The 53,251-nt window shown below is 69.7% G+C and carries 54 protein-coding genes, 3 pseudogenes and 1 riboswitch; of the genes and pseudogenes, 16 read left to right on the plus strand and 41 right to left on the minus strand.

Annotated features, from left to right (window positions below):
• Positions 1-390: 390 nt before the first annotated feature.
• Positions 391-1,617: a chorismate-binding protein gene (locus tag K228_RS0115545; protein ID WP_080671613.1), complete on the minus strand. Its 1,227-nt coding sequence runs from the start codon at positions 1,615-1,617 to the stop codon at positions 391-393.
• Between the two features lie 97 nt (positions 1,618-1,714).
• Here K228_RS0115545 and K228_RS27255 point away from each other — a divergent pair, with 97 nt between their 5' ends.
• Positions 1,715-1,915, plus strand: coding sequence for a DUF5999 family protein (locus K228_RS27255; RefSeq protein WP_012013604.1), 201 nt, complete (start codon positions 1,715-1,717; stop codon positions 1,913-1,915).
• Positions 1,916-2,038: 123 nt separating this feature from the next.
• Here K228_RS27255 and gcvP read toward each other — a convergent pair whose 3' ends face one another.
• The 11 genes and pseudogenes from gcvP to clsA form a co-directional block, all read right to left on the minus strand.
• Positions 2,039-4,855, minus strand: coding sequence for an aminomethyl-transferring glycine dehydrogenase (gene gcvP, locus K228_RS0115555; RefSeq protein ID WP_025619273.1), 2,817 nt, complete (start codon positions 4,853-4,855; stop codon positions 2,039-2,041).
• Between the two features lie 71 nt (positions 4,856-4,926).
• A riboswitch (glycine riboswitch) is annotated at positions 4,927-5,026 on the minus strand.
• Between the two features lie 86 nt (positions 5,027-5,112).
• Positions 5,113-6,014 (minus strand): annotated as a pseudogene (locus tag K228_RS25680) (NAD-dependent protein deacetylase).
• A gap of 40 nt (positions 6,015-6,054) precedes the next feature.
• A complete protein-coding gene (locus K228_RS0115565) occupies positions 6,055-6,621 on the minus strand; it encodes a MerR family transcriptional regulator (protein ID WP_025619274.1) in 567 nt (188 codons plus the stop codon).
• 206 nt (positions 6,622-6,827) lie between these two features.
• On the minus strand, positions 6,828-7,292 hold the full coding sequence (locus K228_RS0115570; RefSeq protein ID WP_018724884.1) for a bifunctional nuclease family protein: 465 nt from the start codon (positions 7,290-7,292) through the stop codon (positions 6,828-6,830).
• Positions 7,293-7,453: 161 nt separating this feature from the next.
• A complete protein-coding gene (ftsR, locus tag K228_RS0115575; protein WP_188116209.1) occupies positions 7,454-8,149 on the minus strand; it encodes a transcriptional regulator FtsR in 696 nt (231 codons plus the stop codon).
• A gap of 50 nt (positions 8,150-8,199) precedes the next feature.
• The gene (odhI, locus tag K228_RS0115580; RefSeq protein ID WP_012013610.1) at positions 8,200-8,652 is read right to left on the minus strand and encodes an oxoglutarate dehydrogenase inhibitor Odhl; all 453 of its coding nucleotides are present in this window, start codon (positions 8,650-8,652) and stop codon (positions 8,200-8,202) included.
• Between the two features lie 216 nt (positions 8,653-8,868).
• Positions 8,869-9,249: a glycine cleavage system protein GcvH gene (gcvH, locus tag K228_RS0115585; protein ID WP_025619276.1), complete on the minus strand. Its 381-nt coding sequence runs from the start codon at positions 9,247-9,249 to the stop codon at positions 8,869-8,871.
• A gap of 62 nt (positions 9,250-9,311) precedes the next feature.
• The gene (locus tag K228_RS0115590; protein ID WP_025619277.1) at positions 9,312-10,256 is read right to left on the minus strand and encodes a DUF881 domain-containing protein; all 945 of its coding nucleotides are present in this window, start codon (positions 10,254-10,256) and stop codon (positions 9,312-9,314) included.
• A 10-nt stretch (positions 10,257-10,266) separates the two neighbouring features.
• Positions 10,267-10,599, minus strand: coding sequence for a small basic family protein (locus K228_RS0115595; RefSeq protein WP_012013613.1), 333 nt, complete (start codon positions 10,597-10,599; stop codon positions 10,267-10,269).
• Positions 10,596-11,519, minus strand: a complete 924-nt coding sequence (locus tag K228_RS0115600) for a DUF881 domain-containing protein (RefSeq protein WP_025619278.1) — start codon at positions 11,517-11,519, stop codon at positions 10,596-10,598. The genes K228_RS0115595 and K228_RS0115600 overlap by 4 nt, the downstream gene beginning before the upstream one ends.
• Positions 11,516-12,124, minus strand: coding sequence for a cardiolipin synthase ClsA (clsA, locus tag K228_RS0115605; protein ID WP_025619279.1), 609 nt, complete (start codon positions 12,122-12,124; stop codon positions 11,516-11,518). Before clsA ends, K228_RS0115600 begins: the two co-directional genes overlap by 4 nt.
• A gap of 360 nt (positions 12,125-12,484) precedes the next feature.
• On the opposite strand from clsA, the gene K228_RS0115610 reads away from it, so the two are divergent.
• On the plus strand, positions 12,485-13,366 hold the full coding sequence (locus K228_RS0115610; protein ID WP_025619280.1) for a universal stress protein: 882 nt from the start codon (positions 12,485-12,487) through the stop codon (positions 13,364-13,366).
• Positions 13,367-13,505: 139 nt separating this feature from the next.
• Positions 13,506-13,973, plus strand: a complete 468-nt coding sequence (locus K228_RS0115615; RefSeq protein ID WP_025619281.1) for a hypothetical protein — start codon at positions 13,506-13,508, stop codon at positions 13,971-13,973.
• Between the two features lie 51 nt (positions 13,974-14,024).
• Here K228_RS0115615 and K228_RS27260 read toward each other — a convergent pair whose 3' ends face one another.
• Positions 14,025-14,219 (minus strand): hypothetical protein, encoded by a 195-nt coding sequence (locus K228_RS27260; protein WP_080671614.1) that lies wholly within the window; start codon positions 14,217-14,219, stop codon positions 14,025-14,027.
• 120 nt (positions 14,220-14,339) lie between these two features.
• On the opposite strand from K228_RS27260, the gene K228_RS0115620 reads away from it, so the two are divergent.
• Positions 14,340-14,990 carry a hypothetical protein gene (locus tag K228_RS0115620; protein WP_025619282.1) on the plus strand — a complete coding sequence of 217 codons (651 nt, stop codon included), beginning with the start codon at positions 14,340-14,342 and terminating at the stop codon, positions 14,988-14,990.
• Positions 14,991-14,994: 4 nt separating this feature from the next.
• On the opposite strand, the gene K228_RS0115625 is transcribed toward K228_RS0115620, so the two are convergent.
• The 3 genes and pseudogenes from K228_RS0115625 to K228_RS25685 all read right to left on the minus strand — a co-directional run bounded on the left by K228_RS0115625 (position 14,995) and on the right by K228_RS25685 (position 17,069).
• Complete coding sequence (locus tag K228_RS0115625; RefSeq protein ID WP_018219641.1) at positions 14,995-15,153, minus strand: hypothetical protein; 159 nt, start codon at positions 15,151-15,153, stop codon at positions 14,995-14,997.
• Positions 15,154-15,245: 92 nt separating this feature from the next.
• Entirely contained in the window at positions 15,246-15,443 is a 198-nt protein-coding gene (locus K228_RS0115630) for a hypothetical protein (RefSeq protein ID WP_025619283.1), read from the minus strand.
• A gap of 479 nt (positions 15,444-15,922) precedes the next feature.
• A pseudogene (locus K228_RS25685) lies at positions 15,923-17,069 on the minus strand (geranylgeranyl reductase family protein).
• 217 nt (positions 17,070-17,286) lie between these two features.
• Here K228_RS25685 and K228_RS0115640 point away from each other — a divergent pair.
• The 3 genes from K228_RS0115640 to K228_RS0115650 all read left to right on the plus strand — a co-directional run bounded on the left by K228_RS0115640 (position 17,287) and on the right by K228_RS0115650 (position 20,765).
• Complete coding sequence (locus tag K228_RS0115640) at positions 17,287-17,523, plus strand: hypothetical protein (RefSeq protein ID WP_018215553.1); 237 nt, start codon at positions 17,287-17,289, stop codon at positions 17,521-17,523.
• A gap of 42 nt (positions 17,524-17,565) precedes the next feature.
• Complete coding sequence (locus K228_RS0115645; RefSeq protein ID WP_025619284.1) at positions 17,566-19,017, plus strand: MFS transporter; 1,452 nt, start codon at positions 17,566-17,568, stop codon at positions 19,015-19,017.
• Between the two features lie 125 nt (positions 19,018-19,142).
• On the plus strand, positions 19,143-20,765 hold the full coding sequence (locus K228_RS0115650; RefSeq protein ID WP_025619285.1) for an alkaline phosphatase D family protein: 1,623 nt from the start codon (positions 19,143-19,145) through the stop codon (positions 20,763-20,765).
• A gap of 45 nt (positions 20,766-20,810) precedes the next feature.
• Here K228_RS0115650 and K228_RS0115655 read toward each other — a convergent pair whose 3' ends face one another.
• The 4 genes from K228_RS0115655 to K228_RS0115670 form a co-directional block, all read right to left on the minus strand.
• Positions 20,811-21,569 (minus strand): hypothetical protein, encoded by a 759-nt coding sequence (locus K228_RS0115655; RefSeq protein ID WP_025619286.1) that lies wholly within the window; start codon positions 21,567-21,569, stop codon positions 20,811-20,813.
• A gap of 151 nt (positions 21,570-21,720) precedes the next feature.
• On the minus strand, positions 21,721-22,053 hold the full coding sequence (locus K228_RS25690; RefSeq protein ID WP_025619287.1) for a hypothetical protein: 333 nt from the start codon (positions 22,051-22,053) through the stop codon (positions 21,721-21,723).
• An 84-nt stretch (positions 22,054-22,137) separates the two neighbouring features.
• Positions 22,138-23,067, minus strand: coding sequence for an SDR family NAD(P)-dependent oxidoreductase (locus K228_RS0115665; protein WP_025619288.1), 930 nt, complete (start codon positions 23,065-23,067; stop codon positions 22,138-22,140).
• Positions 23,060-24,544: a flavin-containing monooxygenase gene (locus K228_RS0115670; RefSeq protein ID WP_025619289.1), complete on the minus strand. Its 1,485-nt coding sequence runs from the start codon at positions 24,542-24,544 to the stop codon at positions 23,060-23,062. The genes K228_RS0115665 and K228_RS0115670 overlap by 8 nt, the downstream gene beginning before the upstream one ends.
• 115 nt (positions 24,545-24,659) lie before the next feature.
• Here K228_RS0115670 and K228_RS0115675 point away from each other — a divergent pair, with 115 nt between their 5' ends.
• On the plus strand, positions 24,660-25,100 hold the full coding sequence (locus K228_RS0115675) for an archease (protein ID WP_025619290.1): 441 nt from the start codon (positions 24,660-24,662) through the stop codon (positions 25,098-25,100).
• Between the two features lie 39 nt (positions 25,101-25,139).
• Here K228_RS0115675 and K228_RS0115680 read toward each other — a convergent pair whose 3' ends face one another.
• The 3 genes from K228_RS0115680 to K228_RS26445 form a co-directional block, all read right to left on the minus strand.
• Positions 25,140-26,558: an RtcB family protein gene (locus K228_RS0115680; RefSeq protein ID WP_025619291.1), complete on the minus strand. Its 1,419-nt coding sequence runs from the start codon at positions 26,556-26,558 to the stop codon at positions 25,140-25,142.
• A 28-nt stretch (positions 26,559-26,586) separates the two neighbouring features.
• Positions 26,587-27,189 carry a GNAT family N-acetyltransferase gene (locus K228_RS0115685; protein ID WP_025619292.1) on the minus strand — a complete coding sequence of 201 codons (603 nt, stop codon included), beginning with the start codon at positions 27,187-27,189 and terminating at the stop codon, positions 26,587-26,589.
• A 102-nt stretch (positions 27,190-27,291) separates the two neighbouring features.
• The gene (locus K228_RS26445; RefSeq protein ID WP_025619293.1) at positions 27,292-27,621 is read right to left on the minus strand and encodes an MFS transporter; all 330 of its coding nucleotides are present in this window, start codon (positions 27,619-27,621) and stop codon (positions 27,292-27,294) included.
• A gap of 66 nt (positions 27,622-27,687) precedes the next feature.
• Here K228_RS26445 and K228_RS28355 point away from each other — a divergent pair, with 66 nt between their 5' ends.
• On the plus strand, positions 27,688-27,969 hold the full coding sequence (locus tag K228_RS28355; RefSeq protein ID WP_155251586.1) for a hypothetical protein: 282 nt from the start codon (positions 27,688-27,690) through the stop codon (positions 27,967-27,969).
• 196 nt (positions 27,970-28,165) lie between these two features.
• Here the strand turns inward: K228_RS28355 and K228_RS0115695 are convergent, their stop codons facing one another.
• The 5 genes from K228_RS0115695 to K228_RS0115715 all read right to left on the minus strand — a co-directional run bounded on the left by K228_RS0115695 (position 28,166) and on the right by K228_RS0115715 (position 35,177).
• Positions 28,166-29,035 carry a carbohydrate ABC transporter permease gene (locus K228_RS0115695; RefSeq protein WP_025619294.1) on the minus strand — a complete coding sequence of 290 codons (870 nt, stop codon included), beginning with the start codon at positions 29,033-29,035 and terminating at the stop codon, positions 28,166-28,168.
• 68 nt (positions 29,036-29,103) lie between these two features.
• Entirely contained in the window at positions 29,104-30,177 is a 1,074-nt protein-coding gene (locus K228_RS0115700) for an ABC transporter ATP-binding protein (protein WP_050580998.1), read from the minus strand.
• Positions 30,174-31,499 (minus strand): ABC transporter substrate-binding protein, encoded by a 1,326-nt coding sequence (locus K228_RS0115705; protein ID WP_025619296.1) that lies wholly within the window; start codon positions 31,497-31,499, stop codon positions 30,174-30,176. The genes K228_RS0115700 and K228_RS0115705 overlap by 4 nt, the downstream gene beginning before the upstream one ends.
• Positions 31,496-32,356 carry a carbohydrate ABC transporter permease gene (locus K228_RS0115710; protein WP_025619297.1) on the minus strand — a complete coding sequence of 287 codons (861 nt, stop codon included), beginning with the start codon at positions 32,354-32,356 and terminating at the stop codon, positions 31,496-31,498. Before K228_RS0115710 ends, K228_RS0115705 begins: the two co-directional genes overlap by 4 nt.
• Before the next feature lie 25 nt (positions 32,357-32,381).
• Positions 32,382-35,177: a beta propeller repeat protein gene (locus K228_RS0115715; protein ID WP_025619298.1), complete on the minus strand. Its 2,796-nt coding sequence runs from the start codon at positions 35,175-35,177 to the stop codon at positions 32,382-32,384.
• A 236-nt stretch (positions 35,178-35,413) separates the two neighbouring features.
• Here K228_RS0115715 and K228_RS0115720 point away from each other — a divergent pair, with 236 nt between their 5' ends.
• Both K228_RS0115720 and K228_RS0115725 read left to right on the plus strand, forming a co-directional pair.
• Positions 35,414-36,286: a pentapeptide repeat-containing protein gene (locus K228_RS0115720; protein ID WP_025619299.1), complete on the plus strand. Its 873-nt coding sequence runs from the start codon at positions 35,414-35,416 to the stop codon at positions 36,284-36,286.
• 82 nt (positions 36,287-36,368) lie between these two features.
• A complete protein-coding gene (locus K228_RS0115725) occupies positions 36,369-36,596 on the plus strand; it encodes a hypothetical protein (protein ID WP_025619300.1) in 228 nt (75 codons plus the stop codon).
• A 33-nt stretch (positions 36,597-36,629) separates the two neighbouring features.
• On the opposite strand, the gene K228_RS0115730 is transcribed toward K228_RS0115725, so the two are convergent.
• Complete coding sequence (locus tag K228_RS0115730) at positions 36,630-37,871, minus strand: lycopene cyclase family protein (protein WP_025619301.1); 1,242 nt, start codon at positions 37,869-37,871, stop codon at positions 36,630-36,632.
• A gap of 12 nt (positions 37,872-37,883) precedes the next feature.
• A complete protein-coding gene (locus K228_RS0115735) occupies positions 37,884-39,146 on the minus strand; it encodes an MFS transporter (protein WP_025619302.1) in 1,263 nt (420 codons plus the stop codon).
• 384 nt (positions 39,147-39,530) lie between these two features.
• Between K228_RS0115735 and K228_RS27265 the strand changes: the two are divergent.
• A pseudogene (locus K228_RS27265) lies at positions 39,531-39,956 on the plus strand (MFS transporter); the annotation flags it as partial.
• Here K228_RS27265 and K228_RS0115750 read toward each other — a convergent pair.
• Together K228_RS0115750 and K228_RS0115755 are read right to left on the minus strand one after the other, a co-directional pair.
• Positions 39,954-40,817 carry a slipin family protein gene (locus tag K228_RS0115750; protein WP_025619303.1) on the minus strand — a complete coding sequence of 288 codons (864 nt, stop codon included), beginning with the start codon at positions 40,815-40,817 and terminating at the stop codon, positions 39,954-39,956. The pseudogene K228_RS27265 and the gene K228_RS0115750 sit on opposite strands and share 3 nt — an antisense overlap.
• A 128-nt stretch (positions 40,818-40,945) precedes the next feature.
• Positions 40,946-42,784: an AMP-dependent synthetase/ligase gene (locus K228_RS0115755; RefSeq protein WP_025619304.1), complete on the minus strand. Its 1,839-nt coding sequence runs from the start codon at positions 42,782-42,784 to the stop codon at positions 40,946-40,948.
• Positions 42,785-42,974: 190 nt separating this feature from the next.
• Between K228_RS0115755 and K228_RS0115760 the strand changes: the two genes are divergently transcribed.
• Positions 42,975-43,850 carry a hypothetical protein gene (locus K228_RS0115760; RefSeq protein ID WP_025619305.1) on the plus strand — a complete coding sequence of 292 codons (876 nt, stop codon included), beginning with the start codon at positions 42,975-42,977 and terminating at the stop codon, positions 43,848-43,850.
• 10 nt (positions 43,851-43,860) lie between these two features.
• Here the strand turns inward: K228_RS0115760 and K228_RS0115765 are convergent, their stop codons facing one another.
• From K228_RS0115765 to K228_RS0115775, 3 genes are all read right to left on the minus strand, one after another.
• Positions 43,861-44,151, minus strand: a complete 291-nt coding sequence (locus K228_RS0115765; protein WP_025619306.1) for a hypothetical protein — start codon at positions 44,149-44,151, stop codon at positions 43,861-43,863.
• Positions 44,148-44,558: a DUF1622 domain-containing protein gene (locus tag K228_RS0115770; protein WP_025619307.1), complete on the minus strand. Its 411-nt coding sequence runs from the start codon at positions 44,556-44,558 to the stop codon at positions 44,148-44,150. The genes K228_RS0115765 and K228_RS0115770 overlap by 4 nt, the downstream gene beginning before the upstream one ends.
• 111 nt (positions 44,559-44,669) lie before the next feature.
• Positions 44,670-45,476 (minus strand): potassium channel family protein, encoded by an 807-nt coding sequence (locus tag K228_RS0115775; protein ID WP_025619308.1) that lies wholly within the window; start codon positions 45,474-45,476, stop codon positions 44,670-44,672.
• A 39-nt stretch (positions 45,477-45,515) separates the two neighbouring features.
• Between K228_RS0115775 and K228_RS0115780 the strand changes: the two genes are divergently transcribed.
• Both K228_RS0115780 and K228_RS0115785 read left to right on the plus strand, forming a co-directional pair.
• Positions 45,516-46,046 carry a MarR family winged helix-turn-helix transcriptional regulator gene (locus tag K228_RS0115780; RefSeq protein WP_025619309.1) on the plus strand — a complete coding sequence of 177 codons (531 nt, stop codon included), beginning with the start codon at positions 45,516-45,518 and terminating at the stop codon, positions 46,044-46,046.
• A gap of 41 nt (positions 46,047-46,087) precedes the next feature.
• Positions 46,088-46,579 carry a DUF421 domain-containing protein gene (locus K228_RS0115785; RefSeq protein WP_025619310.1) on the plus strand — a complete coding sequence of 164 codons (492 nt, stop codon included), beginning with the start codon at positions 46,088-46,090 and terminating at the stop codon, positions 46,577-46,579.
• Positions 46,580-46,625: 46 nt separating this feature from the next.
• Here the strand turns inward: K228_RS0115785 and K228_RS0115790 are convergent, their stop codons facing one another.
• The gene (locus tag K228_RS0115790; protein ID WP_025619311.1) at positions 46,626-47,897 is read right to left on the minus strand and encodes an amidohydrolase; all 1,272 of its coding nucleotides are present in this window, start codon (positions 47,895-47,897) and stop codon (positions 46,626-46,628) included.
• Between the two features lie 153 nt (positions 47,898-48,050).
• On the opposite strand from K228_RS0115790, the gene K228_RS0115795 reads away from it, so the two are divergent.
• Positions 48,051-48,227 (plus strand): thiazolylpeptide-type bacteriocin, encoded by a 177-nt coding sequence (locus tag K228_RS0115795; protein ID WP_018215603.1) that lies wholly within the window; start codon positions 48,051-48,053, stop codon positions 48,225-48,227.
• A 48-nt stretch (positions 48,228-48,275) separates the two neighbouring features.
• On the opposite strand, the gene K228_RS0115800 is transcribed toward K228_RS0115795, so the two are convergent.
• From K228_RS0115800 to K228_RS28870, 5 genes are all read right to left on the minus strand, one after another.
• A complete protein-coding gene (locus K228_RS0115800) occupies positions 48,276-48,464 on the minus strand; it encodes a hypothetical protein (RefSeq protein WP_025619312.1) in 189 nt (62 codons plus the stop codon).
• Entirely contained in the window at positions 48,461-49,201 is a 741-nt protein-coding gene (locus K228_RS0115805; protein ID WP_025619313.1) for a MerR family transcriptional regulator, read from the minus strand. The genes K228_RS0115800 and K228_RS0115805 overlap by 4 nt, the downstream gene beginning before the upstream one ends.
• 13 nt (positions 49,202-49,214) lie before the next feature.
• Positions 49,215-50,450: an MFS transporter gene (locus tag K228_RS0115810; RefSeq protein ID WP_025619314.1), complete on the minus strand. Its 1,236-nt coding sequence runs from the start codon at positions 50,448-50,450 to the stop codon at positions 49,215-49,217.
• Between the two features lie 321 nt (positions 50,451-50,771).
• Positions 50,772-51,263 (minus strand): SAM-dependent methyltransferase, encoded by a 492-nt coding sequence (locus tag K228_RS27270; protein ID WP_080671615.1) that lies wholly within the window; start codon positions 51,261-51,263, stop codon positions 50,772-50,774.
• Positions 51,264-51,299: 36 nt separating this feature from the next.
• Entirely contained in the window at positions 51,300-52,694 is a 1,395-nt protein-coding gene (locus tag K228_RS28870; protein WP_188116210.1) for an NsdA family TPR-like regulatory protein, read from the minus strand.
• Between the last annotated feature and the right edge of the window lie 557 nt (positions 52,695-53,251).

The following is a 53,251-nucleotide window of genomic DNA, read 5'->3' on the forward strand; positions in this document are numbered from 1 at the left end:
GAGGGCTGGCAGGACATGCCGTTGACCGAGGCCGCGCAGACGGTGCAGGTGTCGGCGTACCCGTTCCACTACGCCCAGTGGGAGACCCAGGCCGCCGACCTCGTCGCCGAGCACTGGACCAGCTGACCCACCCACCGCAGCAGCCACCAACAAACCCCCACCCACAGACCCAACCCACACAAGGGGGAAAGAAACTGTCGGCCGGCACCCGAAACCGGGCGCCGGCCAACAGCCATGTCTGGGGCTATCTGCGTGGGGAGGGCATGGCCACGGCCACTGGCCTCGGGCCCACCAATGCCCGGTCCACAACCTGTGGATAGGACATGTGTACGAACCCCCGGCGTAAGCAAGTCAATCGATGGAATTTGCCCCTGCCGGTCGGGTGGGTCGTCAGGGGCCGGCGGCCAACGCGGCGCGGACCGGGGCCGACTTCGCCGCCGCCTCCGCGACCTCAGCCTCCGGATCGCTGCCCCAGGTGATCCCACCACCGGCCCACACGTGCAGATGATCGGCGTCAGCCGCGGCGGTGCGGATGGTCAAACCAAGGTCGACCCGGCCGGAGGTGACCCACCCCAGCGCGCCCATGCTGGCCCCCCGACCGACCGGCTCCGCAGCGGCGATGTGGTCCAGGGCGGCGAGCTTTGGGGCCCCGGTGACCGATCCGCCAGGGCAGACGGCACGAAGCAGGTCCGCCAGGCTGACCCCCTCGGCGACCGCCGCGGAGACGGTCGACTCCGCCTGCCACAGGTCGCACCACCGGCGTACGGCGAACAGCTCGTCAACCGCGACGGTGCCGGTGCGGGCGAGCCGAGCCAGATCATTGCGCTGCAGGTCGACGATCATGACATGTTCTGCGCGCTCCTTCGCGCTGGACAACAGCGCGGCCCGGCCGGCGGCGGTGGCCGGGCGGGTGCCCTTGATCGGCCGGGTGATCATCCGCCCGGCCGTGACCTCCACGAGGGTCTCCGGGGAGGCACAGCCAATCGCCCACCCGGCGCCGGTGAGTACGCCCGCGTACCGGGCACCCGGCAGCGCACCGAGGCGGGCCAGGGCGGGCAGCGGATCACCGGCGTAGCGGGCGGCGGCATGCCCCACAAGGTTGGCCTGGTAGACATCCCCACGGCCGATTGCCGCCCGGACGGCACGCACCGCGTCGGCGTGCTGCTGTGGGGTCCAACTCTCCGCCCAGGCGCCGAGCCACCAGGCCGACGGCCGGCGGCGGGCCGGACGGCTACGGGACGTGGCAGCGTGGCCGTAGACGACGACAGCCACGTCGGGCAGCGCGGGGGCCGGTGTGGCGGGGCCAGGGCCACGGCCGACCCCCAGCGCGCCGGCCGCGGCCGAGACGTAGAGGGCAGCCCCGCACACCCGCTCCGGGGTGCGTTCCGCCGGCCGAGCGAGGTCGCCCAGGGCGAGACCGTGGGCGGCCAGGAACTCCTGGACGAGCGCCACCGGGTCACCGCCGTCGCCGACGCGCCACTCCCAGCGGGCGCGTTCGACGTGGGTGCGCCGGCAGGCCGGCGCCGCCGGCGGCGCCACCGTCACCTCCACTGGAAGCGTTTCCACGCTGTCCGGTCCATTCCGTCTCAACCGTTCAGTGGATTTTCCACGCGGCACGCGCACACCCGCTCGATGCTGGTCACTTGAACTTGGTACTGTGCGTCACTGGCCATGTGAACCATGACACAGTTCCCCCACCCTCCGGAGAACCCCGATGTGCCAGCACCAACCCACCTGCCCCTCTGCCGACGCCACCGACCGGGACGCCGCCAAAGTCATTGCTTGCTTCCCTGAACAGGGCTGGAGCTTGCTCTGCAACGGGGTCATCAGTTTTGAGGACACCGGCGAGATACTCCCCGACGGACGCAGCATCGCCCCGCATCGCGGCCCAGCCCGCCACGCCCTCGTCGCCTGACGACAACTCACAGTAATCATCTGGTTTCGTGGCCCCCAGGCTAGCCGCCCGAACAGGCCACCGACCTGGGAGTCGACACCAACCGGCCGGGCGGACAACCCCGCCCGGCCCGTCGGCCGTCCTTCACTCCTCAAACGCCTGCGGCGCGGGACAGGAACACACCAGGTTCCGGTCGCCGTACGCGCCGTCGACCCGCCGCACCGGCGGCCAGTACTTCCCCAGCCGACTCCCCGCCGGGTAGGCCCCGACCGACCGCGGATACGGATGCGACCACTGGTCAGCCGAGACCATCGCCGCCGTGTGCGGGGCGTTCACCAACGGGTTATCCTCCGCCGGCCACTCCCCCGACCCCACCTTGTCGATCTCGGCTCGGATCGCGATCAGCGCATCGCAGAACCGATCCAACTCGGTGAGATCCTCACTCTCCGTCGGCTCCACCATCAACGTCCCCGCCACCGGGAACGACATCGTCGGCGCGTGGAAACCGTAGTCGATCAGACGCTTGGCCACGTCATCGACGCTGACGCCCGTCGCTTTTGTCAACGGCCGCAGGTCCAGAATGCACTCGTGCGCGACCAGACCCTTGTTACCCGCGTACAGCACCGGGAAGGCGCTCCGCAGCCGCGCCGCCACATAGTTGGCCGCCAGCACGGCCACTGCCGTGGCCCGGGTCAGCCCAGCCGCGCCCATCATCCGCAGATACATCCACGGAATCGGCAGGATCCCGGCCGACCCGTATCGGGCCGCCGACACCGCCGGCCGAGGCGAGTCCCCCGCGAGCGGGTCCCCGGGCAGGAACGGCGCCAGATGCGAGCGCACCGCCACCGGCCCCACGCCCGGCCCGCCACCACCATGCGGGATACAGAACGTCTTGTGCAGATTCAGGTGCGACACGTCCGCGCCGAACCGTCCCGGCTTGGCGAACCCGACCAGGGCGTTGAGGTTCGCCCCGTCGACATACACCTGACCACCCGCGTCGTGCACCTTCGCGCACACCTGAGCGATACCCGTCTCATACACTCCGTGCGTCGACGGATACGTCACCATGATCGCGGCGAGCGTCTCCCGATGCGCATCGATCTTGGTGTCGAGGTCGATCAGGTCGATGTTGCCGTCGGCGTCGCAGCCGACCACCACCACCCGCATCCCCGCCATCACCGCCGACGCGGCGTTCGTGCCGTGCGCCGACGACGGAATCAGGCACACGTTCCGGTGCCCCGCATCCCGCGACCGGTGATACGCGCGGATGGCCAGCAGCCCCGCCAACTCCCCCTGCGAACCAGCGTTGGGCTGCACACTGACCGCGTCGTACCCGGTCACCTCCGCCAACCAGCCCTCCAACTGGGCGATCAGCTCCCGGTAACCGGCGGTCTGCGACTCGGGCGCCATCGGATGCACCTGCGCGAACTGCGCCCAGCTGACCGGCTCCATCTCGGTGGTCGCGTTCAGCTTCATCGTGCACGACCCCAATGGGATCATGCCCCGATCCAAGGCATAGTCGAGGTCCGCCAACCGACGCAGGTACCGCAGCATCGCCGTCTCCGACCGATGCGCGCTGAACACCGGGTGGGTAAGGAAATCCGACGTACGGGCCAGCACCGCCGGCAACGCGGTATCCACCGCACCAGTGAACTCCGGCACTCCGAACGCCGCCCACACCGCCGCGAGATGCACCTCCGTCGTGGTCTCGTCACACGAAACACCCACCCGGTCGGCGTCCACCAGCCGCAGATTCACCCCCCGCTGCGCGGCCGCCTGCACCACCTCGGCCGCCCGACCCGGCACCACCGCCGAGACAGTGTCGAAGAACAGAACATCCGCAACATCCACCCCACCCGCGCGTAACCCGGCCGCCAACCGCGCCGCCATCGCATGGGTCCGCGCCCCAATCGCACGCAACCCGTCCGGACCGTGGTAGACCGCGTACATTCCGGCCATCACCGCGAGCAGTACCTGCGCGGTGCAGATGTTGCTCGTCGCCTTCTCCCGACGGATGTGCTGCTCCCGAGTCTGCAGCGCCAACCGGTACGCCGACTCCCCGCCCGCATCCCGCGACACACCGACCAACCGGCCCGGCAGCATCCGCTGCAGGCCCGCGCGGACCGCCAGGTAGCCAGCGTGCGGGCCACCGAAGCCCATCGGCACCCCGAACCGCTGGGTCGTGCCGACAGCGATGTCAACACCGATCTCCCCCGGCGGACGCAGCAGCGTCAACGCCAACAGGTCGGCGGCCACGGTCACCAACGCGCCCGCGGCGTGCGCGGCGTCGACCACCGCGGCGTGATCCCGCACCGCCCCGGACGCCCCCGGATACTGCACGTGCAGGCCGAAGAACTCCGCCGGCAGCTCCGCACCATCAAGATCAACCACCTGCACGTCGATACCGAGCGGCTCGGCCCGGCCCGCGATCACCGCCACCGTCTGCGGCAACGTGTCCGCATCCACCACGTACACCTGGCTCCGGCTGCGGCTCACCCGCCGCGCCAACGTCATCGCCTCGGCAGCCGCGGTGCCCTCATCAAGCATCGACGCGTTCGCGGTCGCCAATCCGGTCAGATCGGTAACCATGGTCTGGAAGTTCAGCAACGCCTCCAGCCGACCCTGGCTGATCTCCGGCTGGTACGGCGTGTACGCGGTGTACCAGCCGGGATTCTCCAACACGTTGCGCCGGATCACCGCCGGAGTGTGCGTGTCGTAGTAGCCCAGACCGATCATCGACACCGCAGCGGTGTTGCGCTCAGCCAGCGCCCGCAGCTGCGCCAACGCCTCCGACTCACCGGCCGGCGCCGGCAGGTCCAGGGTGCCCGACCAACGAATCGCCTCCGGAATCGCCGCATCCATCAGCTCGTCGACAGAGCCGTAGCCGACGACCTCCAACATCCGGCGTTCGTCCTGCGGATCCGGACCGATATGACGGGCGGCGAACTGCTCAAGGGACATGGGGTGCTCCCCGGGGATGAGGTCGACAGGTCGGCCTCCCCCTCTGTCGCGCCCGCAGACGCTCCACAGTGCCTACCCGTGAGGTCCTTTTGCCTGAGAGGTTCCGGGGAGGATTTGCCCCTTCGGCGCCGCACCGGGTGGTTTCCGGGCGGTCTCTCCCACACGGGTGCGACCGGCACGACCAACGCTACCAGCGGCCATCCCCACCCGGGCGTCCCCACCCGGGCCATTACCGACCGCACACCAGCCCGCCACGGTCAGCCCACCACCACCGGTCCCCCCGCGCTGTCTGCGACGGCACCAAACTGACCCGCGCCGTCTGGGGCAGCATTCAACCGATCGGCCAACACCGACAACACCCGACCCAGCGGAGCATCCACGGTCACCGCCGCATACGCATCGCCGCGAGTCGCACCCTGGTTGACGATCGCCACCGGAATACCCAAACTCGCCGCCCGCACCACAAACCGCCGCCCGGACATAACCGTCAACGACGAACCAAGCACCAAAAGCAGCCGCGCGGACTCCACCATGGTGAAACACCGGGCCACCCGCGCCGCCGGCACCGACTCACCGAAGAACACCACGTCCGGTTTCAGCGTTCCGTGCCGCACTGGGCGCAATCGGCCGTACGGAAGTCCGCCACCGCCGAATCATCGAGATCCACGTCACCGTCCGGATTAACCGCCGACACCCACGCCGCAAACCCCGGGTTCGCCTCCGCCAACCGCTGATGCAGCTCCCACCGCGACACCCCAACCCCACACGCTAGGCACACCACCTCGTCCAGGCGCCCGTGCAGCTCCACCACCCCGCTACTACCCGCCGCCGTGTGCAACCCGTCCACGTTCTGCATAACAACCCCGTCCACCACGCCGGCCTGCTGCAAACGAGCCACCGCCCGATGCCCGGCATTGGGGACCGCCCGGGCAATCGTGCGCCACCCCAGGTGACTACGCGCCCAGTACCGCCGCCGCGCCAACGGATCCCGCGTGAACACCTGATACGTCATCGGAGAGTGGCGCCGGGCCGCACCACTGGGCCCCCGATAGTCCGGGATCCCCGACTCGGTAGACAGCCCAGCACCGCTGAGCACCACCACCCCACCAGCCGAGACCAACCCCGCCAGCACATCAACCTGTTCGCTCACCAGAACCATGCTGCCGCGTCCACGGCCACCTGCCCACTCCCGTCGCCGCTCAACTCACCCGCCGCCGCGCCCGCCGCGCCGCCAACTCATCCCCCACCACCTTCACCGCAGCCGGTGGTGCCGGCTGCGGTGCCACCGACTCCGCCGGCAGATGCGACAACGACCCCTGAATCTCCTTGAACGCCCCACCAATCGCGATCCCAAACACCCCCTGGCCACCCTGCAGCAGGTCAACCACCTCCTCCGGCGACCGGCACTCATACACCGTCGTCCCGTCGGAGATCAACGTGATGCCCGCCAGGTCCGCCACCCCCCGCGACCGCAACGCCTCAATCGCCTTCCGGATGTTCTGCAACGACACCCCAGCGTCCAGCAGCCGCTTGACCACCTTCAACACCACTAGGTCCCGGAACGAGTACAACCGCTGCGTTCCCGAACCCGACGCGTCCCGCACTCCCGGCACGACCAGACCAGTCCGCGCCCAGTAGTCCAACTGCCGGTAACTGATACCCACCGCATGGCAGGCCGTCACGCCCCGGTAGCCGACCTCGCCGTCACCATCGATCGCCGGCACACCCGGCCCCGAGCCCGAATCGGAATCCCACGGCTCCTGCATCCGGATAACCTCCCCGCCGTGCGGTGCCCCATCCACGTCCACGTCGAGACGAGCACCCCTCGATACGGTCACCCTAACGCCGTACCCGACAGTTGCCAGGCAACAACAACACGACACGCCGTGCCCACAACACGCCCAAAGAACCGTCACCAACCGTGACGACAGCGCAACCAGCCCATAACCATCGGATCAACCGGCCAGCCAAGTCAGCCGGCAAAGTCCTCTGGACTCACCTGGTCCAGGAACTCCCGGAACTTCTCCACCTCGTCCTCCTGCTCGTCCGGAATCACAATCCCGGCCTCACTGAGAACCTCGTCGGCACACCGAATCGGCGCCCCCACCCGCAACGCCAACGCAATGGAATCACTCGGCCGCGCCGACACCCGCACCCCGTCACCGAGCAACAGATCAGCGAAGAAGACATTCTCCTTCAACTCGGTGATCTCCACCGCCTGCAACGGTGCTTCCAACGCCGCCAACACATCCCGAAGAAGATCATGCGTCAACGGCCGCGTCGGCTTGACCCCCTGCTGCTCGTAGGCGATCGCCGTCGCCTCGACCGCGCCGATCCAAATCGGCAGATAACGGTCCCCCTCGACCTCCCGAAGCAGGACGATCGGCTGGTTGCCCGGCAGCTCCACCCGAACCCCGACCACACTCAGCTCGCGCACCGCCGCCTCCGTGTCGTTGTCACCTACGCCGCACCGCACCCCTTCTGCACCGTACACGGACCGCGACCCGGCCGTCCCACGCGCGGCACGCGTCGCAAAGGGGTTACCCCGGCAAGCCTACGGCACGCATCACCGAACAGATCTTTCCGCACACACCCACCTCACCGTCCCAACGTCGAACGCAACCCCACCCGCACCAACGCCGCGTGCAACCGCTGCGACAACGCCACCAACTCCCGCGCCGTCTCCGCTGCCCGCGCCCGCGCCGCCAGATCACTCTGCCGCGCCAACGGCGTCACCAACTGGGCAAACAACCCCACCTCACGGTCCGCCGCCAACCGATACCCCCGCAGATGCCGCGGCTCCAACCCATACGCCGCCAGACCCGCCACCGCCTGCGCGATGATCAACGCATCCCCGTCATACCAGCCCGGCGGATCCGTCACCACCACACCAAGCCGCTCCAGCTCCACCAGCGTCGACTCATCAACACCGCTGCGGTCAATCAACTCGGCCCGATCCAACCGCATCCGCGACGACTCGGCCTCCGCCGACTGCCCGGGCACCTCCCCACCCGAGCCCACCGCCACCAACGCCGGCCGAGAACGACCCGGCTGCTCACCCGTCGCATCCCAGACCGCGAGCTGCTCACGGATCACCCGCAGCGGCAGGTACTGATCCCGCTGCGCGGTCAATACGAACCGCAACCGCGCCACATCATCCCAGCTGTACTTCCGGTACCCAGCCGCCGTCCGCTGCGGCTCCACCAAGCCTTCAGCCTCGAGGAACCGCAACTTCGACAACGTGGCATCCGGAAAGTCCACCCGCAACTGGGCCAGCACCTCACCGATGCTCATCAACGGCTGCGGACGGGAAGACCCCGGCGCAGCAGACGCCGCAGGCTCACTCACCCCCGGCCGGCCCCCTCCTCGGGCCGCGGACCGGCAAGGAACACCACCCGGAACTTGCCGATCTGCACCTCATCACCGTTGCTCAACGTGGCCGCCTCGACCCGCTCCCGGTTCACATACGTCCCATTCAGGCTCCCCACATCCCGCACCGTGAACGTCCCACCATCCCGGTGAAACTCCGCGTGCCGCCGCGACACCGTCACGTCGTCCAGGAAAATGTCACTGTCCGGATGCCGCCCACTGGTCGTCACATCGTGGTCCAGCAAGAACCGGGCACCCGCATTCGGCCCCCGCCGTACTACCAGCAGAGCCATCCCCGGCGGCAACGAACCGGACATCCGATTCGGCATCACATCGGTATCCGGCCCCTCCAGGGCCTCTTCGAGCGAGCCGAGATTGAGCGTCGAAGTGACGTCGAGTGGGGGAAACTCGTCGTCTGGGCGCGTCATGGGACCACCTCACGGATCTATTCGGTCAGCGTCGGGTAAGAGCGGGTCTGGCCGCCGGGCAATCTCGCACCCGGCGGCTGGCTCCCCGTGCCAGGAAGGCAACTACACAACGCTCAACTATCGGATTCTCGGTCGACTGGGCGAGCCTAGCCAGCGCCGAAAAGCAGGGCAACCGGACGCGCGGAACCAACCCCCGTGCCGGCAGGAGGGCACCACTCAGCCCTCGGTGAGCTCGCGATACGCACCCGCCGACAGCAGGCTGTCCAGCCCGCCCTGATCAGCCACGGTGACCTCAAACAGCCAACCCGCAGCATACGGATCACTATTGATCAACTCGGGAGTGTCGCCCAGTGCCTCATTGCACGCCGACACCGTCCCGGTGACCGGGGCGTAGATCTCCGACACACTCTTCGTCGACTCGATCTCACCCACCGAATCGCCGGGAGACACCGCCGACCCGACCTCGGGCAGTTGAACGAAGACGATGTCACCCAGCGCGTCCTGCGCGAAGTGCGTGATACCAACCCGCACCACGCCGTCGCCACCACCCGCAACCCACTCGTGCTCGGCGGTATACCGTAGATCCTCAGGAATCACCAGCTGCGTCCTTCATCCCATCGTGCGCCAACCCCCACGTGACGGCGCAGCCGCGCCACCAGTCACGTGATCGGACGGGCGTGTTCCAGCTCGATCGGGGCGTGCAGCGCCGAAACCTCGGCCACCTCACGATCCTCGACGATCACCGTACCGCCGTCACCGTCGACCGTCGCCACCACCCCGCCAGGAATGTTCAACGCCGTACGCATCGTCGCCGGATCCCCGATCACCGTGATCGTGTACGGCCCCGTCAACAACCGCCCATCCACGAACAGGGAACCATTCTCCCCATCCAGGAAATACGTCGAGGCGATGATCCGCACCGTCACTCCGTCCCCACCGGAGATCTGCATCGCCTCCGCACCCGCACCCCGCAACTCCTGCACCGCGTCCAACACCCGCATCGCCGAAATCGCCGCCGCACCACCGGACTCAAACCGCACCACCAAGCCCGGCCCCTGCGCCGGCAACGTCCCCGCCAGGACCCCCAACTCGTCCGCCCGCCGCGCCGCCTCCTCCAACGCGGCCTGCCGGCCCTGCTCCCCCGACTGCAGCTGCCGCAGGCTGTCCTCCAACGCCGCGATGTCCTGCCGCAGCCGGTCCTCCCGAGCATTCAAGTCATAGAGAATCCGCACCAGGTCCTCCTGCCGCGCCGCCGAGGTAGTCGGGTCCGTTGATGTCGTCCGCAACTGCTCCACCAGCGTGAACCCCAGCAACGCCAGCAACACGAAGATCATCACGGTGGCCGGGCTCGTCCGCCGCCACCCCCCGAACAGAGCCAGGGCGGAGGTGAACTGACGCCCTGCCGTGCGGTCCAGCCTCGACTCACCCGCCGTGGCCGGCGGCGGCTCCGGATCCACCTCCACCTCCGGCGCCAGCGGACTCAACTCGTCCGGATCCGGCGCATCCGGGCGCGGGTCCGGCTCCCCTGCCGGGCCCGTCGCAGGCAGCGGACCTGGCTGCTCCGGCCAGCCCGTCCCCGTCTCGGTGTGCTCGTCACCCCTCATCACGACAAACCTACGCCCGGAACAGGTGCCGGCGGATCGCCGCCACATTCCCGAAGATTCGAACCCCCAACACCACCACCACACCCGTGGAGAGCTGGCTACCCACCCCCAACTGGTCCCCCACGTACACGATCAGAGCAGCCACCAACACGTTGGAGATGAATGACACCACGAACTGCTTGTCATCGAAGATCCGGTCCAGCTTCGCCCGCACCCCGCCGAACACCGCGTCCAACGCCGCCACCACGGCGATCGGCAGATACGGCTGCAACGCCCCCGGCACCGTTGGATCGAGCCACAATCCGAGCAGCACGCCCGCAAGCAACGCCAACGCCGCAATCATCGACCACCTCCGAAATCGGGAGCCGTCGGCGAACCAGACGTCCCGGGACTGACCGACTGGCCCGACGACGTCGGACTCGCCGGTGGCTGCGCGTACTGTAGCCGCGGATCCGGCGCGGCGGGCAGCGTCAGGTCATCAGCGTCCCGCACCTCGAACGCCAACCCGGTATCCGCCGCGACCTGCTGCATCGTCGCCGCAATCCGGGTCTGCGCAAACCGCTCCCGCAACTCGTCCGGGCCGATCGCCGACACCTCGTAGGGCCCCGTCACCGGCCGAAAATCAACCAGAATCGCCTGCCCTGCCGACCGAATCGTGGACGTTGCCGTCAACCGCTGACCATTGATCGAGATCGCCTCCGCCCCCGACGCCCACAGACCGTTTGCGACCCCCTGGAGGTCGATGTAAATCACCCGCGACGGCCCCGAAACCGGATCCGGAACCAGCTGCTCGTCCGGCGGAGCGTCGGCCAACCGCACCACCACACCGTCCCCACTCACCCGGCCCAAACCGGTGCCCGCCTCCAGCTCGTGCAGCTGCGCCGCCTCCGTGCCCAGCGCAGCAGCCCGCTGCCGGGCCACCTCCGCCCGCAACTCGTCGGCCCGCTCCGACAGCTGGTCGGTCTCGCCCTCCCGCTGCTCGATCTGCGCCACCAGACCTTCCCGGGCCTGCTGGCGCCCCGGTGCCGCCGCCACCGTCTGGCGGTACGCCACCGCGAACAAGAACCCGAGCGCCACGAGGACGACGAGGCTCACGGCCCGGACCGACCGGCGCCACCTCACCGCAGCTCCCTGCCGCTGGCGGGCCGCCGCGTCGGCGTACCCCGGATCGAGCGGATTGCGGAACAATTCAGTGAGGAAGTCCGGCGCGTACGTCCGGCCGGTCGGCTCCCGGCTCTCCGATCGAAGCTGTGAGTCGGTCATCGTGCCCTCGCCGCCCGCACCAGCCGCCCGGCCTGCACCACATACATCGCGCCAGCGACCCAGTACAAGGTCAGGCCCCACCAGGCCAGACTCCAACCAGCCGCGCTGATGACTGTTGCCGGCGCCGCCTTCGCCAGCAACAGGACTGGGAACGCGGCCAACAACAAGAACGTCGCCGTCTTGCCCACATAGTGCACCGGCGGCGGCCCGTATCCGTACCGACGTAGCGTGCCAAGGGAACCCAACAGCAGCACCTCACGGGCGAGCAGCGCCACCGTGAACTGCCACGGCACCACCTCACGGATGGTAAACGCGACCAGCGTGGCCAGGATGTAGAGGCGGTCCACGAACGGATCGAGTAGCTCGCCCAGCCGACTCACCTGCCGCAGTCGCCGGGCGACCCAGCCGTCCACCCAGTCGGTGGTGCCGCCGACCGCCAACACCACGATCGCGGCGACATCGGCGCGGGCCACCAGGAGTAGGTAGAGGAAGACCGGAACACCGAGGAGCCGGACGAAGCTGATCAGGTTCGGCAGTGTGAAGACCCGGTCGGTGGGGTGGCCGGAGGCCCGCGGAGTGTCAACCCAAGCCGGCCGCTGCGACACCGAACCTCCTCCACTGTGCGCCTCGGCGCCCGACCCACATCTGCCAGGTCGGCAGGCACCAGCACTGTGACCCCAGCGCGGGACCGACCCGTTGGACCCGGCCCGCGATTCCAGATGATCGTGGGCCGACCCAGCTGCGCTGCCACTATATCCGCCCTGTCACGGCATCGATGTGCTGAGTCAGGGCGGATATGTGTGGTGTCCGGGTGTGTGGTGGCACACACGACGCACAGCAGCCTAGGATACTAGGGTTTATTCGGGACCGGTGTCCCCGGGTTGCAGCCCCAGCTGGGGCCAACCCACCGGTTACGGCTCCCGGCCACCCCACGGCCGCGATACTGACCGCGGGGGGTGAAGGGGGTGAACTCGTCGAACGGCGCCGCGGTGGTGGTCGGCGTGGACGAATCGGAGCAGGCGCGACGGGCCGTACGCCTCGCGGCCGCCGAGGCCGCCCGCCGCAACCGAACGCTGCGGATCGTCCACGGCTTCATCTGGCCACTCCTCCACGTGCCGGTGGGAGCGCCACCCGGCGGACCGCCCGGATCGGGCCTCCGCCATCAAGCGGAGCAGCTCGTCGCCGACGCGGTCGCCGAAGCCGAAGCGGCCGCGCCCGGACTCCGCGTCTCCGGTGAGATCATCGACGGCGAGGCCGCCGCCGTGCTGGTCGGTGAGGCACCGAACGCCGTGCTGATCGTGTTGGGTGACCGCGGTATGGGCGGCTTCGCGGCCCTGGTTGTCGGCTCGGTCGCGATACAGGTCGCCACCCACGCCGACTGCCCGGTCCTGGTCGTGCGCGGCATGGACCGCACCGAAGGGCCGGTGATCGTCGGGGTGGACGGATCCGCGGTATCCGTTCCCGCCGTCGAATTCGCCGCCGAGCAGGCGTCGCTGCGCGGCAGCGACCTCGTCGCGATACACGCCTACCTGCACCCGGTCGCCAGCAAACCCGGCGACATGCAGCCTCTCGTCTACGACGAGGAGAAGCTACGCCACGAGGAACGCCAGCTACTCGCCGAATCCGTCGCCGGGCTGGCCGAGAGGTGGCCGGATCTGACCGTCCGCCAACGAATCGTCCGCGGCCGACCCGCACCGATCCTCACCGAAGCGTCTCAGCAGGCCCAGCTACTGGTGGTCGGCGGGCACGGACACGGCGCGTTCACCGGCCTGCTGCTGGGCTCGGTCAGCCAGTCCGCACTGCACCACGCCGACTGCCCCGTCGCGGTTGTCCGCGCTCCCGGCTGATCCGCTCGGCGCGGTTGGTCATCACCCGGACGGGTAGACGCCCGGCGGACAACACTGGTGAGCACGACCGAGGAGGCACCCAGATGCCCGCACCACGACCCGGCAACGACGGGTACGACCAGCACGGCGGCGAGCCGATATGAGAGCCGGAGCCCTGGTCGACGGAGCGATCGCCGGCGCGGCCGGCACCACCGCCCTCAACGCCGTCACCTATCTGGACATGACGCTGCGAGCCCGGCCGGCGAGTAGCACCCCAGAACGCAGTGCCGGTCGGGTCGCCGAGGTGGCCCACCTCAACCTCGGCCCCGAGCCCCAGGCGACCAACCGCCGCTCGGGGCTCGGCCCGCTGCTCGGATACGGCATCGGGATCGCGGCCGGAGTCGGCTTCGCCCTGCTGACCCGGGGCCGGCCCATGCCGCCGGCCCCGGCCAGTGGGCTGCTCGGCGGCGGGGTGATGACCGCCTCCGGCGGCTCGTACGCCGTCTTCGGAGTCAGCGACCCACGCACCTGGAGCCGTGGGGACTGGCTGTCCGACCTCATCCCGCACCTGGCTTACGGCCTGGTCGCCGCGGCGACCTGGAACCGACTCCGGGTGCCACCCGCCTGAGACGTAGCCACCGTGCCGCCCGCCCTTCAGACGCAGGGCGGGCGGCACGGATCAGCTGTCGTCCTCGGCAACCGGCTCGCCCGGGGGCCCATAGCCGGAGACCTGGCCCCGGGGCACCGGACGCCCCCGGTCGCCCTGCGACGAGCCACGGTTACGTGGATGACCCGTCGGACCGGGCCCCTTGGTGTCCTGCACGTTCGAGCCCCGGGCGCTGCGCCGGACCTCCTGCTGCTGCGGGTTCGTCACCGCTGTCTCCTTCCCGCTGGGCGGCGGCGTACGCGGCGGCCGCCTCCACCCCCCGGATACCCACCGACGTCACCGGACATGCAGCGGGCTAACCCGGCCTACGCCGGGTACACCCCATCGGTGGGAGACAGTCAGGAGACGGCGCGGGTGTTGCTGGAACGACGAGGACAGACCTACACCGAGGAGGCCGGGATCCGGCTGGCCGACCGGCCCGGCCCGCTCTACCAGCTGTTGGTGCTCGCCACCCTGCTGAGCGCACGAATCCGAGCCGGCGTCGCGGTGGCCGCCGCCCGGGAGCTCTTCGCCGCCGGCTACCGCACCCCGTCGGCGATGGAGGCGGCGACCTGGCAGGACCGGGTTGACGCGCTCGGTCGCGGGCACTATCGGCGCTACGACGAGCGGACCGCCACGCTGCTCGGCACAGGCGCACGACTCTGCCTGGACCGCTGGCAGGGCGACCTGCGCCGGCTACACCGCACCGCGCAGGGCCAACCGGCGCAGCTACGCCGCCTGCTCACCGCTTTTCCGGGCATCGGGCCCGCCGGTGCGGACATCTTCCTCCGCGAGGCCCAGGCGGTCTGGCCGGACCTGCGTCCCTTCGCCGACCGGCGCACCCTCAGCGGCGCGGAGAGGTTGGGCCTGCCGCAGACCCCGCGGCGGCTCGCCAGCCTAGTGGCGGAGGCGGAGTTCGGCCGCTTCGCCTCCGCCCTGGTGCGGGTCGCGCTCGGCGAGGAGTCCGCTGGTGCGGTGACGCGGGCGGCGCGCCGGTGACCAGTCACTTCGTCGCGTCGCCGCGAGGCCGGGTGAGATACCACACCAGCAGCGCCGCGAGCACGGCCAGCGCGATCAGGCCGCTGGTGACGCCCTCACCGTCCGGTTGGTCCCGGCCAGTCGTGCCAAAGTAGATCACTGCCAGCCCGGTCAGCACCGCCACAGCGGTACGTACTCCTCGGTCCCTCACACTCGGTGACCCTAGCCAGCGCCAGCCGCGAAGGGCAGCAAACTACTTTTTTCCCCTAAACGGGGTCAGTCGACCTCCAGGTCGTCGAGCGAGATCTTGTGGCTCATCAGCCAGCGCGCCAACGCCGACATTCCGAACAGCCACAGCGGCGCCGACTCGGTCGTCCCGCTGGTGGCAAAGACCGCGAACCGGAGATCGGGCGCGCGGTAGGCCTCGATCCGCCACCGGTGTTGCCGATCCCGCCAGATCGCTGAAGGGTCCATACTCAGACGCTACCGAGCTGGTCCCGCACGCGGGGGCAGCTCGGGGACCTGCCCGCGGCCCAGCACCGCCTTCGGCTTCGGCGTGAAGAGCACCGCCCCCCACGGCCTGGGCCGCAGGGGGCGGTGTGGGGTGCCGGTGTGCAGGTCGCCTCTCGGCGCGTGGCGCGTGGCGGCTCCAGCCGAACGGTATTCCGCGACGGCTTATTGGTGAGGCCCGGGGACACTGGACACACCGACACCCGTGTCAACAGCGTACCCGCTCCGGCCCTTCCCATCGGGCCGGTGACCGCTGCCACCCCTGGTATCGGCACCAGGGGTGGCAGCGCACTCAGTCGCGGCTGGTTGGGATACCGAACAGCAGGTTTGGGCTGCTCCCCCACAGGTGCGGTGATCCCCCGCACCACCGCGAGAGCATCCTAGGATCCTGGATGGGTGGCGGAGGCGGAGTTGCTGTCCGCGCGACACGGAGACCCACAGCGTCAGCGGGGGTGGGCGCTTCTCCGCCGGGGCAGCCCCGCCAGCACTCCCAGTGCCACCCGCACCGGCACCCGAGAGAGCAGGTCGTCGAAGCCAGCCCGCCCCTGGCAGAAGGCGACAAAGGTCCGCCAGCCCGGCGGTGTGGCCAACAGCCCGTGAAACAGCCCCGGCCGGCGAGCGAACGTCTCCAGCAGCTGCTGGCCCGCCCGCATCGACGGGAGCAGCTCCCCCGCAACCGCCGACTCGTACCGGCCCAGATCGTCAGCGGCGACCGCCGCACCCGCCAGCGCCGGAACGCAGGGCGTAGCTGATCCCCTCCCGGCTCCATGGCTCCAGCAGCCCCGCCGCATCCCCCGCCACCAGCACCCGCCCTCGGCGCAGCGGCGAGTCCTCCCGCCGACACCGGGTCAGGTGCCCGGAATCGTGCGCCGGCTCGATCCCGGCCAGGCCCAGCCGGTCCACGAACGACCGCAGGTAGGCCCGGGTCTGCTCCCCTGTCCCCCGCGCCGCGATCACCCCCACCGTCAGCAGGTCGTCCTTCGGAAACACCCAGGCGTACGAGCCGGGTAGCGGACCCCAGTCCACCAGCACCCGACCCCGCCAGCGGGCCCGTTGTGCCGGTGGCACCGGCAGCTCCAGCTCCAGCCCCAGGTCGACCTGCCGATGTCGCACCCCCACATGCCGTGCGGTCACCCCCGAGGACCCGTCGGCGCCGATCACCGCCCGCACGGCCACCGTCGCCCCGTCGGCCAGCCGCAGGTGGACCCGGTCCGGCTCCGACTCAAACGCCCGGACGGCGACTCGCTGACGCAGCTCGGCCCCGGCAGCGACCGCGGCAGCCCGTAGCCGGTCATCAAACTCGTCCCGGCGCACCATCGTCACCAGCGGACCGGCCGCGCTCCGCCGGGTGAACGCCCGCCGCCCGTCCAGGGTGAAGGTCACCCGCTCCGGCCGATCCTGCGCAGGCACCTCGATCCGGTCCGCCAGTGCGGCCATCGAGGTGCCGATCAGGCCGCCACCACAGGTCTTGTAACGCGGATGCACAGCCCGCTCCAGCACGAGGGTCGCCAGACCCGCCCGTGCCGCGACGTAGGCGGCGGAGAGGCCAGCCGGGCCCGCACCCACCACCGCAAGATCCCAGACCGTCACCGTTGCCAGCCTAGGGCCCAGGTCAACGTTCTTGGCCGAGGTGCGGGTGGGTTGCCCAGCACCGTCGCGACCCGGCGACCCAGGCTCGGCGCAGGTACCGCCCGAATCACTGCCGGGCCAGGGCGACATACCCGATCGGGGGAGCATCTTCGGTCGCCAGCCGGGTATCCACCGCCCAGGCCGACCGCCCGCGCGGCGGTTTCCGAAGGAGGACGACATGCGGCAGGTGCAACTGTCGGAGCTCGAGGAACGGGTGTACGACGCGGTTGCGGTCCTGGAGGCCCGCGGCCAGGTGCCGTACCCGGACCTGATCGCCGAGGAGACCGGGTTGACCGAGGAGCAACTGATCGCTCCCCTACACCAACTCACCGAGAAGAACCTGCTGCACCGCGAGGACTCGCCGATGGCCGGCCTGGACTTCGGCCCTCGGTTCTGCGCCCAACAGCTGACGTGAGGCCACGACACCCAGGCTCAGGCTCAGGCCGGCAACCGCCGGATGGGTGACGACGACCGCCCTTCCCCGGGTCCACGGGCCCGCCCACCCGGTGGTGACCTGGCCGAGCAACAACGCCGAGGGGCGGCGCTCGGCGTTGGTCTGGCCGCCGTCTTCATGACGTTGCTCGACGTGAGCATCGTCAACGTCGCCATCCCGTCGATGGATCGGGCACTCGGTGTCGCCCCCAGCGACGTGCAGTGGGTCCTCTCCGGCTACGCGTTGACCTTCGGGTTGATGCTGGTACCCGCCGGCCGGTTCGGTGACGGGCATGGGCGACGGACCGTCTTCGTGGTCGGCGTCTCCCTGTTCAGCCTCACCAGCGTGGCAGCCGGGCTGGCTCCCACCGCCAACTGGCTGGTCGCTGCTCGGCTACTCCAAGGTGCCGCCGCCGGCCTGGTCACCCCCCAGGTCACCGGATTGATCCAGGAACTCTTCCAGAGCTCCGAGCGGGGCCGCCCGTTTGGGCTGCTCGGCGTGACCGTCAGTATCTCCACCGCGATCGGGCCACTGCTCGGCGGCCTCCTCATCCACATCGGCGGTGCCGAGCACGGGTGGCGGTGGGTCTTCTTCGTCAACGTGCCGATCGGTATGTTCGCCGCCGTCCTCGGCTGGCGCCTTCTCCCGCACCGAGCCCAGGGCGTTCCCGACCGTCGCCGGTTCGATCTGGTCGGCCTACTACTGCTCGGCGCGGGTGTCCTGCTTGTCCTGCTACCTCTGGTTCAGCAGCACTGGAAGAGTCCGGAAAGGTGGCTGACGCTTCCGGCCGGCCTGCTGATGCTGGCCGCCTTCGCCGGTTGGGAGCGGTGGTACGCCCGTCGCCACGAGCCCCTGTTCGACCCGCGCCTACTCGGCATTCGCTCGTACCGGATCGGCGTCGGAATAGCCCTGCTGTACTTCGGCGGGTTCACCTCCGTCTTCTTCGTCCTCACGGTGTACCTGCAGAACGGTCTCGGGCACAGCGCACTCGCCGCCGGGCTGGCCAGCACCCCGTTCACGGTTGGATTCGCCATCGCCTCCGTGGTGGGCGGCCGGATCGTCAACCGAGTTGGTCGGCCGCTGGTCGCCCTCGGTCTGGCCATCGTCGCCGTCAGCCTCGTCGTCGTGGTGCTCGTCGTCCACCGGGTCCCCACCGGGGCCACGGTGTCCTGGTGGACCGCCACACCGTTGCTGGTGGCAGGGCTCGGCAGCGGCCTGGTGGTCACCCCGAACCAGGCCCTCACCCTCGCCCAGGTGCCGGTGTCGCGTGCCGGCAGCGGCGCGGGCATGCTGCAGACCGGCCAGCGCATCGGGTCTGCCGCCGGCATCGCCACGGTCGGCAGTGTCATCTTCTCGGCGCAGGGGGCCACTGGGGACTGGTCGGTCGCCTTTCACCACGCGATGCTCTTGATCAGCGGAATCACCATGCTCGCGCTCTGCCTGGCGCTGACCGACATCGTCCTCGACCGCCGCTGAGCGGAAGACTCGACCAGCCGGGCCAGGGCGCCGACCACGACGCGGGCGACGCCAAGTCGACAATTCGGCGAACACGCCGACACGGGGCAGCGGCCGGACCCTACCGGCCGGTAGAAACAGTGCCCATGACGAACTCCCTCGACCGTCGGACCCTCCTGCGTATCGCCGGCGCCTCCGCCGGCACCGCCGTCCTCGCCAGCGCCGCCCTCCCCGGCCGGGCCGGGGCCACCGGTAGCGCCTTCCGGCACGGCGTCGCCTCCGGTGACCCGTTGCCCGACGGCATCCTGCTCTGGACCCGCCTCACCCCAACCGAGGGGTCCCAGCCGGGCTCGGGCGTCGGCCCGGAGGTGACCGTGACCTGGCAGGTCGCAGCCGACCCGGACTTCGCCACCCTGGCGGCGCAGGGCACCCTCGCTACCGGCCCGGATCGGGACCACACGGTCAAGGTTGCCGTCAGTGGGCTCGCGCCAGCCACCACGTACTGGTTCCGCTTCGGCTACGCCGGCGCCTGGTCGCCCACCGCCCGAACGATGACCGCGCCGGAGGCGGATGCCGACATCGACCGGATCCGCCTGGGTGTGGTGTCGTGCTCGAACTGGGAGGCGGGCTACTTCGCCGCCTACCGGCACCTCGCCGAGCGGGGCGACCTGAACCTGGTGGTACACCTCGGTGACTACCTGTACGAGTACGGCACCGGGGAGTTCGCCGCCGGAGGCACCGTGGTGCGGTCAGTCCAACCGGCACACGAGACGCTGACGCTGCAGGACTATCGCGTCCGGCACGCGCTCTACAAGAGCGACCCCGACCTACAGGCCCTGCACGCGTCGGTGCCGTGGGCGATCACCTGGGACGACCACGAGGTCGCCAACGACCAGTGGTCGGGCGGCGCGGAGAACCACACTCCTGGCGCCGAGGGCAGCTTCACCGACCGGGTGGCGGCAGCGCGTCAGGCGTACGCGGAGTGGATGCCGGTGCGCACCGGGGCGGACGGTGCGATCTATCGGCGGTTGCGTTTCGGCCGGCTCGCCGATCTGTCCATGCTGGACCTGCGGACGTACCGGTCCGAGCAGGCATCGGGTCTGGACATCGACGACCCGGAGCGGACGATCACCGGCGAGGCGCAGATGGCCTGGCTCAAGGCGGGTCTGGCCACCTCGGACGCCCAGTGGAAACTGGTCGGCAACCCGGTCATGATCTCCCGGCTGGACGTGGGCGCCCTCCCCTCCTGGCTGCTCGGGCCGCTGGGCACGTTGCTCGGCATCCCGCAGAACGGCGCGGTGCTCAACCCCGACCAGTGGGACGGCTACAACGCCGACCGCAACGAACTGATTGACCACCTGTTGGCGACCGATACCCGGGACGTGGTCTTCCTGACCGGCGACATCCACACCTCATGGGCGAACGAGCTGACCACGCAGTCGACCGGGCTGACCAACCCGGCTGCCGCGGAGTTCGTGGTGCCGTCGGTGACCAGTGACAACATCAACGACTTCTTGGGAATGCGGGAAGGCAACTCGCTCAGTGAGCTGGCGTCCGGCCTGATCCGCTCGACCAACCCGCACGTGCGCTGGACCGACCTGGACGGGCACGGCTACGGGGTACTGGAGGTGACGCCGCAGCAGTGCCGGATGGACTGGTTCCACCTGGTTGACCGGACCCAGAGCAGCACCGGCAGCCGCTTTGTGACGGGCTGGTCGGTGACCGCCGGCTCGTCCCGGCTGCGCCAGGAGAACGCACCGCTGAGCTGACCTGAAAGCCGGCCGTTGCCCCGCGGGGCAACGGCCGGCCGGTGGTCACCAGAGCTCGGCGACGAGCTCCGCTGCCTGCTCTTCCCACTGCGCGTAGTGGAACGGGTACGCGGATACCTGCACCGTCTGCGCCGCGGTCGTCAGCGGCAGCTCCTGCCAGCCGTTGACGTTCTTGAGCGCCTCGAAGAACGCGGTCGCGGCGTACTGCGGGTCGGTGATCTGCTTCGGCGTGCCCCACCCGGTCGACGGGCGCTGCTGGAACAGGCCCTGCGAGTCGTGGTCGTTGTAGCTGCCCAGGTGGCCGAGGTTGTACAGCTTCGACTCCTGCAGCGCGGTCGCCACGCCGATGACCGCACCCCGCTCGCCGACCCCGGTCGCCTTGGCAACCTCGATGATCTCCTTGGCGTTCGTGCGCTGAGCGTTGTCAACCTGGATGTAGGACTGGGCGCCCTGTACACCATAGGGGATCAGCTGTTCCCGGGTGGGCGAGTCGGTGCCGTCGGTGTCGCTCGCCGCAGGCTCGGAGCTCCGGTCCGGGTCGACGGTTGACGCCGTCGGGTCCGACTCGAGGTCCGGATCACGGTCCTCGGCCTGCTTGCCGGTGGCCAGTGCGATGGCGGCCAGGGCGCCCGGATGCGGGCCACTGGTCACCGATGCCGCAGCGGTGGTCGGCGCGAGCGCGAGACCTCCGACCGCTGCCACGCCAGCCACGCTCAGAACGAGTTTGCGGTTCGGCTCCGTCGAGAGCCATTGGTACGGGGTCTTCGCGATGGCCGGGAGCCATCGGGTGAAGTCATACTTCACGATGTGCCCTTTCGGTCAGGCGAAGCGCTCCGGGTGAGCACTCCTTGGAGAACCGCCACGCGGGTTTGGTTCCGGCGGTACCGGGGACACAACCCGATCACCATGTCCGACATTCCGGGATAGCCCTGGATGGGAGTAGCTGCGGCGCAGGTCACCGACGATCGGCGGTCTCAGTAGTCCACGCAAACCGGGCAAAAGGCGATAGCAGTGCCTTACCGGACAAGGTGTTGACGAGACTGCCGCCGAGCAGGTCCCCGGTGAATCCAGCGACGCGCGGGCAGCACGTCGACCAGCGCGCCACCCAGCCACGATCCGGCCAGACTTCCCCTCCGTAGGCGGCCATCGCGAGACTGACGTAGATCGCGGAGCGGGATCCCGACAGGTACAGGGAGGCGGCCAGGCTGACGACATAGGCGACGTCCCCGAACTCGGCGATTCCCATGCCCAGCGAGGCAATCGCCAGCCGGTAGTGCTTGCGCATCATCGCACCAGCACCCGGAGGAGACCGTTGCTCTTCCCCATCTGGCCCATCAGGAGTGCCGCCCGTCGGCGTGCCCGGCGGCGGTGGTCACCCCGGGTCGTCCACCGGAGGGGGCCGCGACGCTGGCGGTTGGTCGGCCGGCTGCGGTGCTGGCGCGGCCCCGGTGGTCAGCCGACGAGTCGGCGCACCGCCGGTCTGGTTGAGCCCGACCCGCAGCAGCCGCCCGTACGAGGCCGGTGCGATCCGGGCGATCAGGTCGGGCAGCTTCGCCGACCAGCCGATGAGCACCCGGGGCCGGCGGCGTTCCACGCCCCGCAGGATCACCTCGGCGGCCCGGGCGGGTGGGATGCTGAGCAGGCGGTCGAACTGCCGCCGGCCCACCTCGTAGTCGTCCCGGTTGACGCCGCTGCCGATCCGCGCGTTCTCGGTGATCCGGGTGGCGATTCCCCCGGGGTGCACGGAGGTGACACCGATGCCGTCGCCGATCAGTTCGTGGCGCAGCGCCTCGGTGAAGCCACGGACGGCGAACTTGGTCGCCGAGTAGGCGGCCTGCCCGGGCGGGGCGATCAGCCCGAACAGGCTGGAGACGTTGACCAGGTGCGAGCCGGGATCCGCCTTCAGGGCAGGTAGCAACGCGTGCGTGAGCTGCACCACCGCACGGAAGTTGATGTCAACCACCCACTGGAACTCGTCCAGGGTCACCTGGTCGAACCGACCGCCGAGTGCCACGCCGGCGTTGTTGACCAGGAGCCGGATGCGGGGATGGCGAACGCGGACCTGCTCGGCTGCCGCCGCCGTGGCCCCCGCGTCGGCGAGATCCACGACGACCGAGTCGACCCGCCGGTCGGGGTACGCGGTGCGGACCGCGCGCACCACGGTGGCGAGGCGCTCGGCGTCGCCATCAAGCAGGACCAGGTCACTGCCGCGCGCCGCCAGGCCGTGGGCGAGGGCGGCGCCGATACCGCTGGCTGCACCGGTGACCACAGCGTTCGCGCAGTGGTAGTCGAACCTACGCACGCGCAGGGCTCCGCTCCGGCTTGCCCGCCTGAGAAAACCGGACTCCCTCGTCGGTGAGCCGGCCGTACCGCATCAGCAACAGGTCCCGTAGGTAGTTCTGGGGCAGCCGCCAGGGAGCGCGGGCCCCCTGCCGAGGCAGGGCGGCGAGGCCCCGCAGCACGTAGCCGGCGGTCAGGTCAAGGAGGGGGAGCCGCTCGCCGTCGGGCGGCGGCAGCGGGGTGACGACCTGCTGTCCGGTGCGGTCGAGGTGGGCGAGGAGTCGACAGACGTACCTCGCGATCAGGTCGGCCCGGAGCGTCCAGGAGGCGTTGACGTAGCCGACGGTCATCGCGAAGTTCGGGACGCCCGAGAGCATCATCCCCTTGTAGGCGACCGTGTCGGCCGGATCGATCGGCGCACCGTCCACGGTGAGCCGGGCGTCGCCGAGCGCTAGCAGCTCCAGGCCGGTGGCGGTGACGACCACATCGGCCGCCACCTCCTCGCCAGAGGCCAGCCGGAGCCCGGTCTCGGTGAAGGTATCGATGGTGTCGGTGACGACGGAGGCCCGGCCCACCGCGATCGCGTGGAACAGGTCGCCGTCGGGAACGACGCAGAGGCGTTGGTCCCACGGGTTGTAGCGGGGCGAGAAGTGTCGGTCGAGGTCGTATCCGGCCGGGAGTCGGCCTCGCATGGCCCGCCGCAGCAGCCGCCGGACCAGGTTGGGGGCTCGCCGGCTGAGCTGGTAGTTCGCCGTGAGCAGCAGGATGTTCTTCCAGCGGACCACCGGGTAGACCACCCGCCTCGGCAGTACCCGGCGCAGCGCGGTGGCGGCCACGTCCCGCGCCGGCAGCGCCAGGATGTAGGTGGGTGAGCGTTGCAGCATCGTCACGTGGGCGGCTCGCTCGGCCAGCGCGGGCACCAGGGTCACCGCGGTCGCGCCGCTGCCGATCACCACCACCCGCTGACCGGCGTGGTCGAGGTCGGCGGGCCAGTGCTGCGGGTGCACGACCCGGCCGGCGAACCGCTCCGCCCCGGGCAGTTGGGGCGTGTAGCCCCGGTCGTAGCGGTAGTAGCCGGCGCAGGCATGGAGAAACGAACAGGTGACGACGACCTCCGCACCGTTGTCCCGGTGGGCGTACACCGTCCACCGGGCGGTCTGGCTGTCCCAGTCGGCGCGGACGACCCGGTGTTGGAGGCGGATATGCTCGGTGACGCCGTACTCGCGGGCGGTGTCCCGGACATAGTCCCGAATGGACGGGCCGTCGGCGAGGGCCGTGGGGTCGCTCCATGGCCGGAACGAGTAGCCGAGGGTGAACATATCCGAATCCGACCGAATGCCCGGATAGCGAAATAGATCCCAGGTGCCGCCGATCGCATCACGCGCCTCGAACACGGCGTACGTCTTCTCGGGACAGTGCCGAACCAGGTGACAGGCCGCGCCGACACCGGAGAGGCCGGCCCCAACGATGAGCACATCAACATGGTTGCTCGTGGCCATGGTGTCTCCCGTAAACGAGCCTGTGCACTGGACTCTATCCAGCCCCATCAACGCGTTCAACAGGTCCCGGAAACCCACCGCGGCGAACCGGGTCCGGAGCAGGCGATCGTAGCGGATGATCGGTGGCGTGGAACCACGACCCAAACGCGGCCACCACTGCCTGCCGCACACCGCCGACGTACGCATCGAGGCGTGGGCTCCGACGCGGGAGGAGTGCGTGGCCGAGGCGGTCACCGCCCTGGTGGACACCTTCGTTGACCTGGGCCCCACGCAACCCACCGCCGAACGGATATACCACGCCCCCGCCGACGAGGACACAGACCTCCTGGTGAACATCCTCGAGGAGGTGATCTTCCGGATGGAGACCAGGGGCGAGCTGCCACTGCGTACCGAGGTTCGCGCCGACGGCGCCGACGGGCTACACGTACGCTGGCAGACCACCGACGCCGACGCAGTGGAGCTGATCGGCGCCGTACCGAAAGCCATCTCCCTGCACGAACTGCGCTTCGGCCCCGACGGCCCCCGCTGGTCCTGCGCGCTCACCGTGGACGTGTGAGCCGGCACAACCGTCAGATCCGCGCGGCCCGCCCGGGCATCAACCCTTGACGACACCGATCGGCACCAACCGGGCTACCTTCCGGCACAGCCCGGCGCCCTCGGTCGCCTCGACCACGGCGTCGATGTCCTTGTACGCCGCCGGCATCTCCTCGGCCAGGCCCCGCCGGGAAGCACCGCGTACCGCGATGTTCCGCGCGACGAGTTGCTCGCGCGGAACCTGGCCGCGCTCGGCCCGCACCGCCTGCTTCCGGCTGCGCACCCGCCCGGCCCCATGACAGCTGGAGGCGAAGGCCGGAGCATCGGAGATCCCGGTCAGCACGTAGGACGCGGTGCCCATCGACCCGGGGATGAGTACCGGTTGCCCGACCTCAGCCAGCTCCGCCGGCAGGTCCGGGTGTCCCGGAGGCAGCGCTCGGGTGGCACCCTTGCGATGCACACAGAGCGAACGCCTCTCGCCATCCACCCCGTGGGACTCGATCTTCGCCTGGTTGTGTGAAACGTCGTAGACCAGGTCGAGGTTCGCACCGGTGACCCGACGAAAGACCAGCCGGCTCACGTGGGTGAGCAGCTGACGATTCGCCCGGGCGTAGTTGGCGGCAGCGGCCATCGCGCCAAGATAGGCCTGCCCCTCCGGAGACGAGACCGGGGCGCAGGCGAGCTGCCGGTCCGGCACCTCGATGCCGTAGCGGCGCATCGCCTTCTCCATCCGGCGCACATAGTCGGCGCAGATCTGGTGCCCCAGCCCGCGCGAGCCACAATGGATCATCACGCAGACCTGCCCGGGCCGTAGCCCGAAGACCTCCGCGACGCGCTGGTCATACACCTCCGTGACGGCCTGTACCTCGAGGAAGTGGTTGCCCGAACCGAGACTGCCCACCTGCTTCGCGCCGCGCTCGATCGCCCGCTCACCGACCGCCGCCGGGTCCGCGTCACCCAGCGCACCCTGGTCCTCGCAGCGTTCTAGGTCCCGCTCGACACCGAAGCCGCGCTGCACGGCGTACCGCGACCCGTCGCGCAGCACCCCGTCCACGTCCGAGCTGCCCGACAGGTGCCACGCCGCGCCCCGTCCCGCCCCCCGCGGCGTCGCCTCAGCCAGCCCATCCATGACCGCGTCGAGCCGGGGACGAAGCCCAGCCAGATCGAGGTCGGCCGTGAGCAGCCGAACGCCGCACGAGATGTCGAAGCCCACCCCGCCCGGAGACACCACCCCGCCCGCCGCCACATCGGTGGCGGCCACCCCACCGATCGGGAAGCCGTAACCCAGATGCACATCCGGCATGGCGAACGAGGCATCGACGATGCCGGGTAGCGTGGCGACAGCCGCGACCTGCTCCAACGACCCGTCCGCCCCGATCTCCGGCAGCAGCGCCTCGGCCGCGAACACCACTCCGGGAACCCGCATCGGGTCCCGCCGGTCGATCCGGAAACGGTGCGGCGACTCCTCAACCAGCTCCACCCGCGCGACCTACCCGGTCCGGTGCGGCCTACACGCTGGCCGGAGGACGACGCATCGCCCACACCCGCGGTCCCCCGCCCGGCACGGTCACCTCCCCGGTCACCTCGAACCCACACCGCCGGTAGAACCGCAGGTTCGCTGAGGCGGACGTCTCCAGCGTCGCCGGCAGGCCGGCCCGGTCCGCCTCGACCAGGCCGGGACGAAGCAGGCGCGAGCCGACTCCCCCACCCTGGCCCGCCGGGCACACCCCCACCGTGGCCAGCAGGAACGCCGGCTCCGCGGACCGCAGCGGGGCACAGGCCGCCTCCGCGGCGAGCATCGCCGGATGCCGGTCCCCGGCATACTCCGCGTCCCCGGCAGCCACGTCGGCCCAGACCTCGTCGGGCACCGGCCGATCCGATCGCAGCCACACCGCCACCGCCTGCGGGTGACCGTGGGTGTCCAGCGCCGCCCAGACATCCCCGTACGGGAAACCAACCGTAGTCAGGGTTACCGCGAAGAGATTTGCCAGCCGTTCCCGATGCCGATCAGCGCCGACGGTCCACGCGGTCCAGGAGTAGCCATCAAACGCCTCGGCCAGCACCCCGGCCGCTGCGTCAACCAGCTCCGGCCCGATTCGCCGTACCTCCACGAACGCCCTCCTCAGCCATCCCGATCCGAACGGCGATCCTCGCATCACCGCAGCATCCGCCGCCGGGAATATTCGCGCCGCATCCACCCGGTCGACGACGGTTCAGCCGGGCCCGGCCAGCGCCGGCGGCCGGTGCCGCACGTACGTTGTGATCTTCAGCTCGGCCGCGATCACCAGCACCGACGACGCCGTCAGCACCACGCTGTAGAACCCCGCCGACTGCCCCACCGCCGTGAGCTGCAACGGTAGCGTGGTCATAAACTGCAGATAGACCACGGAGCTGAGCAGCATGGCCCCCAGGTAGAGCAGATATCGGGTGTCCCACACCAGCATGCTGTATCCGGAACGGCCGGGCGAAGCAGCACCAGAGGCCGTGGTGGGCAATAGGAACAGCGCGATCAGCGAGTAGGTCAGCGCGCTGGCCGCGTCCACCCAGTAGAGCAGGTCCAGTCGACCAGGATGAGCCCCGCCGCCAGCAGCGGCCCCAGCGCCGCCCCCATGTTCATCGCGGTGCGCAGCATGGCGAACGCCATCACCTGCAGGTCACCCGGCATCAGCTCGCTGAGCATGGTTGCCGCCGCGCCGGTACGCCTGGGTAGTGAGCCCGCTGAGCAGCACCACCACCAGCAGTACCGGAAACAGGCCAGTGAGCAGCGGCGCATAGCCGAATCGCTGTTAGAAGGAGCGCTGCGCCGGATAGAGCCCGCTCAGCCGGGAACCGCGATCGCGCATGTGTTCCTGGAGCGCCTCGATCAACGCCGTGCCGATAACAAACGTTAACTATAAAGCAGAAATATCGGACATTACTTTCGACGAGAAGCACCCTAAGGCGCATTTGGGATATACACTGTCCGGGCGTTTCGCACCCACAGTACGAAAACGCCCGGGTCCGGTCGGTAAACGGAAATGGATCGGGTACGGGGCGCGCGTCTGACCTGACCGATGAGTGGGTGATCGTCGAGCCGCTGCTGCCGAATCACAGCCGGTAGAAGGCCCGGTAGCGGCGGAACAGCCGCCACTGCACCACCACCGCCGCCACCGTCAGCAGCATCATCACCAACGTCGCAGCGGCGGCATAGCCGTAGCGCAGGTACTCGAAGCCGGTGCGGTAGATGAACAACGACAGGTAGGTGGTGGCATACGGCGGTGGGCCACCGTCGGTCACCACGAACGCCGGCACAAAGGAGAAGTGCAGGCTGGCGATCAGATCCCGCACCACCAGCAGGGCCAACACCGGCGCCATCAGCGGCAGGGTGATCCGGCGGAAGACGTCCCAACCGGTGGCATCCTCCAGGGCCGCGACCTCATAGACATCCGCTGGCAGGGCCCGCCGGGCGGCGAGCAACACCACAAAGGTCTCGCCCATGGTGAACACGCTCATCAGGATGATCGCGGCGCGGGCGTCGGTGGGGTCGGTGAGCCACTGCGGCGGGGTACGTCCGAGCACGGTCAACCCGTTCTCGCCACCGACCCGCAGCAGCTGGTTGATCGGGCCGTACAAGGGGTTGAACAGCCAGAGCCAGAGCAGGCCATAGGCGATCTCGGGTACCACGGTCGGCAGCAGCGCCGCGACCCGTGCGGGACGGCCCCCGAAGGACCGGCGATGCAGCAGCAGCGCCAAGCCCAGTGCAAGCAGCACCCGAAGCGGCACGGCCACCAACGCGAACACCAGCGAGTTGGCCAGCGCGACCCGGAACACCGGGTCCGTCACCAGCTCGGAGATGTTCGCCAACCCGGCCCAACTCGGCGGGTTGACCAGGTCGTACTCGGTGAAGGCCAGGGTGAGCGTGACCGCGGCGGGGACCAACACCAGACCGACCAGACCGACCAGATACGGCGCCAGCATCACCGCCACCTGCCGCTGCCCACGCGCCGCCGGCCCTACCCTGGCGCGCGCGGGCTCACTCCTTTCGCTCAAGGCACGCACCGGAGCCCGGTGGCGGCGTCGAAGACGTGCGTATCGGCCCAGCGGACCCCGACTCGAACCGCATCGCCGCGGGCGGGCCGATGGGCGGCGGGCACCCGGGCCACCACCGGGTTCCCGGCGCGGAGGGTGAGGTAGGCGTAGGCGTCCGTACCGACCACCTCAACCCGGTCCACGGTCGCCGCCGTGCCGTCGGACACCCCCAACACCACCGCCTCCGGGCGGAACCCGATCTCCCGGTCGCCGGCCATCCCCGCCGGCGGAGCACCGGACGGGTGGATCGGGCCAGAGCTGGGAAGCACGTTCATGGCTGGGGAGCCGACAAAGCCCGCCACGAACCGGCTCGCCGGGGTGTGCCAGATCTCGTCCGGCGTCCCAACCTGCTCTACCCGGCCGTCGCGCAGCACCGCGATCCGATCGGCCAGCACCAACGCCTCGGTTTGATCGTGCGTGACATGCACCATCGTGGCGCCGAGCCGGTCGTGCAGGGCCCGCAGCTCGGCCCGCATCTGCACCCGCAGCGCAAGGTCGAGGTTGGATAGCGGCTCGTCGAGGAGAAAGACGTCCGGCTCCCGCACCAACGCCCGGGCCAACGCGACCCGCTGTCGCTCACCGCCGGAGAGCTGCCCGGGTCGCCGGCCGAGCAGGTGCGCCGCGCCGACCTGCTCGGCGGCGGACCGGGCCCGCTCCCGGGCCGCCACCTTCGGGACATCCCGCACCACCAGGCCGAACGCGATGTTCTCGGCGACGGTCAGGTGGGGAAAGAGCGCGTACGACTGGAAGACCATCGACACATTGCGCCGGCCCGGACGGTCAGCGGTGACATCCCGGCCGGCGATCCAGACTCGCCCGGTGGTAACCGGCTCCAGGCCGGCCACCACCCGCAACAGCGTCGACTTGCCGGCGCCGGAGGGGCCGAGTACCACCAGGAGCTCTCCCCGGGCCACGGTCAGCCGCATCTGCCGCAGAACGGTGACGCCCCGGTAGGCGGCACTCACTCCATCCAGAGTCAGTCCGGCATCGTGAGTCACGACGGCATCGTGGGTCAGGTCGGCATCGTTCACCCGTGCTCACCACGGGCGAACAGCGGGCGGGTCTGCTCATCCAGGGCACGGATGACCTCGTCCAACCGGTCGCCCCGGTACAGCGCGTTCTCCAGGATCCCGGCGGTCACATCCTCGACCTCCGGCCAGGTGGAGATGGTCGGCAACGTCCGGAGGGTGGGAATCGTGTCGAGGAAGACCGTCGCGTTGCGGGGTGGCTGGGACGAGTCGAGGAACACCGGGGACTGCGAGACACCGATGTGCGACGGCACCGTCCGCCCGGTGGCGGCGATGATCTGCTGCCCCTCGGCGGAGATGGCGAATTCCAGGAACCGCCACGCCGCATCCTTACGCTTGGCGCCCCGAGGCATGCAGTACGCATCCGAGTGCAGCACGCCGACCTGGTCCTGGTAGACCGGCAGCGGAGCGACGTCCCACTCAAAGCCGGTGATCGAGCGGAAGGTGGTGGTGGAGCGCCGGGAGGACATCAGCATGGCGAGTCGGCCGTTGGCGAAGCGAGACTCGTCGTCCTCCGCCTCGACCTCCGCGTCGGTGGGCACCACCCCGTACGCCTGGCGGAGGTCGATCAGGTTCTTCAGCGCCTCCCGGCCGGTCGGGCTGTCCAGGGTGAGCCGGGTCGGTCGCTCCGGGTCGTCGACGATCTCACCGCCGCCGGACCAGGTGAACGGGGCGACCCGGATGATCGACGGCTCGACGCCGAGCCCGTGCACGGCCGGGCGGGCAGCGGCCCCCTCACTCTCGGTGCCCTTGACCACCACACCACGGTCGTCCCGGGTCATCGCGATAGCGGTCCCGACCATGTCGTTCCAGGTCCAACCCGGCGTCGGCTCGGAGACCTGGTATTTGGCGAAGAGGGTGCGGTTGTAGTAGACGGCGAGACTGGAGACGTTCTGCGGCAGGCAGAGCTGTTTGCCGCCCCAGCTGAAGGCCTCCATCGCCACCGGATAGTAGTCAGCGGGATTCACCTTCTCGGAGGCCGCGATCCGCTCGTCCAAGGGCTCCACCACGTTCTTCGCAGCGAACTGGCCATAAAAGCGGTAGTTCATCAGGAACAGGTCCGGTGGGGCACCCCCGGCGACCGACGTGGCGAGCCGGGCCAGCAGGTCCTTGCGGTCACTCGCCTCGATGAGCTGCACCTCGCTACCGGGCTGTGTCTGACCGTACGCCTCGATCAGCGTGCGATAGGCGGCCAACTCCTCGGGGGCACCGAAGACCAGCAGTCGCACCGGCCCGTCGGAGGCGGCCCCGGGTCCGGCTGCGCAGCCGGCAGCGAGGAGCACGGTCGCGAGCAGCGCCGCCAGCAGCGCCCTGGGTCTTCTCATGGCCGGTTCCGTCCTGTCTGGTCATCGTGGTGGAAAAATCGGCGCTGGGCGAACCAGAAGACCAGCACGGCCGGGCCGGTCGCCAGAACCGCCCCGGCCAGAAACACCGGGAAGTTCGTCGGATCCAGCACCGACAGCGAACGCAGCGCCAAGGGCAGGGTGAACAGGTCACGGTCGTACACGTAGATCAGTGGATCGAGGAAGTTCGACCAGGTCAGCACGAAGGTAAGGGCGGTGATCGCGGCAGTGACCGGACGCACCAACGGGAGCGCGACCCGCCACCAGATGCCCATCGGAGTCATGTCCTCCACCAGACAGGCGTCGTAGAGGTCCCGCGGCAGCGCCCGGAAGGCCAGGTAGTAGACCAGGACGAAGAGCGGGGAGGTACCCAACAGCGCCGGAGCGATCAAGGGCACCAGCGTATCGGTCAGCCCGAGCGCGCGGAAGATCGTGAATCGGGGTACCAGCAGTGCGGTGGCCGGCACCATCAGGGCTACCAGGGAGGCCACGATGACGAGGGCGGCCCCGCGGGGTGCGAGCCGGGCCAGCGCGAAGCCGGCCAGCGCGGCGACCAGCACGCTCAGCGGCACGGCGACGACCGCGACCAGCAGCGAGTTGAGCGCGGCGCGCAGCACCCCGCCGACCTCCAGGGCCTGTCGGTAGCCGGCGGTGGAGACCGGATCGGGAATCAGCTGCGGGGTGGGGGACGGCGGCAGACCAGGCTCGGTGAGCGAGCCCGAGACCAGCAGCAGGAACGGCGGGACGAAGACGAGCAGGACGAAGAGCGCACCCAGAGCACGCCAGATCCGGCCGATCCTCCCGGACAGCGGTGGGGGGCCGCTGGCGCGGCCCCCCACCCGGTTGGTGGTGTGAATGATCGACCTACTTCAGGTTGAGCTGCCAGGCGCCGAGGCCGTGTGAGGCCGCGTAGAGGACCCGCTCGCCCGGCACGATGGTGAGCCCGGCGACCTCCACATTCGGCATCCCACCGCCGGCCTTGGTCCAGCTGGTCCGCCCCTCGGCCAGCCGCAACACGCCGAAGTCGGTCGAGGCGTACAGGTCACCGGTGACGTCGTCCCGGACCAGGTCGGTGATTGGCTGATCACCGAAGTCGTACGAGCGGTCGGTCCAGGTCGCCGTCGTGCCGGCGGTCGTCACCTCGAAGGCGTGCCCGAGCGTCTCCGGCGTGTTCGAGTTGAAGCCGCTGTAGGAGACCCAGGCCCGGTTCGGGTCGCTGGGATCGATGTGGACACTGGTGACGAAGCGGTTCGGGGTGCCCGGGTTGTCGATCCGGGTCCAGGTCACCTCGGCGGCCGACTCGGCGTCAACGTTGTGGCTGACGAAGACCCGGCCGGTGCTGGTGGCCGCGTAGGCGGTGGCGGAGTCGGTGTCGACCCGCTGGACCACCGAGACCGCGCCGCCGGCCCGGTCCCCCCACGCCTCGTCGGTGAGCGGCGTGGCCCCCAACGCCTCCCAGTCCCCGCACTGCTCCTCGAAGGTGCCGGTCCAGGTGTTACAGATCCGGTTGGCCTCCTCGATGCTCCGGTCGCCCAGGCCGAAGGTCTTCGTCCGGTACACCGAGCGCCCGGTACCGGCGAACATCGTGCCGCTGACCACCGGGTCGCTGATCACCGGAGCGTAGAAGAGGGTGCCCGGCTGGCCGTAGATCGGATCCGCGGTCCAGATCCACTCGGCGATGTCGCCGCTGGCGAAGTTCACCTCCGGTGACGCGTTGAAGAAGGTGTGGAAGCGGAACTCGGGCTTGCCGACATCGAAGCCGGAGGCACCGCCGTCACCGATCATCGTGTTCGTCCAGCGCCGCCGCTCGCCGTTGTTCTCCCAGGTCCCGTTGTCCTGGGTGCCGCCCTGCAGCAGGTTCACGTCGTGCGGGCTGACCGACAGGCTGATGAACTGCAACGTGTTCATGCCCTTGTTGACGCTCTCCAGCTTGCTCGGGATCCGGGAGAGCATCTGCTTGCAGCGATCCTGCTGGGCCGCCGTGGTCAGGTTGCGGTCCGGGTTGTCACACCAGGCGGAGCGATCGACGAAGTCACCGCTGGAACGCATGATCCCGCCGTCGTTGGCCTCGAAGAACTGGTACGGGTCCCGTGGGTGGGTCACGATCGCGTGCTGGTCCGGGTGCAGACCGTTCGGGTGCAGCTCGTCGGTGCCGTCGAAGGTCATGTCGGTGCCGCTGACCCCGGCGTCGGTGGAGAGGACGACGGCCCGCTTGTGCGCGACCGTCTCGCCGTAGACGTAGGAGCCACCGGTGTAGACGATGTCCGGATGCCCCGGCGGGGTGTGTACGAACATGTCGTACCAGCACTGGCCGGTGCACTGGTTGTAGGTGGCGTACCCCGGGTCGGCCGGGTTCGAGCTGCTCAAGTCGGTGAACGTGGGGGTTCCGCCGGCCACGTCGTCGCTGCGCAGCAACCGCGAGTACGGGTTGCCGAAGTTGCCCTCGTAGACGTACATCCGGGTCTTGCCGTCCGGCAGCGCGGTGACGTCGATGGCGGCCCGGGTCTGGAACAGCTCCGGGTTGAGCGACGGCTTGATCTGCGTCCAGCTGGCTCCGGCGTCCGGGGAGCGCCAGACACCACGACCGTACGACGACGCGTACACGATGTCGGAGTTGTTCGGGTCGAGCTTGACGTAGCGGACGCCGCGCGGCGAGCAGACCGCACTGTTGCCAAACTCGTCGGCGTCGCCGGTGCAGTCGGTGGCGGCGGCCGATCCGTTGTGGATGAAGTTCCAGTTCTTGCCACCGTCGGTGGTCTTGTACAGACCCCACTTCTCGGCGTCGGGCACCGGTCGCGTCACGCCCGTGCAGCAGGCGCTGGACATACCGCGTAGCGCGGTGGTGGTGGCGACGTAGATGGTCTTCGGGTCGTCCGGCTCGATGGTGATCTCGGCGATGCCCTTGCCGGCGAGCACCTCCTTGCCGAGCGGGCCCTGCCAGGTCAGACCGCCGTTGGTGGACCGGTAGAGACCGACACCGGCGACACATCCGGAGCCACAGATGTTCGCCTCACCGGTACCGACGTAGATGGTGAGCCCGGTCCGGTCGTTGCGGTCGATCTTGACCGAGCCGGCCGCGTTGATGCCGAGCGGCCCGCCCAGGTAGAACCACTTCGGCTCGGCGGCGAGGATGTTGAGGGTGCCCCAGACGCCACCACCGGAGGGCGTGGCGTACGCCCGGCAGAGCCACCGGTTGCAGTCGGGGCTGATGTCGAGGGAGGTCACCCGGCCACCGGCGACGTACTCGTTGGGAACGTAGTTGAAGGCGTTGCGATACTCGGTGAACGGGTACACCGCCTCACTCGGCCCGACGTTGGTCCACCGTTGGCCGCCCCCGCCCCGGCGCTCCGCCGCCGCAAACGCTGCCTTCGAACGATCAACCTCGGCGAGGCTTACCTCGTTGGCCGGGTAGGCCCGCTTGAGGAACTCCTGCTGCGCGGCGCCGCCCGGACCGTCCAGCGACATGCCGTCATTGCCCGGTATCGACCGACGCATCTGCTCCAGGTGGGCCCCGAGGGCGTTCGGTAGCTCGCCGTCCCCGGTCGCCGCGGCGGCGGCCGGCACTTCGGTGCCGGCGAGGTGGATTCCGGCGACACCCGTCGTCGCGGCGAGGGCAACGACCGCTAGTCCTGCGAGTAGCTGGCGACGTCTGCGCTTCACAAGGTTCCTCCCGAAGAAGGCGTCGCCGCAGCGCGGCCTCCGGGATTGGCAACCGTCACTGGCAGCGTCCATCCAGGAGGATGGCAGAGGAGGCCCGGCAGGCACAATCCCCTACCCTCCATCGATCGATGATTGTGGGTGAATTCAACATCGCGGCCGCCGTAAACCGGTGCACGTCCGACGCCGTGGAAGAATAGGGAGTTCGCATCGAGCGCCACGGCAGGAGAGTCGGTCACATGACAGCGGTCGGTCCGGAGGAGCTGCGCGCCGACTGCTCCCGATGCGTAGGGCTCTGCTGCGTGGCGCCCGCCTTCGCCGCCTCGGCCGACTTCGCGATCGACAAGCCGGCCGGGCGTCCCTGTCCGAACCTGCGCCCGGACTTCCGCTGCGGAATCCACACCAAGTTGCGGAGCCGCGGCTTCCCCGGCTGCACCGTCTTCGACTGCTTCGGTGCCGGTCAGCGGGTGACCCAGGTGACCTTCGGGGGGGGGCGGGACTGGCGGGACGACCAGCCCACCGCCCAGGCGATGTTCGACACCTTCACCGTGGTACGGCCGCTCCACGAGCTGCTCTGGCATCTGACCGAGGCGCTGACGATGGAGCTGCCCGCACCACTGCGGGCCGCACTGACCGAGGTGCTCGCCGCCACCGACCGGCTGGCTGGCGGCGACCCGGAGTCGCTGCGGTCGCTGGCCGTTGACGCGCACCGGAGCAGAGTCGTTCCGCTGCTGGCCCAAGCCGCTGACCACGCCCGGGCCCGGGGTGGCCGGCCCGGCGTTGACCGACGGGGCGCCGCCCTACTCGGTGCCGACCTGCGCCGAGTCGACCTGCGCCGGGCGAGCCTGCGCGGCGCCCAGCTGCTCGGTGCCGACCTGCGCGGAGTCGACCTGACCGGCGTGGACCTCACCGGCGCGGACCTACGCGGGGCCGACCTGCGGGGCGCGGACCTGTCGGGCGCTCTCTTCGTGCACCAGTCACAGCTGGATGCGGCCCGCGGTGACCGGGCCACCGCTCTTCCGCCGCGGCGCAGCCGGCCCGCGCACTGGGCAGCCCCGCCGCGCGCCCGCGGCGCGGCTGCGCGTTTCCCCGGGCGGCGTCCGGGTAGGTGACCGGGGGTAAGCCGGGTTCCGGTCGCCGCGGCAGGTGCGGTGGCCGGGGTGGTCACCGCGAGCCAACGGGCGGGAGTGCGCCATGACCGAGCAACACCGATTCGACCTGGCCGACACGGACGAACCGGACGGCGCCACGGCGATGGAGGCGTCGCTTCGGCCGCCGGGCGACTCGCTGCCGCAGACCGAGGACGTCGGTGACGACTTCGCCGACCTTCCCGCCGAAGAGCGGCGATCGGCGCGGGAGATCAGTCGGGCCGGTTACGACGTGGCTGACGTTTCCGGGGCCGTCGACCCGAACCGGGAGTGAACGGTCACCGCGGCACTCGTCCAGCGGGGTAGGTCACTCCCCCCGCTGGGGACGTCGCGTCGCGCCGGTGACCGGTGGCGGGACCAGCACCGCGGCGGGACGCCGCCGCGGCATTAGCCGGTCCCGCAGCCGGGCGGCGGCGTCGCCGGCGGTGGCGGCGAGCATCGGCGCCAGCGGGGTGGTGCCCATCAACGCGACCTCCTCGGCCGGGCTGGTGGTCCCGTCTAGGAAGCGCAGCACCCGTTCGGCCGGGTTGCGGTCGAAGAGCCGGTCGAAGAAGTCGGGGCCCGCCAGCGGGCCCCGGTCCAGCGCCCGCAACGCGACCGCGTCCAGCCACCGGTGCCGGCGGGGGTACGCGGGTGCCGGCACCGGCGCCCGCCCGTCGGCGAGCGCCGCGGCGATCTGCCCCGCCTGCCGGTGCATGGCGGCGAACGTGAAGCCGGTGGAGGGTCTGGTGGCGCCACCGCCGGTGCCGAGACGGATCACCCGGGGCGAGGGCCGCGGGTCGAACGGACCGTCGGTCATCGGGATCACCCCGTTCTCCACCTCCCGCACTCGCAGCCGGACCGGGTCCAGCCCGAGCCGGTCCCGGTACCCGGCCAACGCCGCGTCGTAGCCGGCGTCGGTGAGCAGGCCGGGAGTGAACTCGGTGTACTCGACCAACGCGTACCGGTCGGTGACCGGCAGCACGTACCCGAACGAGACCCCCCGATCCGGCTGCGGGGTGCGGAAGTCCATCAACACCGCCCGGCCCGGGTCGAAGAGCGGCCGGTCAGCCTCGAGCCACCAGCCACGGAAGTGCTGGAGCCAGTTGGTCCGCCCGGCCCGCCGGGGCGGGCGCGGCCGGGAGTCGAGGACCCAGGATGCCCGCAGCGTCGATCCGCCGGCATGGACCGTGACCCGGTCACCGTCGTCCTCGACCGCCTCGGCCGGGGCGACGACGCGGACCGCACCGAGCCGCCGCTCGGCGGTGGCGGCCCGGTCGTACACGGGGGCCGAGCGCAGCATCGCGTACCGCAGCGGGGCGAGGTCGAGCACGCGGTGTCGCTCGGAGGTCGTCACCTCCACCTGTGACCAGCTCGCCGTCAACATCGGGTCGAGCCCGTCGTCGGGTCGGCCCCAGAACGCCCAGGTCCGGTCCTGTCCGCGACGACGCACCGGATCGACCACCGCCACCCGCAGACCGCGCACGCCGCACCGATCCAGGGCGGCGAGCACGAGGGAGGCCGCGCCGCCACCACCGACCAGGGCGAGGTCAACATCGACGGTGGGCACCCGTACACGCTGTCACATCCACGACCTAGACCATCGGCGGACCGGTCGTACGACGGCCACCAGCAGCGCCACGACAAGGTAGGGCGCCACCGCCACCGCGAACGCGACCCGGTTGCCGGCGACGGTGGCGAGCAGGCCGTACCCGACATAGCACGCGATGATCGTCGTGTCGGTCGCCATCCCGGCGAGCGAGGTGACGGTGGCGCGGGCCGGGCCGACGATCCGCGTCTGGAGCCGGACATCGGCGAGCACAGTGGCCAGTTGGAAACCGCAGAAGGCGACGCCCACCAGCAGGAACCCGACCGGGTGACCGATCAGCGCACCGGCGGCGAGCGCCCCGGCGGACCCACCGACCAGGCCGGCGTACCCGCGGTGGCCCAGCCGCTCCCCCGCCGGGGCGAGCAGGCCGCCGACGGCGACACCGACCCAGGTAAGTACGAGCAGTAACGGCACGGCCGGCCCGCTCGCCCCGACGTCTCGGGCCAACAGCGGGAGATACTCGTCGAGCGCCCCCCACCCGGCGGCGACGGCGGCGACCAACAGCACCGCCGCGCGCACCGTCCGATCGGCGTGCGCCTCGGCCAGCCCGCCCCGCAGGGAGGCCCACCAGCCGTGTTCACCGTCGTCGCGGTCGGCGCTCGGCCCGGCGGCCGGCTCGCGGTGCTCAGGTAGGCGGGTGGCGACGGCGGCGGCCGCCAGGCAGGCCAGGACGCTCGCCACGCCGAGAGCGGGGTAGCCGCCGAGGGCGAGTACCGGCACCGCCAACAGGAGGGAGGCCAACACGCCGAGGGTTTCCGCGGTACGGGCCCGGCCGATGACACGGGCGTACCGGCTGGCTGCGCCAAGCCGGTCGAGGCCGGTGTAGACCAGGGCCTCCAACGCACCGGAGGCGAGCGCGCCGCCAACTCCCCAGAGCAGGAAGCCCACCGCGAAGGCCGGGTACGAGGGCACGAGCGTCCAGAGCGCGAAGCCAGCGGCGGTCACCAGCGGCGCGAGACAGAGCAGCAGCCGCCGGGAGACGGCGTCGGCCAACGCCCCGGAAGGGATCTCCAGCACGATCGAGCTGGCCGACCAGATGACGAACAAGGTCGAGATCTGCCACACCGTCAGACCGGTGTCGGTGAACAGCAGCGGGTAGACGGGGTATAGCAGGATGAGGTCGCGCAGGAACGCGTAGCCGTAGAGGGCTGCCGCGAGTGACCGGACCCGCCGGTCGGGCGCGGCGGTCGGGCCCGGGTGCGGGCCATCTCGCAGTGGGGTCGTGTCGGAGATCATCGCTTCTTCCCGTGGGGTGAGTGCGGACACCGGAGGTACGGCGACCGCGGTGGCCCACGGGAAGGGCACTCAGCGGTGGATCAATGTCGCCAGGTCATGCGGCCGATGGTAGCCGTTCACCGGGCCGGACCGACGGCCCCGTGCTCACCGGCATTGCCGGCCAGCCGAGCGGTCCTCGCATCCGATCGATCGTGGCTATCCTGGCCACGATCGACAGTTAGGAGTTGGCATGCGCCAGGGCAAGGTCATGGTCACCGCTTCGCCGCGAGAGCACACCGCGCGCTAGTCGGTCCCACCGTCGGGCTCACGCCCCACGGTGTAGTGCTCCTCGCCGCGAAGCGGTCGCTCCCACGACGACCGTTTCCCCTTGCTCGAGGAGCTATTTTGCATGCCCTTGCCTCCGCGCGTCTCGGCGCGGACTTCACCAAGCTGTGGACCGCCTCAGCCGTGTCCAATGTCGGTGACGGAGTCACCATGGCGGCCGGTCCACTGCTGGTCGCCTCCATCACCACCAATCCGGCGCTCATCGGTGGCGCTGTCTTCGTCCAACAACTGCCCTGGCTACTGTTCGCCCTGATCAGCGGCGCCTACGTCGACCGGCTGGACCGCCGCAGGCTGGTGGTGGCCGTCAACACACTGCGCACCGCGGCACTCACCGCACTAACCCTCGCCGTCGCCACCGACACCACCACGGTCGCTCTGGTCTACGGGGTGTTCTTCCTCCTCGGCACCGGGGAGACCCTGGCCGACACCGCCGCCAGCGCGTTCCTGTCCGCCATCGTGGCACCGGACCAGTTGGCCAGCGTGTCACTGGGCCGGTTGACGGGGCCCGCCGTCGCGGCGGTGACCGTCGCCGGACACGTGCGAGGCACCCTGCTTCGCCCGGGGCTCGTCCTGGTCGGTCGGGGCACCGCGCGCGTACTTGTCGAAGAAGCGCAGCAGCTCCACCGGGAAGGGCATCACCAGGGTGCTGTTCTTCTCCGCCGCCACATCCGACACGGTCTGGAGCAGCCGCAGCTGGTACGCGCCCGGGGTGTCCGCCATCGTCTGGGAGGCGTCGGCGAGCCGCTGGGATGCCTGGTATTCACCGTCGGCGGCGATGACCCGGGCCCGCCGGTCCCGCTCGGCCTCGGCCTGCCGAGACATCGACCGCTTCATTCCCTCCGGCAGCGAGACGTCCTTCACCTCGACCCGCTCGATGTTCAGCCCCCACGGCTCCTCGGTCGGGTCGTCAATCACCGACTTGAGGTCGGCATTGACCTTGTCCCGGTCGGCGAGGAGGGTGTCCAGGTCCACCTTGCCGATCACCGAGCGCAGCGCGGTCTGCGAGATCTGAAGCACCGCTGCCGGATACTTCTCCACATTCACCAGGGCCTTCACCGGGTCCACCACCCGGAAGTAGACCACCGCGTCGACCTTGAGGGTCACGTTGTCCCGCGTGATCGCCCCCTGCGCCGGCACGTCGATCACCGTGGTCTGCATACTCACCCGAACCATGCGGTCCACGATTGGAATGATCAGCCGCAGGCCGGGTTCCCGGACGGGGAGCAGCACCCGCCCGAACCGGAAGACCACCCCGCGCTCGTACTGCTGCACGATCCGCAGGCTCAGGGCAGCGAGCAGCACCGCAACCACTACCGCGATCACCCCGCCGATGACGCCGGCTGCCATGGCACCCCTTCCGGTACGCCGCCACGGCTCCCCCGTCGCGGCCTCGTCCTCGACGAACGCCGGCGATCCAGGCCGGACCCGCACGGCCGAGCTGGTGGCCGCCGGACGGACGCCAGCGCCCGCCCGGTTCAGTGGCCCTGGTATAGGGCGTCGACGTCCTCGCTGAAGTGTTCCTCGACCACACTTTTCTTGATCTTGAGAATGGGGGTGAGTTCACCGTCGGCCTCGGTGAGATCCCGGGGCAGGATGCGGAAGGTCTTGACCTGCTCGGCGCGGGAGACGGTCGCGTTCGCACGGTCAACGGCCGCCTGGATCTCGCCGCACAGCTCCGGGTCGTCCCGCAGCTCGGCCACGGTCGCGTCGTCCGAGCGGCCGTGCTCGGAGCGCCAACGATCCCAGGCGGACGGGTCGATGGTGACCAGCGCGGTGACGTACGGGCGATCGTCACCGATCAGCATGCACTGGCTGACCAACGGGTGCGCGCGGATCGCCTCCTCGAGCGGCGCGGGCGCGAGGTTCTGCCCCGAGGCGGTTACGATGATCTCCTTCTGCCGCCCGGTGATCCGCAGGAACCCGTCCGAGTCCAGCTCGCCGAGGTCGCCGGTCCGCATCCACCCGTCCTGGGTGAACGCCGCCCCGGTGGCCGCCGCGTTGTTCCAGTATCCGGGGAAGACCGGGTCGCCGCGGGCGAGGATCTCGCCATCGTCGGCGGTCTGGATCTTCACGCCGGGCAGGGGTCGACCGACCGTGCCGATCCGCTGGGACGTCGGCGTGTTCGCCGTCAACGCCGGGGATGCCTCGGTGAGCCCGTACCCCTCCAGCACCAGCAGGCCCGCGCCCCGGAAGAAGTGTCCCAGCCACTCACCGAGCGGCGCGCCGCCGACAATCGCCGCGGAGCACCGACCACCCAGGGCGGCCCGCAGCTTCCGGTACACCAGCAGGTCGAACCCGCCTCGGGCGAGCCGGAGCAGGGGGTTTGGGCCCCAGGAACGATCGAGACCGTGGCTGTACCGCACCGCCACCCGCTCGGCGAGCCGGAACAGCCAGCCCCGGTGGCTCTCCTCGGCCTTCTGCTCTCCCCGACTGTGCAGCTTCTCGAAGACCCGGGGCACCGCCAGGACGAACGTCGGCCGGTGCCGGCGCAGCTGCTCCAGCACGCCCGCGATGTCGGCGCTGTGCACCATGGCGGTCCGGGTCTGCACCACCCCAACCTGGATCATCCGGGCGAACGCGTGGGCCAGGGGCAGGAACAACACCGTGGTCGCCCCGGCGTGTAGCAACTGCGGCAACACCGAGACCGCGGCAGTCACATCACAGTGGATGGATCGGTGGGTCAGCACACAGCCCTTTGGCCGACCGGTCGTGCCGCTGGTATAGACGATCGTCGCCATGTCACCGCCGGTCACCCGACGGCGCCGGCCGTCAACCACCGCATCGTCAACCGCACGCCCCTGGCCAGCAAGATTGATCAGATCACCGGCGTCGATCTGCCACACATCACGCAACGCCGGCAGATCCGAACGGCGGCCGGCGACCAACTCGGCCTGATCAGACGTCTCCACCACGCAGCCCACCACGCCCGCATCCGACAGGACCCACCCGAGTTGGTCCGCGCTGGCCGTCTCGAAGACCGGCACCGACACCGCCCCGATCGCCCAGAGGGCATAGTCGACCAGGGTCCACTCATATCGGGTGCGACTGACTAGCCCGACCCGGTCACCGTGCCCCACCCCGGCCGCGAGGAAGCCACGGGCAAGGCTGAGCACGTCGTCCCGGAACTGGGCGCACGTCACCGGCACGTCACCACCGCGCACCGACCGGCGCGCGGGCCAGGCGCGGGACACCGGCGCGGGCCGGACGAACTGCACCGCATCCGGGTCCTCCCGGGCGTTGGTCCACACCTGCTCGGCCAGCCCCGGCAGCACCCCACCGATCTCCTCCACCGGCGAGACCACGACCTCCTGCACCTTGCTACCCCCGGTAGCGTCACCACCGGCACCTGGCGTGCCGGCGCTCGTACCCCCATCGTGCGACCGGCGGCGGCACCGGCGACGGAACTACCAGCAAACTGGCCCGGGCACCGCGACGACGTGCTAGAAGGTGGTCACCGCCAAAAAAGCGCTCGTCCGGGCCGTCGGAACGGTCTATCTTCCGCGGATGCCCTTCCCCGCTCGCCCACCATTGCCGCCGGACGTGGACCCCGAGCTGTGGTTCGACACCGAGCACTGCGGCCGGCACTATCTCCTCGACGGCAACCCCCATACGTTCCCTGGGCGCATGTACGCCTATTGCGCCGAGCGCGGTATCCGTACCCGAGTGTCGAAGGGTGAGATCAGCGACTGCTCCACGCAGGCCCGCTACTTCGTACGTGGGTACCTGTCCGGCAGTGAGCCGGCACCACCGGAGTCCGACCGCCCCACCGAATCGGCCGCTCTCGCCTGGAGCGACGCGGTCGCCCGCTTCCGGGACACCGGGTGCTGGGTTGGCGTCGATGAGAGTGCCGACGCGGCGGCTGACGTCGATACCGACCGGTCTGAGGAGACCGGTGCGGATCCCGACGGTGGCACCGACGCCGAGGCGGGAGAGATCCCGCAGTGGCTCCAGAGCTGGCTGCGAGAGCAAGCGACCGCACGGGTGGCGCTGGTCGTCGACGTGCCGAACAGCAACGCGGACCACGCCATTGAAGTCGCCACGACACTCGCCAACCGGGTCGGCAGGCAGACCTGTGATCGCAGCGGTCCGGTCGAGGTCAGCCGACCCGTGTCGTTCACCCGGGTGTACGCACTGGTCGGTGTCACTGGGCACCGCCCGTGGGTAGCGGTGCACACGGCCATGACGGCGCTTGGTCGCAGCGGCTGGGCGCCCGCGACCGCGGTCGAAGGGGAGCAGTACGTGACGGCCGAGTTCAGGGCGGAGCGTGAGCTCAACCAAGGTCTCGACGCACTCGGGGTGAGCGCGGTGGAGATCCACGCTGCCTACGGGCTGGGGCACGACCCGTCCCGTACGCCGGGCAGTTGGTGGCAGGGCGACTGACGACGGCGCGCTAGCGGGCGGACGGGCGCTGCGACAGCCCCGGATCCGTCGGCCGCCGCTGACTCCAACTGGTGACCAGGGCCACGCGGATCAGCTGGCGGATCACCATGATCGCCACCACGTAGAGCAGGTGCTCCCCCACCGGCGGCTCCGCGATTCGCAGCAGGCTGGCGGCCAACCACAGGTCAAGGCCGACGCGTAGGGCCAGGACCGCGTTCCGGGACACCAGCAGAACCACCGCGGCCGACAGGATGCCCGCGGCCATACAGGCCAGGACGGCGTACTCGACCAGGGCGCTCACGAGGCCGGCTCCGGACCCGCCCGCTTCGAGTCGCCGGGCCCGGGCGAGCCGACCTCGGCGATCTCGCGGCGCTCCTGCTTGATCTCACGGGCGAGGAAGAAGTTCAGCGCGGTCCGGATCGCCGCCACCGCAGCCAGCTCGGCGATGTCCAGCAGGGTTGGCGCGACGGCGGTGCGCATGATGTCCGAGGCGAGTTGGAACTCCAGCCCGAGGGTCAGGAACCGCCCGAGAGTCAGCCGGATCGGCACGAACGCCCGGCTTTGCCGGTGCCGCAATCCCACAACCACGAACCGGACGAACGCCATCATCGCACCGACGAAAATGATGAGGATGCCGGCGGCCTCGACCACCCGTACCAGGAGGTCCACCGCCTCCAACATCCAATGCTGGTCGGACATGTCATCCATACCAGCGGCTTCACGCCGCCACGAGCACCAGCATCCCGGGACGACACCCGATCGCGTCGCCGTCGGCCAATCCGCCCCCGGCGGGTGGTGTCATCCGCCGCCGGTCACCCGTCAGGTGTGGGTCGTGCGCGCCGGCTGCACCGGCGGGGCCACCGGGTCCGCGGGGACGGCGCCGGGCGACGGGTCGAGTTGCTGGCGCAGCGCCGCGATCTCCTGGCGCAACGCCGCGACGTCCTCGGCGGTCGCTGCCGGGTGCCGGTCCCGGCCGGACACCCGGTCAACGATCCAGGTGGCGAGCGAGCCGGTCACAAAACCGATCAGCCCAATGCCGCCGATCATCAGGCCGACCGCCACCAGCCGCCCCTCCGGGGTGACCGGATAGAAGTCGCCGTAGCCGACGGTCGTGATGGTCACGGCCGCCCACCAGAGGGCATCGCTGTAGTTGGTGATGGACGGGTCGGGCGCCGCCCGCTCGGCGTCCAGGACCGCCAGGGAGGCGACCCCCACCAGCAAGACGGTGGTCGCGGCCACGTAGATGCCGAGCCGGCCGCGGACCCAGGCCTCGGTCCGCCGGCTGAGCGAGAGCACCACCGTCACCAACCGCAGCGCCCGCAGCGGACGAAGCATCGGCAGGAGCAGCACGGCGAGGTCGAACAGGTGCTCCCGGAGGAAGCGTCGCCGCTGCGTGTGCAGGATGAACCGGACAGCCATGTCGAGCCAGAACACCAGCCAGGTGGTGAACGTGGTCACCTGACAGACCGTGATCCATGCCGAGCTGAGCTGCGGATCCAGGATCGGCGCAGCATATGCGGCCAGGAACACCAGGGAGAAAACGGTCAGCGGCAGTGCGGTCAGGCGCTCCCAGCTCGCGACCCGCTGCTCCCGCCGGCTGATGGAGCCGGTGTTTCCCATGATCACCCCCGACCGTGGTACGAGTATCCATGCAACTATGGGCCGATGCGACTCTACGTGGAGCCAACGGGGTCGTCGACGGCGGTGGACGAGCCTCAGGTGGACGAACCCCTGGTAGACGCGCTGGCAGCGCTGTGCCGCTCGCTGGTTGGCGTCACCGTCCGCACGCTCGATGCCCTCGATGTCGACCTCACGATGTCGCAGTACCGAATCCTGGTCCTCCTCGTCTCCCAGGGGCCGGCCCGGGTCGTTGACCTCGCCACGACCCTGCACGTCCACCCCTCCACCGTCACCCGTGGGTGTGACCGTCTGGCCCGACGGGGGCTGGTCGCCCGGCGGACCGGCGAGAGCGACCGCCGGGTCTCCTGGCTCAGCCTGACCGTCGCGGGCCGGGACCTGGTCGGCGAGGTCGTTCGACGCAGTAGCGCCGAGATCCGGCGGCTGGTCGCGGTGACCGGCACCGCACCCGACGTCGGGCTGATCGACATGCTGGAGGCGCTGGTCGCTGCCGCCGGCGAACCAGATGAACGGCGGTGGCGGCAGGACTGGGAACGGTGTGTCGGAGCAGCGAGCTGAGTTCACCTGCATGACGTGGCCGCCGTCGGGTAGCCGCTGCCGTGGTCGACTGGCGGGCGGTCTTCACGCCGGACGCTCCGCTGTTGGAGATCATCGTCCGGGGCAGCGTGATGTACCTGACGCTGTTCTTCCTGCTGCGGGTCCTGCTGAAGCGGGAGAGCGGCACCACCGGAATGACCGACCTGCTGGTCATCGTGCTGATCGCCGACGCCGCGCAGAACGGCATGGCAAACGGCTACACCTCGCTCGCCGATGGGGTGCTGCTGGTCGCGGTGATCATCGGTTGGGCGTACCTGCTCGACGCCGTCGCCTACCGCTGGCAACCCGCCGCCCGACTGATCCGACCGAAACCACTGGCCCTGGTCCGCGACGGCCGGATGCTGCACCGCAACATGCGCCGGGAGTTGGTCACCGAAGACGAGCTGTACGGGCAGCTGCGCGAGCAGGGCATCGACAGCCTGGCTGAGGTCCGGGAGATGCGGATGGAGTCCGACGGCCAGTTCAGCGTGATCACCCGCCGCCCCGGTAAGTAGCCGCCCTGACCGGGCCCCAAGCAGCGGACACCAGGACAGGGCCGGGTCAGTCAACGGCGAGCAGCGTTCGGGCAGCGGCCACGAGAGCCGCCACCCCGGTCGGCAGCGCCAGCTCAACATTCGGGGCGAAGCGCGGGCTGTGATTCGTCGGCAGGTTACCCAGCTTCTCGGCCGCGTTGGCGCCGGGTGCCGCCCGCCACTGGCGTGGGCCCACGGTACCGAGCATCCAGTAGCTGCTCGGTATCCCCCCGGCGGTCAGCAGCGGAAAGTCCTCAGCCGCCAGGGAGGGGGGCCACCCGCTGACCCGCGCCGTCCCGAACACCCCGAGGTGGGCGGCCCGCACCCGGGCGGTCACGGCTGGATCCCCCACATAGGCGGGGGTACGCGAAGCGATCCGCACCGTCGGCTCACGTGGGCTGTCAGCGGCCGCGCACGCCGCCCGAACCGTTCGGGTCACGCTCTCCAGCACCTGGTCCAGCGTCCGCTCGTGCCGGGCCCGGATCGTCACCCCGAGCATCGCCCGGTCGGCGATGACCGCAGCGTGGTGCCCAGCGCGCAGCGTCCCGACGGTGAGCACCACCGGGTCATCCCGGTTGGCCTGCCGCGCCACCAACGCCTGCAACCGCAGGACGATGTCCGCGGCGAGCACCACCGGATCCACGCAAAGCTGCGGGGTGGCCGCGTGCCCGCCCCGTCCAGACACAATGATCTCCAGGGTGACGCAGCCGGCCGTCATCGCACCGGCGCCGTGGGCGACCATGCCCGCCGGTAGCGGTGCGGCATGCTGGGCCAGGAGCAGGTCGGGTCGACCGAACCGGTGGTAGAGACCGTCATCGAGCAGGGCCGCCGCACCGTACAGGGTCTCCTCGGCCGGCTGTCCCAGGATCAACAGCGTCCCCCGCCAGCCGTCCCGAGCTTGGGCCAGGTGGGCGGCCGCGCCGGCCGCCGCCGCCAGGTGCAGGTCGTGTCCGCAGGCGTGCATGACCGGTACGGTCCGGCCGTCGGCGGCTACGCCGGTAGCGGTGCTGGCATATGGCAGGCCGGTCTCCTCGGCGACCGGGAGCGCGTCGAGCTCTGCCCGGATCAGGACGGTCGGGCCGGCCCCATTGCGCAGGACGCCGACCACGCCATGCCCACCGACTCCGGTCGTGACCTGGTAGCCAACCCCCCGTAGGGCAGCCGCGAAGCGGGCCGCGGTGCGCTCCTCCGCCCCGGAGAGCTCCGGATGTGCATGCAGGTCGCGGTAGAGCCGGGCCGCGGCGGCAACGGTCTCCCGACCAACCGGCGGGCCTACCGCATCGGCCGCTACGAATGCCATGAGGTCAGCCAAGCCGACGCCGCTGTCATCTCACTGACATCGGGCGACAGCGGTGTGTGATGCCGGCACCAGGCGATCGGTAAGCGCCCTGGGGTGTGCTTGCGGTGGGCCGACCGGACAAGCCGGCCGGACGCCGACCCGGGAGGAGTCACCATGGAGCACGACACCGACCTCAACGCCCTCGCCGAAGAGATCATGGAGCTGGAGTCGGAGACCTTCGCGATCTCCGACTACGCCGACGCGTCCGAGGCGATCCTCGCCTCCTGCTCCTCGTCAGCCACCACCTCGACCTGCAGCAGCACCACCTCCACCACCAGCTGCTCGGCCTGAGCAACAGCAGTACAACGTCGGGTCACCCCGTGGGGGTGGCCCGACGTCCTACGACCAGGCACTGATCTCCGAGTAGGAGGGGAGGTCCCGTCGCACGGTGAGGCCGTCGCGGACGGCTACGGCTGCTTCACTGCTGCCGCCAGGGCGGCGGAAGAGTGGTGAGCCGGTGCTGATCCGTCCCACGCCCGGGTCAGCCAGGGTGACGATGGTGTGCGGGGGTGTCGCGCAGTCGGTCACGACTGATCGATACTGGCCAGCCGGGCGAGAAGCTCACGCTGGGCGTCATTGAAAGCAGTTTCCAGGTACGACATGAGCAGCGCATGGGTCCGCGAGTCCAACTCCGTCCACCCGTCGACGCTCAGCTGGCCCAGGGCGAGGTGGTAGTCGGCGACCAGCCGGTCGATCTCCTCATCGCCGGTGTCCGGCCCGAGCGCGGCGAACCGGGCGGCCAGCGCGGTGGTGGCCGCCAGCCTGTCCGGCTCGGTGGCCTGACTGAGCAGCCCGATCAACGCGGCCCGCCCCTTGTCGTCCAGAAGGTGGTGCAGCAGCAGGACTACCTCGCGGTCGTGTTTGAGTAGCTCTGGCGGCAGGTCCGGACCGCCGCCGTTGCCAATGCCCGCGAGCAGGCCGGCCAGTTCCGACGGCGTGTCCGCGGCGGCTCCGACGGCGCGAAGCTGGGCGATCACCTCGCGGCGGGCGGTGAGCCGTTCGATCTGGTCGGCCAGTGCGCGGTCGAGCTCGTCGAGGACAGCGTGGGCCCGGTTGCTGGCCCCCAGTATCGGCGGAATTTCGTCGAGGGGGATGCCGACCTCGGCCAGCCGCCGGATGCGCAGCAGCAGCACCAGGTCGCGCACCGTGTACTCGCGATAGCCGTTCGCCCGCCGTGCCGGCTCGGGAAGAACCCCAACCTGGTGGTAGTGCCGCAGGGTGCGGACGCTGACTCCGGCCAGCCGGGCGATTTCGCCGCTGTTCATCCGTTCCTCCAGGTCAACTTACTAGTTCGGCCTCGGGTGCCGGCCTTGGCTCCAGGTCGCGCAGTGCCCGTGCGCCGATCGCGGCGACGCCGGTGATGAGCCAGATGAGGGCGAGGACGATCGCGCCGGTCCGAGCGCTGAACTCCGCGACCAGCAGCGCGGCGCCGCCCATGCCGAGTGCCGGGGCGAGGGTGAGCAGCGCGTTCTGGAGGCTCATTACCCGACCGCGCATCGCGTCCGGAATTCGCTCGACCATGAGCACGCCGATCAGGCTGCCGAACAGCCCGTTGCCGAGCCCGACCAGGGCCGCAGCGCCGAGCACAAGCCACGGGCTCGCCAGCGTCGCCATAGCGCTGATGCCAGCGATCATGATCAGCATTCCGGTCAGGAACCAGCTACGCCGCCGGCCCCGGCTGCCCGCCGCGGCGTACGTCCCGCCGCCGATCAGCATTCCGACAGCGAGCGAGCTGAGCACCAGTCCGAGCAGCTCAGGCCGCTGCTGCAGGGTGAAGTATACCGGCAGGACCAGCGTCTGAAAGCCGGCCAGAACCACCACCCCACCGGCACTGATCAGGGTGGTGGCCAGCAGGAACGGCGAACGGCGCAGGGTATGCCAGCCGTCCCGCAGCACCACCCGCTGCGGCACGGCCCCGTCTGCCGGGATCACAGCAGCCGGGACCATGCCGGCCTCGCGCGGGATGAACATCGTGACCGCCGCGGCCGAGGCCGAGGTCGCCGCGGTCACCCACAGCACGGCGGCTCCGTCAAACGCCGCGATCAACACCGCCCCGACCGCCGGCCCGATCAGCATGACCATTGCGCCGAGCGCCTCGCGCAGTCCTAGCAACCGCTCGGTGCTCATCCGCCCGGTCCGGATGATGCCCGGGATCATCGCTTCCCGAGCGGTCAGCCCCGGCACGTCGCCGAACGAGCCAATCACCGCGAACAGCACGAACCAGCCGAGCGCAAGCCCGACGGCGGCGTCGACCAAGGGCAGCGCGGCAATCGAGAGCGCGGAGATCACATCGGTGAGCACGGCGGCCGTACGCCGGTTGATCCGGTCGATCACCACGCCCATGACCAGCCCCGCGGCGGCTGCGGGCAGCGCCGAGGCAACGGCGACCGCACCGGTGGCGAGCACGTTGCCGGTGATCTGCAGGACCAGCAACGGCAGGACCACCCCGGCAATGGAGTTCCCCAGCATGGATAGGACGTAGGAGGTCAAATAGGCCCAGGACACCTTGCTCATACGACCATCGCAAACCATGACGCTGCGTCGGGGTCAACTCCACAGCTTCCGTCGGGGAAGTGTGGCGCTACCCCTGCGGCCGGCGTGCCAGCAGACCCGGGCGCGAACCTCGGCCTTTCCTTCATCACCCCCGATCAACCAACTCCCTCCGAACGGGGGAGGCAGGCGCTCGTCCAGCTCATCGACGGGCATGGGTCGACCACACGCCACTTGCCAGCATCAGCACAAGCATCGATGGACCAAATCGAATGCCATTGCTACGGCGAGAGCGCTCTCCAATCCGCTGTCCTCAGAACACCGAAGGCCAATGCGACCGATGCCCTATTCCTTACGGGGTGGCTGCGCGGCGAAGTAGTGACCGAGCATGTCGGTCGTCCAGTGCGCTTGACACACCTCGCCACGGGGACCGAACTCAACAAACCATGGCTTGATATCAAGCACCGGCGTGCTGTCAACCGCATCAAGCCCCTCAACGTGAAGGTCTAGGCCATCCACTTTGAGCAGACGGCAGCGCGACACACCAAGCCAGTTGATCCGTCTCATGTTTCGGTGACCAAAGATACCCACTTCCGGCCAGTCTGGGTTGTCTCGTGGCCGGCGGGCGCCGAGGTTAAGGTCCGTCGGATCCGTAAGATGAAAGCGAAAAACGACTTCAAGGTGAGAAAACGCGTCAAGCCCTTTGGCAGATTCAGGGGTGAAGCGCTTCTCGTCGATTCGAACGATCGCCCTCACCCCTCCCCAATAGTCGTCAGTCGGTTCGGTCCTTCCTCCCACAACGTGTGCGATTGGTTCCACGGTGAAAGCCTCGCCCATTCGACCCTCCCTGTCCCGATCCGCAAATTCTGCACGTTACGAGAAGATGGCTATATAGCGTTCCGCGCGAGCATCGACTTCAGCAACAGCGCCGTTCCTCGTTTGCCGAAATGGCGAGAGTGCGGCCCTCATCTCAGCTGCGACTTGTCGAGCCCTACCAGAACGAACACCCTCCATAGTATCAAGCGATCTTGACCAGGTAGCACACGCTTCCTCTAGGTCCCCCTGCCGAGCCTGCACCATTCCGAGGTAGCCAAGCGTAACCGCGTGCGTACGGGTAAAGGATGACGCCTTGCGGGTACGTACGCTCAGGCGAAATTGACTGATCGCAGCCCTGAGATCTCCGGTGTCACGCAGCGCGCAAGCCGTCTCATGACAGAGGCTTGCCTGACCGAAAAAGAAGACCCGCCCCGGCTCGTCGTCTCCTTGAGAGGCCGCAGCAAGATCGCTCTCCGCCCGCAATAGCGCCTCGGCTGCAGCTTTGGCTTCTCGATTAGCGGCAAGAGCGCGAGCATGAACGACGCCGAGCAAAGACCGTTCACGTGGACTAGCGGCGAGGTACCGCGTTCGATCAACAGAGGCAGTGGAAAGCTCGAGCGCCTCTCTGCGATACCCCAGGTCTACCGCCTGATGGGCCATTGCGCGGAGGACATGCGCCGCCATTGCTGGATCACCGGCCTCGGCCGCAAGCTTGACAGCGGAACTGAAATAGCGTTGGGCTAACGCGTGTTCCCCGTTGTCGAACCCCATCCATCCCGAAAGATACGCTAGTTCGCTTGCCGCCGTAAACATGTCTCGGCGTACCTGCTCGTCCGCATACCGGCCCCGGAGAAGAACGGACACGTCAGCCGTGAGGTACTGAACAACAGCGGTGCGTGCATGACCCCCACCACGGCGTTGATCCACATGGGAGAACAGCGACACCATGTCCCGAACGGCTTCGACGTCGCTCCGCCCTACCGCGTACCCCTCGGCGCCACCACGTGCACGCCCCCGATTCACCATCTCGCTCCACCACGACCCGCTCGGCAGGGTCAGCGCGGCAAGTGAGTAGGCGGCGGTGGCCAGCACCCGTCTACGCTCAGCGTCCACGTCCACTCTCCCCAGATCCGTTAGCCCGACCAGCGTATCGGCGCGCCAGTCAAGCCCGTCCTGAGAGAGCGACGGTTGAGGTGGTAGCCCGATCTCTTCGAGGGTTACGACGCGTTGAAGCTTCCTGGACAGAGCTTCGACCAAGATCAGCGGCGCCCGTCCCGAGGGCATCGTGCCTCGGACCCAGTGCGAGACATGGGAACGGCCGATGCCAGCGCACTCCGTAACTCCACTCTCGATAGCAACCTGTGCGGCGACCCTTGCAATTTGGGCATGGGACAGGCCGGCTTCGGCAATCGCCGCCACGAGCTTGGCGTTGCCAACGCTGTTGCGCGCCATAGTTCGCCTCCCGCACCACTGATGATCTTTCACCACGTTCACCGGTTCTCGATGCTCGAGAGCATACCCACAGAGCATGATTCGCGGTTCGCTATAGGTACCGCCGATCACTCCGGAAGGATCGTCAAGCGTCAGCAGACACGAGTCGTCCTATCAGGAGTGCTCAACGGAACAGTTGATGACCCCCGCTGCTTCGTGTCGCATCGATCGCCGTGGTGGCGGGTGAGAGTGAGGCGCGCGCCGTTGGACGCGGGTTGCCGTGCTGCTGCAACGGCGCGCGCCCGCCACGGCCCCGGCGTTGTTCCGGCTTGAGGTGTTCTGTCCGTGTTGATGACCGGTCGGGCGGGAGTTGTGGGACGAGCGCGACTCTGATGATCTTTCGGGTGTCTACGCCTTAAGATCGTTTCGGGAGTCGCGCTCGTGTTGTCATCTTCTCTGATCGACCCTGTTGTTGACCACCTCGCTGATCTGGCGTTGTGGGAGGCTGAACTCGCTGCGGCCCCGGACGGTGTCGATCCGTTGTCGGCGGTGTCGTCGCTGATGCGGCGGTTGCGGCA

The sequence above is a fragment of the Salinispora cortesiana genome (assembly GCF_000484695.1).
Lineage (GTDB): Bacteria > Actinomycetota > Actinomycetes > Mycobacteriales > Micromonosporaceae > Micromonospora > Micromonospora cortesiana.

Bases quoted from the DNA above. Each gene is read 5' to 3' on its own strand.
- K228_RS27255 (WP_012013604.1), top strand. From the start codon at position 1,715: ATGTGCCAGCACCAACCCACCTGCCCCTCTGCCGACGCCACCGACCGG.
- gcvP (WP_025619273.1), bottom strand. From the start codon at position 4,855: ATGTCCCTTGAGCAGTTCGCCGCCCGTCATATCGGTCCGGATCCGCAG.
- K228_RS0115565 (WP_025619274.1), bottom strand. From the start codon at position 6,621: ATGCAGGAGCCGTGGGATTCCGATTCGGGCTCGGGGCCGGGTGTGCCG.
- ftsR (WP_188116209.1), bottom strand. From the start codon at position 8,149: ATGAGCATCGGTGAGGTGCTGGCCCAGTTGCGGGTGGACTTTCCGGAT.
- odhI (WP_012013610.1), bottom strand. From the start codon at position 8,652: ATGACGCGCCCAGACGACGAGTTTCCCCCACTCGACGTCACTTCGACG.
- K228_RS0115590 (WP_025619277.1), bottom strand. From the start codon at position 10,256: ATGAGGGGTGACGAGCACACCGAGACGGGGACGGGCTGGCCGGAGCAG.
- K228_RS0115595 (WP_012013613.1), bottom strand. From the start codon at position 10,599: ATGATTGCGGCGTTGGCGTTGCTTGCGGGCGTGCTGCTCGGATTGTGG.
- K228_RS0115600 (WP_025619278.1), bottom strand. From the start codon at position 11,519: ATGACCGACTCACAGCTTCGATCGGAGAGCCGGGAGCCGACCGGCCGG.
- K228_RS0115615 (WP_025619281.1), top strand. From the start codon at position 13,506: ATGAGAGCCGGAGCCCTGGTCGACGGAGCGATCGCCGGCGCGGCCGGC.
- K228_RS0115630 (WP_025619283.1), bottom strand. From the start codon at position 15,443: ATGGACCCTTCAGCGATCTGGCGGGATCGGCAACACCGGTGGCGGATC.
- K228_RS0115640 (WP_018215553.1), top strand. From the start codon at position 17,287: ATGCGGCAGGTGCAACTGTCGGAGCTCGAGGAACGGGTGTACGACGCG.
- K228_RS0115645 (WP_025619284.1), top strand. From the start codon at position 17,566: ATGGGTGACGACGACCGCCCTTCCCCGGGTCCACGGGCCCGCCCACCC.
- K228_RS0115650 (WP_025619285.1), top strand. From the start codon at position 19,143: ATGACGAACTCCCTCGACCGTCGGACCCTCCTGCGTATCGCCGGCGCC.
- K228_RS25690 (WP_025619287.1), bottom strand. From the start codon at position 22,053: ATGATGCGCAAGCACTACCGGCTGGCGATTGCCTCGCTGGGCATGGGA.
- K228_RS0115670 (WP_025619289.1), bottom strand. From the start codon at position 24,544: ATGGCCACGAGCAACCATGTTGATGTGCTCATCGTTGGGGCCGGCCTC.
- K228_RS0115675 (WP_025619290.1), top strand. From the start codon at position 24,660: ATGATCGGTGGCGTGGAACCACGACCCAAACGCGGCCACCACTGCCTG.
- K228_RS28355 (WP_155251586.1), top strand. From the start codon at position 27,688: ATGTTCATCGCGGTGCGCAGCATGGCGAACGCCATCACCTGCAGGTCA.
- K228_RS0115695 (WP_025619294.1), bottom strand. From the start codon at position 29,035: ATGCTGGCGCCGTATCTGGTCGGTCTGGTCGGTCTGGTGTTGGTCCCC.
- K228_RS0115705 (WP_025619296.1), bottom strand. From the start codon at position 31,499: ATGAGAAGACCCAGGGCGCTGCTGGCGGCGCTGCTCGCGACCGTGCTC.
- K228_RS0115720 (WP_025619299.1), top strand. From the start codon at position 35,414: ATGACAGCGGTCGGTCCGGAGGAGCTGCGCGCCGACTGCTCCCGATGC.
- K228_RS0115725 (WP_025619300.1), top strand. From the start codon at position 36,369: ATGACCGAGCAACACCGATTCGACCTGGCCGACACGGACGAACCGGAC.
- K228_RS0115735 (WP_025619302.1), bottom strand. From the start codon at position 39,146: ATGATCTCCGACACGACCCCACTGCGAGATGGCCCGCACCCGGGCCCG.
- K228_RS0115750 (WP_025619303.1), bottom strand. From the start codon at position 40,817: ATGGCAGCCGGCGTCATCGGCGGGGTGATCGCGGTAGTGGTTGCGGTG.
- K228_RS0115760 (WP_025619305.1), top strand. From the start codon at position 42,975: ATGCCCTTCCCCGCTCGCCCACCATTGCCGCCGGACGTGGACCCCGAG.
- K228_RS0115770 (WP_025619307.1), bottom strand. From the start codon at position 44,558: ATGGATGACATGTCCGACCAGCATTGGATGTTGGAGGCGGTGGACCTC.
- K228_RS0115780 (WP_025619309.1), top strand. From the start codon at position 45,516: ATGCGACTCTACGTGGAGCCAACGGGGTCGTCGACGGCGGTGGACGAG.
- K228_RS0115790 (WP_025619311.1), bottom strand. From the start codon at position 47,897: ATGGCATTCGTAGCGGCCGATGCGGTAGGCCCGCCGGTTGGTCGGGAG.
- K228_RS0115795 (WP_018215603.1), top strand. From the start codon at position 48,051: ATGGAGCACGACACCGACCTCAACGCCCTCGCCGAAGAGATCATGGAG.
- K228_RS0115805 (WP_025619313.1), bottom strand. From the start codon at position 49,201: ATGAACAGCGGCGAAATCGCCCGGCTGGCCGGAGTCAGCGTCCGCACC.
- K228_RS0115810 (WP_025619314.1), bottom strand. From the start codon at position 50,450: ATGAGCAAGGTGTCCTGGGCCTATTTGACCTCCTACGTCCTATCCATG.
- K228_RS27270 (WP_080671615.1), bottom strand. From the start codon at position 51,263: ATGGGCGAGGCTTTCACCGTGGAACCAATCGCACACGTTGTGGGAGGA.
- K228_RS28870 (WP_188116210.1), bottom strand. From the start codon at position 52,694: ATGGCGCGCAACAGCGTTGGCAACGCCAAGCTCGTGGCGGCGATTGCC.